We start from the raw sequence: 57,035 nt of genomic DNA, 5'->3' as shown, positions 1-57,035 counted from the left end.
TCCTGCCTGGTCTAGGAAGTCAATCGACGCAGCGCCGTCCTCCCCGACGCGAAGCACCAGTCGTTTACGGCCTTGCCCGTCGCGCAGAACCAGCTGGGAGGATTTGTCCGTAGCCCTACCGGCAAACAGGCGTTGCGTCCCACCGACGTTAGCGGCGCGGTACGCCGCGTCCTGCTGACTTGCCGGCAGGGTTCGGACACGGTCCACCGCTGGAAAGTCAAGGCGGCCTTCGGGCTGGTCGTTGACCTTGATGCCGGCGGATCTTTCCTGTCCCTCCTCAAAGCCGAAAAGCTGCACCACCTGATCCTGATGATAGCGATCGAACGTCAAGCTTCCTCCACTCGTACCTCGACCACTCTCGTCCTTGCCGGCGAGGATAAGGCCGCCGTTTTCTGTCCCTTCATCGTTGAAGAAGAGCATACCCGCCATGCGCCTGTCGGGACGGGGGTACTCTTTCCCGCCGCCTATGAAGCCTGGCGCCCGAGCCGAGCTGGCGATCGTCATGCGCAACGTACCATCGGGCTCGCGTACGTTTATGCGGCCAACGTCAATGGTATCGAATTTCGCGTTTTGGGCCGAAGGTGCAGCGGCAGTGAGCCCTAACCAAATCACTGCACCCGTGAGGGCCCCTGAGTAGAGTATCAGTGCACGACTGGTATCGAACTTCATCCTGGCCCCCATTGTCATTCTAACGAATGGCTCATGCAGCAAGCGGTCCTTGGCGTCTATTCACCGGGGCGGCCGAAAAGCGTAACGAGGCGCGGTCAGGAACCTCGCCAGCCTTAGTTCCGCTACAAGCAGAAGCGGCAGATTGAGCTGCTGCCGGTTTCCTGGGAAGAGTGGTTAAGCTGCGTCTGCGTCTCGAAGTCGAGGGGGCTGAAATAGCCAAGTTGCCGCTCTCGACATGAACGAATGGCAAAAGTTGGTAAGCGAGCCCCACCCGCGGAATGACCGTTTCTGGGTCATATCGCTGCAAGCTCTCGCAACCGAACTGCTTTATGGAGGGTGCGAAACGGATGAGCCATCTCCAGCCCCTAAAAATTTTTCACATCAATTGTGGGGAGAAATGTGGGGAGAGTGGATGCGCCGCTAAGAATATCAGGTTACTTCAACCCGTTAAATGGAGAGTCGAGATCCCTCCGTCTCCGCCAGTGCATGGCCCTTCGGGTTCCGGAAGTGATCGAAAGTAGCTGGCGATGGGGTGGCCCTCCTCGCCCGTCGTGAATGCGCCATCGATCGCTGGGACCATACAAGGTCGGGATCGTATCGAAGGCCGTGCGTCCGAGTGCCCTGAATTCGGCCGTTCGCGTCCCTTTTCCCACTTCCAGCAACCGGTCGATCGTTCATCCCGATGGATCGACGGTCAGAGCATTCATGGCTGCAATGCTCCGAACAGGGCATCGCGCGCAAAGGCCACGCGGGGGTGGCGCAACGAGGACTTGGCCCAGACGAGATAGAGTGCGTTGGTCGGCACGCGGAGAGGTGCTGCGATTTCGACAAGGGTACAGGCCGTGCGTTCGGCGCCGGTGAGATAGCCGGGCAGAACCGTCCAACCCAGTCCCGCGCACAGACCCGAGCGCAGGACGCGAAGATCCGGTGCGGTCAGGGCCGGGGGCCGGGCTACCTCGATCTGGTTCGCCTCCAGCCAATTGCGCACCAGTGGCCGGTCAAGATCATAGGCCAGACAAGGCACCGTATTGAGCGCTTCACATAGCGGCATGCGCGCAATCCGCTCGGCTATGGCGGGTGCGGCCACGGCGCGCAGGTCTTCGGTGCCGATCGCCTGATAGGCAAGCCGCGCGTCTTCGGGCCGGGATGCGGTGATGCCAAGATGCACCTTGTCGTCGAGCAGCATGGCATAAAGCGCGTCGCGCCCACCGATATGCAGTCGGAGATCAAGCCCCGAGTCGAGCAGCGGACCGAGCCTTGGCGTAATCATCTCGCCCAGCAGGTCGGATGGCGCGGCGATGTGGACCGTTCCCGAAATGCGAACCGACCGCGCGCGTGCCGATGCCAAGGCGGCTTCGGCCCGGTCGAGGCTGCCGCCAATCGAAGCGGCGAAGTCGTCGGCGATCGCCGTAGGCCGGACGCCGCGCGAATGGCGATCGAAAAGCGGATGGCCGAGCTGCACCTCGAGCGAGGCGATATGCTGGGACGCCGCGGGCTGCGTGATGCCGAGCGCGCGTGCCGCGTCGCTCAACGACCGACGGCGATAGACTTCGATGAACGTGCGCATCTGCTGCAGGGACATGGCAGTTCCATAAATTGATTTATGGATGTTGGCCATTCCCGTTGGGTTTCATGATGAGCGATGCTGCTTACCTGCATGATCATCGACGGACAGACGGGTGACCGAGCCGGCATTCTGACCGGGGATGGTGCGAGCCATCGCCGCAATAGCATCGTCCCTCGCCCGCCTCCGCGATCCGGCACGCAAAGGAGCCAAGCCGATGACACGCATTCTCATGATCGCCACGTCAGCCGACCGCATGACGCCCGGCGTCGAGCCGACCGGCGTCTGGCTCGAAGAACTGACCACGCCTTACTACGCCTTTCGCGATGGTGGCGCCGACGTGACGCTGGCCTCGATCAAGGGCGGCGCGATCCCGATCGACCAGCGCAGCGTCAACGCCGACGGCGAGAATGATGCGTCGGTCGAGCGCTATCTGAAAGACGAAGCGCTGAAGGCCGAAATGGCCGATACCCCCGCTTTCACCAGCATCGACACGGCCGGTTACGACGCGGTCTTCCTGCCTGGCGGGCATGGCACGATGTTCGACTATCCCGGCAGCGAAGAGCTCGCGCGACTGGTCGAGCGGTTCGACCGCGAAGGCAAGATCGTGGCCGCCGTCTGCCACGGCCCCGCCGGACTTGTTTCCGCGAAGAAGCCCGATGGCACGCCGTTCGTGGCAGGGCGCCGGGTCGCCGCCTTCACCGACAGCGAGGAACGCGCCGTGGGCCTTGATCAGGCCGTGCCGTTCCTGCTCGAAACCCGTATGAAGGAACTGGGTGCGCATCATGAGAGCGGCCCCGATTTCCAACCCTTCGCGCTGCGCGACGACAAGCTGGTGACCGGACAGAACCCTGCTTCGGCCACGCGCACGGCCGAGATGGTCATGGAAGCCCTCCAGGCGGAGGGCGCCTGATCATGCGCTATCTCCACACCATGCTGCGGGTTGCCGATCCACAGGCGACTATTCGTTTCTTCGAACTGCTGGGCCTCAGGGAAACCCGGCGGATCGAAAACGAGCAGGGGCGATTCACCCTGATTTTCCTGGCGGCCGATGAGGATCATCGCGGCGAGGGCAAGCCCGGTCAGGCAGAGGTCGAATTGACCTATAACTGGCCGCCCGAGGATGGCAGTCCTGCCGAGACCTACACGGGTGGCCGCAACTTCGGCCACCTCGCCTACCACGTCGAGGACATTTACGAGACCTGCTCCCGCCTGCAGGCCGCCGGGGTGACGATCAATCGCCCGCCGCGCGACGGGCATATGGCGTTCGTCCGCTCGCCCGACGGCATCTCGATCGAACTACTCCAGCAGGGCGAACACAAGGCGCCTGCCGAACCATGGGCATCGATGCCCAACGTAGGAGAATGGTAATGGCCAAGCTTTTCGAACCACTGGACGTGGGCGGGCTGTCGCTCGGCAACCGTATCGTGATCGCGCCCATGTGCCAGTATTCGGCCGAAGACGGTGCGATGACCGACTGGCACCTGATCCATCTCGGCCAGCTGGCCATGTCGGGCGCGGGCGCTCTGACGATCGAGGCGACGGCGGTCACGCCCGAGGGGCGCATCACCTATGGCGATGTCGGACTGTGGGATGATGCCACCGAAGCGGCGATGCAACGCGTCGTCGATGGCGTGCGCCGTTGGTCCGACATGCCGCTGATGATCCAGCTGGCCCATGCCGGACGCAAGGCGAGTACGGCAAAGCCCTGGCACGGTGGGGCGCAGATCGCGCCCGATGCCCAGCATGGCTGGCAGACGCTCGCCCCCAGCGCACTGCCGTTCGAACCCGACGAGCATCCACCGCTCGCGCTCGATCGCGATGGCCTCGCGCGTATCCGAGATGCCTTTGCCGATTCGGCACGGCGCGCCGCCCGGATCGGTCTGGATGCGATCCAGATCCACGCCGCGCATGGCTATCTCCTGCACCAATTCCTTTCGCCGCTCTCCAACACGCGCGAGGATGAATATGGCGGCGACCTCGCCAACCGGATGCGCTTCCCGCTCGAAGTGTTCGATGCCGTGCGCGCCGCCTTTCCGGCCGACAGGCCGGTGACGGTTCGCGTCTCGGGCACGGACTGGGTCGAAGGTGGCTGGACGGTCGACGAAACCGCGATCTTTGCGGCAGAAGTCGAAGCTCGCGGATGTGCGGCGATCCACGTGTCCAGCGGGGGGCTCGATCCTCGGCAGGCAATTCCGGTCGGTCCGTCCTACCAGGTGCCGCTCGCGAAGGTGGTGAAGCAGGCCGTGTCGATGCCGGTCATCGCGGTCGGTCTCATCACCGATCCGCATCAGGCCGAGGCCATCCTGCAGGACGGCGACGCGGACGCGATCGCGATCGCGCGCGGCGTGCTGTGGGATCCGCGCTGGCCCTGGCATGCGGCGGCGGTTCTCGGCGCATCGGTGGATGCACCTCCGCAATATCTGCGGTCCGAACCGCATGAGGCCGGACGCATCCTCAAGGAGATGAATCCGGCCAAGTCCGTATCACGCGGCTGATCGCTCGCTGCCGGGACCCTTTCGCCTCTATTTTACGACTACGCGATATTTGCCTTTGCTGCTTGGGCGTAACTATTTCCGGCATTACGCCCAAGCCGTCCTCTGTCACCAATCGTTCGGAAGGTCTGCGCCAATAGCGCGACAGACGATGCCGTAACGCTGCAACCGCGTAAGTCTCCTGAGGGAACGTACGGGTGCTCAGCGCCGTCCGGATAGCGGCATAGCGTTCCTGCGAAATACCAGCAGAGGAGAGGCGCATGGACGCGATCGCACCAGGCCCGAGTTCCCAGACATCCTCGCCGACGATCGAATCGCGATCGGCGGTCGTCGAGGCACTGTTCGTCCGTCTGCACGCGAAACAGGGCAAGGGCGACGCGGTCGAGACCTTCCTGCGCGCCGGACTGGAGGCGGTGAGGGAGGAACCCGGCACCACCAGCTGGTATGCCGTGCGCTTCGGCGAGCACGACTTCGCGATCTTCGACACATTCCCCGATGATGCAGCCCGCGTCGCCCATCTCGGCGGCAAGGTCGGGCAAGCCCTGGTCGCGCGCTCGCCCGAATTGTTCGACGGTGCGCCCCGCATCGAGACCGCCCGGATCCTCGCCTACAAATTGCCGGGCGACAGCGGGCCGGTCGGTGATTGATGCCGCCCCCCCTCAGCAAGCGTCGCCGGGACCGCCCGCCCCTCCGGATGCGGCCGTTGTGTGCACCGCTCGCCCGTGCCGAACGCGATTGCCGCAAAGCGGCGATTGCCGCAAAGCGCGGCAGCGCCTTCGCATCGAGCGGACCGGTGCGATGACGCTAGCGGCGACGACAGGTTCCGATCGCGACACGATATTGAACGGAGAAACGACATGGCTTCCCCTTCCCTCGACGGCCTGACGGTCGCGATCCTCGTGACCGATGGGTTCGAACAGGTCGAGATGACCGAGCCGCGCAAGGCACTGGACGAGGCCGGCGCCGACACGCGGATCGTCTCACCGAAAGAGGGGGAGGTAAGGGGGTGGAACTTCTCGGACTGGGGTGACAGCTTCCACGTCGATGTCGCACTTCCTCGGGCCCGGCCCGAGGATTTCGACGCGTTGCTGCTACCGGGCGGCGTCATCAATCCCGACCAGCTTCGTGCGCTGCCCGAGGCCGTCGCCTTTGCGAGCGCCTTCTTCGACGCCGGCAAACCGGTGGCATCGATCTGTCATGGACCATGGACGATTATCGAGACGGGTGCGGCACGTGGACGACGGCTGACCTCCTGGCCGTCGCTCCGGAGCGATCTCCAGAACGCCGGTGCGGACTGGGTCGACGAAGCGGTCGTGGTCGATCGAGGCCTGGTGACGAGCCGCAAGCCCGACGACATCCCGGCGTTCAATCGCGAGGTGATCGCACTGTTCGCCGACACGGGCAGCCCATCGCGTTGAGCGGCACCGGCAGTGGTGAAGCGTACGCGGCGAGCCCGGTCCAACGACGTCCGTTCGTTCCGACCAGCGGTCGGTCGCAGCGATCGGTCAGGGAAGCCGGTATATCGACGACGCGGACCGGCCCACCGCCGTCGCCGCGCTGCAACTGACCCAGACCGAACTCGCGCAGATCGATGCGGCCTTCCCGCTCGGCCGGCGGCCATCGCGGCTTCCCATGCTGTAGAAGCCGATGATCGGCAAGGGTCAGTCGGGCAGGATCCGCAGCGCGTCGCCCTCGATGCCGGCAACGGGTGACGGGACGCTATCGCTCGCACCCGTCGTTTTCGCTCGGGCGATCGTTCGCGCAATGGCCTGCGACAGGTCCACGCGATCGAAGGGCTTGTGCAGGAAGGCGAAGCGCTCCGCCTCCTGCGCCTTGAGTTCGGCAAATCCGCTGACGAGCAGAACCGGAAGGCCGGGCACCGCATCGGTTGCGGCGATGGCAAGCTGGACGCCGGTCATGTTGGGCATGAGCTGATCGGTGACGAGGATGTCGACCCGCGGCATCTGCCGCAACCGGTGCAACGCCTCGCCGCCGCCGGGTGCGGTGACGACGTGATGCCCCAGTTCCTCGAGCATCGCCGCCGTGTTGTGGAGGACGAGTTCATCGTCATCAACCGCAAGAATCGACAGGGGCGGCAATTCGGTGAACGCATCGTGCGACGCATCCGGTGCGACGGCCCGTTCGACCATGGCGACGGGCAGCCACAACTGGATCGTAGTGCCGATGCCGGGCGTGCTGTCGATGTTCAACTGGCCGCCCGATTGCGCCGCAAGCCCCTGAACCATGCTGAGGCCGAGACCGGTGCCTTTCCCGATGCCCTTGGTCGTGAAAAAGGGTTCGCTTGCCCGCGCGAGCGTAGGTCCGTCCATGCCGATGCCGGTGTCGCGTATCTCCAGCCGGACGAAGCCCTTGCCGTCCTCGGCCTGTCCCGGCGGGGCGCTGTCGAGGGCGGCAGCGATCGTCAGCATCCCCCCCTCCGGCATTGCGTCGCGCGCATTCACCGCCATGTTCAGGATGGCGAGTTCCAGCTGGTGCGCATCGACATGCGCGCACGGCAGGCTGGCGGGGAACCGGGTCTGGATCTGGATTCGGGGGCCGAGCGAGCGCTCCAGCATCTCCGACAGCCCGGCCACCAGCCCCGGCACGTCCACGCTCTCCGGTCGCAGATCCTGACGCCGGGCGAACGCCAGCAGGCGTTGCGTCAGAGACGCGCCGCGTTCCGCGCCCTGACGCGCATTCGCCACCAGGCGTTGGGCGCGCGATCCTTCCTCGACCTGTCGGCTCAGCAGGTCGAGATTGCCGAGAATGATGGCAAGCAGGTTGTTGAAGTCATGGGCGATCCCGCCGGTCAGATGGCCGATCGCCTCGATCTTCTGCGCTTGCCGCAGCGCTTCCTCCGCCCGCTTGCGCTCGGTGACGTCCGTCAATCCGCCGAGCACGTGCTGGAACTTGCCCTCGGCATCGAATTCGAGGCGGGCCGAGGCCACGACGTCGCGGACGTCACCGGTCCTGGTCTGGATCCGGTACTCGCGGTCGATCAGGGCGCCGTTGCGCATCAGCGCGACACGATCCCGTTTGCGGGCCTGCCGCGCCGATCCTTCGGTGAGGAAATCGACAAGGGGTCGCCCGATGACCTCTTCGCGGTCATAGCCCGTCAACTGCAGCCACGTATCGCTGACATGCTCAATGCGTCCCGCCGCATCGAGCGAATGTAGCGGAAGCGGCGTGCCGCGGTAGAGGGCGCGCAGCCGCCCCTCGCTTCGTTTCAACGCCCGTGCCTCGCGGGCCGCCATCTCGGCGAACCGGCGATCGAACATCGCCGCGACCAGCGCGAGGAACAGGATCAGCAGCGCCGCGGCCGATACGGTCAGGGCGAGCGTCGTCTGCGACAGCCCGCTATGGCCGGCCGACAGGTCGGTGTCGCTCGATACGGCAAACGACGCGGCACGCATCCCGCTGAAATGCATCCCTGCGATCGCCACGCCCATCACCGCGGCCGCGCCCGATCGCTGTCGGATGTCGTTGTTCCTGCTCGCAAGGAACAGGGCGGTCGTCGCCGCGCCGACCGCGAACAACACCGACACCGCCACCCAGCGAAGGTCGTAGTGCAGCGTGGCGGGCATGCGCATCGCCGCCATGCCGATATAGTGCATGGCCACCACGCCCAATCCCATGATCGGACCCGCCGCGGCGAGCGATCCGATCGCCGCGCCCGATCGGTTCATGACGGCAAAACTGATGCCGGTTCCGACGATCGGCACGGCCAGCGACAGCAATGTCAGCGCCACGTCGTAGCTAACCGCCATTCCGGGCATGCCATAGGCAAGCATGGCGACGAAATGCATCGCCCAGATGCCGCCGCCCATGGCGATCGCCGCCGTCACCAGCCAGATATGTCGCGCCTGTCCGGTCGATGCCCGCACCCGGCCGGAAAGATCCAGCGCCGTATAGCTCGCGACGGTGGCGATCAGCACCGACATCGCCACCAATATCCAGTCGTGGGTTCCGACCATCACTTCCGTTCATCCAATCCCTTGCCGCCGGTATGCCGGACGGCGTGTATTGCTATCGCCGTTCCACGACGGCCTGTCACTGCGGCGTCATTTGTCCGCGATCATGAGGCCAAGGCGCCGATCTGTCCGCGCCGACCCCGCCTGCTCATCGACGATGGCGGCATGCGCCTCGCGGAGTTCGTCGAGCCAGGAGGAATGCACGGCGCAGCGTCGGGCAATTTCCTCCCCCGCCGCGACGGGCAGCAGCTTGTTGAACATCACGCCGCAGCGACCGGCATGGCTCCAGCGGACATGGCCTCCGATCGGCAGCATGCCGTCGATATGGATCATCACCCCCGTGTCGACCGGAAGCGACAATCCCGTTGCGAGCTGGGCGCCGCCGGACCCGATATTCTCGATCGTTACCCTTCGTTCGAGGCCGGGCCCGCTGACGGCGGCCACCAGATGGATTTTCGCACGACCGGGACGGACGCGCTTGCCGGGGTCGAACAACGCCGACGTATCGTCGACGACCTCTTCGGCCAACGCGCTGTTGAACACCATGCCGCATTCGCGACCGGCAATCCAGCGGACCGAGCCGGTGAACGGCGTGAGCGCCCCGGCACACACCAGAAGATGCGCACCCTTGAACAATTGCGGTGGCGAATCGAACACCAATGTCAGGCCCGTCGTGGAGATGTTGCGGATCTGCCCGCGATGGGTCCGCCCGCCGGTGACCACGCTGGCGGAGAGCGCGGCCTCCTTTCGGGCCGCGGCGCGCCGTTCGACCGGCGCGGGCATCGGGGGTTGCGGACGAAAACGCGCCGGTAAGATCGCATCGATCACCGATCGGGCTAGGCCTGCGGCGTCCATCACATCCCACTCCCGATTGATTATGCTGCCCGACACGACGGAAGGCGCGGTTCGGTGACCGGCCGGGCATGGGGCCGATGCGCCGTTCGTGGCTTTCGCGACAGCTTGCTCGCGACGTCGCTGGCCGGCATCGCCTTGCTGAACAGAAAGCCCTGCGCCACGGTACAGCCCAGCGCGCGCAGCTGCGCGGCCTGTTGCGGGGTCTCGACCCCTTCGGCGATCGCTTCGAGGCCGAGTTCGGCGGCCAGTGCGAGCAGCGCCCGGACGATCGCCTGGTTGGCGCCGTTGTCGAGTTCGCGCACGAACAACTGATCGATCTTGATCGTATCGACCGGGAAACTGGGCAGGTGCGCAAGCGCCACATAGCCGGTGCCGAAATCGTCGAAGGCGATGCGCACACCCGCGTCCGACAGCGTGCGGACACTGGCAAGAACCGCCGCCGAGCGCTGGTCGAGCAGCACGTTTTCGAGGATTTCGAGCTCGAGCATCGCCGGCGCAATGCCATGTTGCGCCAACGCGGCGATAAGACGGCCGGCGTAATTGGGGTCGCCGATCTCGGTCGCGGAGACGTTGATGGCAACGCGTCCGAAGTGCAGCCCGGCGTCGAACCACGCGCGCATGTCCTGCAACACCTGCGTCAACATGCTGTGGCCGATCGCCTGCGCGATCTCGGCCTCGTCGAAGGCGGCGGCGATGGCGTGCGGCATGATCGCGGGACATCCGGGCGCGACGATGCGGAGCAGGGCCTCCAACCCCAGGATGGTACCATGCTGCAGATCGACCTTCGGCTGGTAGAACGGCACCACTTGCCCGGCGGCCAGCGCGTGACGGGCACGATCGATCTCAAGCCGCCGCTGCGCCTGCGTGGCGAGCATTTCCTGTTCGAACAGCGCGAAGATGCCGCGCCCCCGCGATTTCGCGTCGTACAGCGCCGCATCGGCGTAGCGGACGACATCGTCCGCGCGGGACGAATGGAACGGCCACCGCGCCCCGCCGATGGTGATCCGGCATTCGAGCGCCTGTCCTTCGTAGACGAAGGGCGGGCGCATGGCCGCCAGCAGCCGCTCGGCCAACTCCGCCAGCGCTGCATCGTCCGCCAGCCGGTCGAGCACGATCGCAAACTCGTCGCCGCCGAGGCGGATGACGATGTCCTCGAGGCGCAGCGCCATGGTCAGGCGGCGCGCAATCTCCCTGAGCAGCTCGTCGCCTGCCTGATGGCCGAACGAATCGTTGATCTGTTTGAAATGATCGACGTCGATCGCGAGCAGGCCGAACGGAGCCGCATCCTTTCCCACCCGGCCGTCCAGCGTCCGGCGAAGCATCGCACGGTTGCCGACGCCGGTCAGATGATCGTGCGTTGCCGCCCAGCTGAGCTGGCCCACGACGGCGTTGAGTTCGCGGACGGCGCCGTCGCGCTCGGCCACCGCGCGACGCAGCTGCAATTGCAGGCTCGCCTGTGCGGCCAGCATTTCGAGCGCCTGGCGCTGTTCGGGTTTCAGTCCCTCGCCGCGGGCCTTCGTATCGATGACGCAGAGTGCGCCGACGGGTTCGTGGTCGATGACCAGCGGCATGCGGGCGTAGAACCGGATCTGCTCCGGTCCGGTCACCAGCGGATTGTCACGAAACCGATCGTCGATCGTGGCATCCCCGATCGACAGGAACCGATTGGCCCGGACCGTATGGAGGCAGAAGGAGCGATCGGCCGGCATCTCCTCGCGGCCGATCCCCACCGCGCCCTTGATCCACTGCGTGTCTCCGGCGATCAGCGTCACCGCCGCCGTCGGCGTCCCGCAGATCGTGGCGGCAAGGCTGGCGAAGTGATCGAATTCGGGCTCGGCGCAAAGGTCGTGCGAGAAGCGCATCGGAGGGTGTCCGATGTGACAATCGTTTCCCCCCGATGGATTGCCCGCCTGAGCCATATGTTCCTCCGCTAACCCCTGGCGGTATCTGCCGGCATGTGGCGGGAACGGACAAGCTGCGGAAACTACGGGGATCGCAGCAGAAAAACCTTAACCCTCTGCCCCGGCAGCAATCGCCCCCTTCGGAGTCCTACCGGGCGTCGGGCAGCGAAAATTCGCGGAACAGCCGCAGCAACCGGGCCGCGGCATCCCCGGTTTCGGCCGTCGGCTGCCCCTGTACGGAGACGATCGTTTTCTCGACATAGGTCGCAAGGCCACGATATGCGATCCGCCATCCGCCGAACCTGCGGCATTCGGGTCGATCGTCGAGGACGGTATGGAGCGAGCGGTGACGACCATCGCGTTCGATCGCCGTGCGCAGAAAATCCACCGCCGCCGGCGGCCCTTCGATATATTGTGCGAAGTGTTGCACGGCGAAGATCAGCGCGCCGGTCACTTCCAGATCGGCGTTGCGGCGCATGGAGACGCGCGCGATCGGTTCGATAACGGCGTTTGCGTCCGATGCGGGGAAGGTGGCCCGGCTGACGTACATCCAACTCGCAAGCATTTTCGTCGATCTCGCGCCTTTCAACGACGGCATCATACGCAGGCAAACAGCGGAACGGGAGGTTGCTTACGCACCACAGCGTACCGTAGGGCACGGGGGCGGAGACCGATAGGCCGGTCGGGTGCCGACCCGCCCGTCGGTCGTCGGACCTTATTCCAGCAGCCCTGCGGCCAACGCCAATCGGGTCGCTTCCGGCAGGGTCCGCACCCCAAGTCGCTCCAGCATCTGCGCGCGGTGCATCTCGACGGTGCGAATGCTCAGATCGAGCGCATGCGCCACCAGCTTGTTGGGCCTGCCCTGCGCCAACAGGATCAGCACCTCGCGTTCCCGTTCGGTCAGCTTGCCGGTCAGCCGCAGCGCTGCGCTCCGCTGTTCGATGTGAGACAGATGTCCGTCGAGATCGTCCCAGAGGCGCGCCACGATGCCGAGCAGGTCGTCGTCCTCATATGGCTTTTCGAGGAAATCGCGGACACCGTGCCGGATCGCCTGCACGGCGGTGGCAAGATCGCCATGTCCCGTAATCATGACGATCGGGAACAGCGCACCGAGCGACGCCGGCAGATCGTCCAGCAACGCGAACCCGTCCATCTCCGGCATGCGCACGTCGAGCAGGAGCACGCCGGGCAGAAGCGTCGGAGCCTCCCGCAGGAAATCCGACGCCGATGTGAACGCGCGCGGCTGATATCCGGCGCTCTTGACCAGAAAGGCGGTGGATCGTCGGATCGACGCGTCATCATCGACGATGTACACCGACCGGATCATTTTTCCCGACCACCCCCCGTTGATCTATCGCAAATGCGCCTGCCTGTCCCGGGCAATGCGTATGCTGCGGACATTTATGTGGAACGACAGGGAGTTCGCTGCTCTACCCGGAAGCCGGTTCCGTGGAGGATGCCCCCCTTGATCGACAAGTGCGTGCGCGATCTCCTTTCCATCGTCGACGATCCCGCGCTGGTGGTGGGGCCGGATGCGACGTTCGCCCATCTCAACGCGTCGGCGATGCGCGAATTCGGCGCGCTCGGGTTGCCGGGGCGCAGGCTGGACGATGCGGCGCTTGGCGAGGAGTGGGAGGCGATCCGTCATGTCTGCGAACGGTTGCGCGACGTCGAGCGGGGCCAGCGGTTCGAAACCAGCATCCCGCTTCTGGAGAACTGGTACGAGGTCCGCGCTGTTTCGATGGGCGAACATTTCGTGCTGCTCCTGCGCGACATCACGAGCCGGCGACGCGGTGGCCAAAGCGGTGAGGAGCCGGCCGCCGGCACGTTGCTCAAGACCATCATCGACAGCGCGGCGGACCTGATCTTCGTGAAGGACATGGCGGGCCGCTTCATTCAGGTGAATCGTGCCCTGAACGACGTATCCCCCGATCTGCTCGGGCGGACGGTGCATGACGTCTATGCCCCCGACCTCGCCGATGGCTATGAAGTGGCGGACCGAATCGTCATCGAGAGTGGCAAGCCCTGCACGATCGAGGAGACCATCCCGGTTCGTGGCGAGCACAGGGTGTTCCAGACGATCAAGGTTCCCTGGATTGCCGCGGGCGAGATGCGCGGCGTGATCGGCATCTCCCGCGACATGACGGAACGGCACAGGGCCGAGGCACGGATCCGCCAGAGCGAGGAACGGTATCGCCTTGCCGCGCGGGCGACCAACGAGGCGATCTGGGACTGGGATCTGCTCCACGACGAACTTACCTGGAACGAGGCGATCGAGCAGCTTTCGGGGGAGAAGCCGGACCATAGTATCGAATGGTGGAAATCCCGGATCGCGCCGACGGATCGCGAGCGCGTGGTCGGCAGCATCGAGCGGTTCATCAACGAAGAGATCAGCACGTGGCAGTGCGAATATGGCTTTCGCCACGCCGACGGCAGCTATCATTCGGTATTCGATCGCGGCTTTCTGGTGCGCGACGAACAGGGCGTTCCGGTGCGGGTCATCGGGGCGATGTCCGACCTGAGCGAGCGGATGAAGGCGCAGAAGCGGGTGATGCAGCTTCAAAGCGAATTGATCCATGTCTCGCGGGTGAGCGCGATGGGCACGATCGCCTCGGCGCTGGCCCATGAGATCAACCAGCCGCTGGCCAGCGTCGGCAACTTCATCGCCGGCGCGCGGCGGCTGATGCTTCGCGAGGAGCCGGAGGCGCTGTCGGAGGCGCGCGAGGCGCTCGAACTGGCGGCGGCGGAGGTGGCACGCAGCGGCGAGATCGTCCGCCGGATCCGTCGCATGGTCGCCCATGGCGAAACGCAGGTCCAGCCGGTGCCGCTTCGCGAACTGATCGACGACGCGCTGGCGCTGGCGCTGCCCAATCCCGCACTGTCCGGCGTGACGGTCCGCCTGGGGCTGCGGGAAGGGATTGCGCGGGGCGACGCGGTGCAATTGCAGCAGGTGCTCGTGAACCTGATCCGGAACGCGGTGGAGGCGATGGAGGACAGCGACGAGCGGATCCTGTCGCTGTCGACCATGCGCAGCGACACCGGGGTTCGTATCGACGTCACGGACACGGGGTGCGGCATTCCGCCCGACCGGGTGCAGACGGTGTTCACGGCGTTCGGCAGCAGCAAGGTCGATGGCCTCGGCGTCGGTCTGACCATCTGCCGGACGATCATCGAGGCGCATGGCGGCCAGATCTGGGTCGAGCGTACCGATGACAGGGGAACGCGCGTCGCACTCCGGTTGCGGGCATTTCCGGACGACGGGATCGCATGACGGCACCCTTCCATCGGCTTGTTCCCATCGGTCGCGCCGGTACAAGCCGGCGGACCGGTCCGCGGATCACATGGAGGACGCGTCCGGCACGGCTATCCGTATTTCGAAGCGTTTCGACGCTGGCGCATGCTGGATCAGCACGCCGTCGGCCGATGCGACCAGCCGCCTGACCAGCGACAAGCCCATGCCGGCCTTCTTCGCGTTGTCCGCCGCGGGAAAGGGCATGCCGTCGTCTTCGATGAGGATGGCCGCGTGTCGATCTCCATGGCGACGGATCGATATGCGGATGTGACCCGCCAATCCGTCGTGGAAAGCGTGTTTGATCGCGTTCGTTGCCAGTTCGTTGACGACCAGCGCGAGCGCGGCGACATGGTGTGGACCGAGCCCCTGCACGTCATATTCGGTGTGCAGCGAGATGAGGATCGAACGCGGTTCGGTCTGGCTGACCAGCGCCTCGCATACCTGTTCGAGCGCACGCCGCAGGCTGGTCGGACGCCGTTCGTTCAGATCGGCCCGGGCATGCGCCAGAATGGCGACCCGGGCCATGGCGTCCGCCAGCGCATCGCGGGCTTCCGCATTCGTGGCACGCCGGCTTTGCAGCGACAACAGGCTGACGACGAGCTGCATATCGTTACTGGATCGATGATAGGTCTCGCGCAGCAACAGGTCGTCGCTGGTCCCGGAAAGGTCGAAGCCCGTCGAATGGGACGCGTGCGTGCGGATCATCAGGATCAACCTCCGTGTCTGTCGAGCCTCCCGAGAAACCGATGCGGGAGCATGGCCGGATGTTCAGGAACGGCTGGCGTCCACGCGCGACACCGGTGTTGCCCTCGACCTGGTAGGTGCATCTTTCCCGATGGCCCGCCGTGGCGGCATCCGGAAAATTCCTAAGGATGCTTCCGCGTCTTTCCGCTGGCGCCGGAGGGCGCGATACCGGCGGCAAGGGCGATCTGACCCAGTTCGGTCAGGCTGCCGGCGCCCAATTTGCTCATGACCTGGGATCGATGCAGTTCGACGGTGCGCGGGCTGATGCCCAGTTGCTGCGCGATGATCTTGTTGGTGCCGCCATCGACCAGGCCGACCAGCACGTCGCGCTCCCGCGGCGTCAGTCGGGCGATATGCGCGCTGGCTTCCTCGTTACGCGTCGCGGGCCGTACCGACGCAAAGCATTCCGCAAGGATCGTACCCAGCTTGTCGCGCAACACGGCGTCGTCGCCCAGCAGGAGGAAGTCGATCGCCCCGGCCTTCATCGCGGCGACGGCGGCGTCGGTTCCGGCAGTGGCATCGTCGAGTGCGATGGTCAGCAGTGCGATCGACCGTGCCTTCAGTTCGCGCGGGATCGACAGGCCGGCATCCCGTTCCCGGCGAAGGTCGACAAGGACGCAACCCGCCGCCAGCACCGGTGCGATGTCGAGAAAGGCGGGGGGGCTGTCGAAGATGCGGGCATGCGCGCCACCCATGCGGACCAGACCCGCCAGACGGCGCGCCTCGGCCTCGCGCGTGCTGACGATATAGACCTGGCGGCTGTCCTCCCGGGTCAGGTCCTCGACGATGCCGCCGATGCGGGTCACCGCGCCCTGATCGTCGCGGATCGGGAAGCTGGTATCCCGCAACCAACGGATGCCGTCGTCGTGGGGCCGCACGATGCGATATTCGAACTGCGTGACCTCTCCGGCCTTCACGCTTTCCAAAGCGCGCAGCACGCCGGCGCGGTCATCGGAGTGGACGCCCGCGATCCAGGTGTCGAGATTGTCCGGTGCCTCCTCGCGCGGCATGCCCCATATGCGCGCGAAGGCGGCGCTGCGATAGACGATCGCCCCCGATGCCGTTTCGCCGATCCAGAGCAGGTTGCTGCTGTTATCGGCGAAGCTGCGGAACTGCGCTTCGCTCGCCCGCACGGCCGCTTCGTTGCGGCGTCGCTCGGACACATCGATGGCGGCACCGATGAACCCGATGGCACGACCGTCCCTGAATTCGGTCCGGCCGGACGTCGCGATATGGCGGGTAACGCCGTCATGCCGCCCGATCACGCGATACTCGATCTTGTAGCGGCCATCGCCCGCCGGATCGACACAGGCGGCGGTCGCCGCGCGAACGCGGGGAAGGTCCTCCGGATGGATACCCGCCTCATATACCGACGTATCGACCGGATCGTCGGGTGCCAGCCCCCACATGCGGCGCAGTTGTTCGTCCCAGTCGAGCGCGCCCGTTACCGGATCCCATGCATAGACACCGAGGCCGACCAGCTCGCTCGCCGCCCGCAACCGCGCCTCGCTGCGCTTCGACGCCTCCTCCAGCGACCGGCGCTCACTGGTGTCCCGCGACACGCCGACAACGAGTTCGACCGATCCGTCATCGGCACGGATCGGTCCCCAGCGATAGTCGAAATAGGCGGCGTGTCCGGTCGGGCTCTCGAAGAACACTTCGTCCTCGACGGTTACCGCGTCCCGGAAGATGCGATCGATGTCGGCGTTCAAATGCCGTGCCAGCTCCGGCGGATAGTCGAGGTCGCGGAACGTCCGCCCGACCATTTCCTCGGCCGTCAGTCCGAACAGGTCGAGCATGGCGGGATTGACATAGGCGAACCGCCGCCCGGCATCGAATGCGTAGACATAGTCCGGGATCGACGACAGCGTCGCCTCCAGAAACCGCGATTGATTGGCATATCGCGCGGCGGCCGCTTCGATCTGCTCGCCCGCCCGCTTGAGATCGTTGATATCCTGCACGACGACGATCGCTTCATGGCTGTCGGCGGCTTCGCGGCGAAACGGCACCGCGCTGACGCGCAACCAGCGCTCCACCCCGTCGCTGCCTTCGTGGAGAAAGTCGATGCCGGGCATCACGCGTTCGCCGCGCAGCGCGCGCGCACCGGGATAGTCGTCCGGAGCGATCAACCGGCCCCGGGTATCATACCCCCGCCATCGCCGCGTCTCTTCGGGCTGGCGCGAAGGCAGTTGGTTCAGGCGCGTATAATCGCGCAGGACCTGATTGGAGTGGGTCAGATTGCCGTCGCGATCATAGACGCCGACGCCAAGGGGCAGGTTCTGGAGGACCGACGCCAGCAGCAGCCGTTCGTCCCGCAACGCCCGCTCCGCGCTGTCACGGGCGGACGCTTCCGGGGTTCCGACAGTATCTGATGGGTTCCCCGGCACTTAACGGCCCTCCTGCGGGCAGGGTGCCGGCTTTACCCCAAGTTCCGATAGTCTGGTAAAGTTTCCTAGGGATTACCCCTATGGGACGCGGCCGAACCGCGGGTCTATGCTGGCCGCAGGGATTCCGGGGCGCCGGCATGACGGTCGCGGCAGCCTCTTGCGAGGCTCGGTTCCGCCAGACGGCGGATAGGTCGGGAAAATGGTGCTGCCGGTGAGGATTGAACTCACGACCTCAGCCTTACCAAGGATGCGCTCTACCACTGAGCTACGGCAGCACTCCGAGCCGGGGGGAACCCCCGGCGGCGGGAGGGGCCTATGTGCAGGCATTGGTCGGGAAGTCAAGCGACTGTTGTCGGATTGGTCGCGAAAAGCGTAGAAAGCGCGGATGAACGACGAGGAACGCAAGGCGCGGCTGGCACAGGCGCTCCGCCAGAACCTGCGGCGGCGCAAAGGGCAGGCGCGCGAACTGGCCGATTCGCCAGCGCCGCCCGAAACGGACCTGCCGCCGCCGCCCTAATTCGCGGCAGGTCGCTGCGTTGACACCGTTGACACGGACCGGCACCCTTGTCGCAAGAAAAGGGAGAGGTGCCATGCGTCGCTGGTGGGTGTTGCTGGTCGCGTTGCTGATCGGCCAGGCGGCATGGACGGCGCCCCGCGCCCCCGCCGGATCGCCGGTCGCGGCGCATGGCCGGCTGGCGGTCAAGGGCAATCGCGTGGTCGATGCGCGGGGCAGGCCCTATGCGGTACAAGGCATGTCGCTATTCTGGAGCCAGTGGCAGCCGCGTTATTATGACGCGACGACGATCGACTGGCTGGTGCGAGATTGGCGGGTCAGCGCGGTGCGGGCGGCGATCGGGGCGCAATCGGGTGGCTATGACAAGCAACCCGCGGCCGAAACCAGGCGAGCGGAGACCGTCATCGATGCGGCGATCGCGCGCGGAATCTATGTCGTGGTCGACTGGCATGCGCATCAGCCGCGTGCCGATGATGCGGTGGCCTTCTTCACCCATACTGCCCGCAAATATCGCGGCGTGCCGAACCTGATCTACGAGACGTATAACGAGCCGTTGCCCGAACATGGCTGGGCCAATGTGCTCAAACCCTATCACATACGCGTCATCGGCGCGATCCGGGCGATCGATCCGGATGCGTTCGTAGTGGCCGGTACGCGCAGCTGGTCGCAGGATGTCGACGAAGCGGCCGCCGATCCGCTGCCCTTCGCCAACATCGCCTATACGCTGCATTTCTATGCGGCGACCCACAAGGCGGACCTCCGCGCCAAGGCCGATCTGGCGCTGCGCCGGGGGATCGCGTTGTTCGTCACCGAATATGGGACCACCGCCGCCAATGGCGATGCGCCGATCGACGCCGCCGAGACGCGGACATGGTGGGAATGGTGCGCGAGGAACGGGGTGAGCTATCTCAACTGGTCGGTCGCCAACAAGGACGAAGCCTCGGCGATCCTGAAGCCGACGACACGGGCGCTGGCGGGCTGGCGGGAAAGCGACCTGACCCAATCGGGGCGGCTGGTGCGGGAGCATCTGCGCGGACGTCGCTGAGCGCGGCTTTCGTCCCGGTGCTGCCCGTGGCATGGACGCGGACATGACCGACCCCCGCCCGCTCGCCTATCGTCACACCCCCGGCACCGGCCCGACGATCCTGTTCCTGCCCGGCTATGCATCCGACATGACCGGGACCAAGGCACTGGCCATCGAAGCCTGGGCAAAGGCGCGGGGGCAGGCGTTCCTGCGCTTCGACTATGCCGGCTGCGGCGAAAGCCCCGGCGTGTTCGAGGAACAGACGCTGGCCTGCTGGGTCGACGATGCGCTGGCGATGATCGATGAAGCTATTGAAGGGCCGGTGGTGCTGGTCGGATCGTCGATGGGCGGCTGGATCGCGCTGCTTGCCGCCCGGGCGCGGCCGGAGCGGATCGTCGGCATGGTCGGGATCGCGCCTGCGCCCGATTTCACCGACTGGGGCTTTTCGCAAGCAGAGAAGATGGCGATGCTGACGCAAGGGCGGATCGAGCGGCCGTCGCCCTATGCCGATACCCCGACGGTGTTCACCCGCGCCTTCTGGGCGTCGGGCGAAGCGAACCGGTTGATGCATGGCGAGGTGCCGATCGACGTGGCCGTCCGGCTGGTACAGGGACAACGCGATGCCGATGTGCCGTGGGAACGCACCGTCCATCTGGCGTCGCGGCTTCGTTCAGCCGATGTGCAGACTGTCCTCGTCAAGGATGGCGACCATCGTCTGTCGCGCGACGGCGATATCGCGCTGATCCTGCGCGCCATCGAGGATGTGTTGCCCTGATGCTATCGCCGCTGCTGTTCCTCGCCCTGCAAGCCGCCGCCGGGCCGCAACTCCCCGCCGGGGCGACGCCCGAAGCCCGGTACGACCAGTGCGTCGATGCGGCGACGACGACACCCGACGTGGCCGAGCGGATCGCGGGACAGTGGCGACTGGCCGGGGGCGGGTTCCTCGCGCGGCAATGCCTCGGCATGAGCTATGCGACGCGGCAGAAGTGGAGTGCGGCGGCCGAGGCGTTCGAACAGGCGGCGCGCGAGGCCGAGGTCGCGAAGGATGCCCGCGCCGCCAATTACTGGGCGCAGGCGGGCAATGCGCGGCTGGCCGATGGCGATACGGCCGCGGCGGGAACGGCGCTGGATGCGGCGCTGGCCAGCGGCACGCTGACCGGGCTGGCACGCGGCGAGGCGCAACTCGACCGCGCGCGGGTGCGGGTCGCAGCGGGCGATCTGGCCGGCGCGCGCGGCGATATCGATCGCGCGCTCAAGGACGCGCCGGCCGATCCGCTGGCATGGCTGCTTTCGGCGACGCTCGCGCGACGGACCAGCGATCTGCCCCGCGCCCGGACCGACATTGCCGAAGCGGTGCGGCGGTCGGCCGATGATCCATCGGTGCAGCTGGAGGCGGGCAATATCGCCGGCCTGTCGGGCGATACCAAGGCGGCACGCGCGGCGTTCGAGGCGGTGCAGCGGCTTGCCCCCGACAGTCCGCAGGCCAAGGCGGCATCGGCGGCGCTCGACACCCTGCCGCCGGCCTGAGCCCGGTTGCGGCGATGCGGCGGCGACCCGATATGCCGGGCTTGACCCAAGGGAGCCGCCGATGACCCGCTATCTCCATACCATGATCCGGGTGAGCGACCCGGATGCGACCATCGCCTTTTTCGACATGCTCGGCCTGAAAGAGGTTCGGCGCATGGACAATGACCGCGGCCGCTTCACGCTGATCTTCCTCGCCGCGCCGGGGCAGGAGGGGGTGGCCGAGGTCGAGCTGACCCATAATTGGGATCCCGAAACCTATAGCGGCGGGCGCAATTTCGGGCATCTGGCGTTCCGCGTCGACGATATCTACGCGACCTGCCAGCGGCTGATGGATGCGGGGGTGACGATCAACCGGCCGCCGCGCGACGGACATATGGCGTTCGTGAAAACGCCCGACGGCATCTCGATCGAGCTGTTGCAGGACGGATCGCTGCCCGCCGCCGAACCCTGGGCATCGATGCCGAACGTGGGGACGTGGTGATGGAAGTCGTCTGCGTTCCGGTCCTGTCCGATAACTATGCTTGGCTGCTGCACGACGAAGCGAGCGGCGAGACGGTGGCGATCGATCCGGGCGAAGGGCAACCGCTCCTCGACGCGGCAGGGACACGCGGCTGGACGATCACCGCGATCTGGAACACCCACTGGCATCCCGACCATGTCGGCGGCAATGCGGTGATCAAGGCGGCGACCGGTGCCGAGGTGACCGGGCCGGAGGCGGAGCGGGCGAAGATCGCCGATCTCGACCGCGGTGTCGGTGAGGGGGCGATGCTTTCGGTCGGCGACCGACACGCGACGGTGTGGTCGGTGCCGGGCCATACCGCCGGGCATATCGCGTTCCACTTTGCCGACGACGCGCTGCTGTTCACCGGCGACACGCTGTTCGCGATGGGCTGTGGCCGGCTGTTCGAGGGAACGGCGGCGGAGATGTACGCCAACATGCGGCGCTATGCCGAACTGCCGGCGGACACGCGGGTCTATTGCGGGCACGAATATACGCTGTCGAACGGCCGCTATGCGCTGGTCGCCGAACCGGACAACGCTGCGATTATCGAGCGGATGGCGGCGGTCGAGGCGATGCGCGCGAAGGGCGAGGCGACGGTGCCGACCACGATCGGCGCGGAACTGGCGACCAATCCGTTCCTGCGCAGTCGGTCCGTCGAGGAACTGGCACGGCACCGTGCGGCGAAGGATGCGTTCTAACCGTAGAGGAGAGGCGCGATGAAGCGAATGGCATGGACGGCGGCGCTGCTGTTGGGAGCGTGCGCGACGCCGCAGCAACAGGCGGCGATGCAGGAAAAGGGCGACCGGCTGCTCGCCAAGACGCTGGAAGGGCGGGTCGCGGGCAAGCCCGAAAACTGCCTGCCGACTGGGTTCACGGACGGGCCGCAGATCGTCGGTGACTCGCTGATCTATCGTCAGAGCGGCAAGCGGCTGTGGCGGACGCAGGTGCGCGATCGCTGCCCGTTCCTGCGCGACGACCAGATCGTGGTGTCGATCCTGTACGGGACCAATGTGTGCCGCAACGACCGTTTCCGTCTGGTCGATCGCGGCGTGCCGATCGCGTCGGGCGACTGCACGTTCGGCGACTTCGTGCCGTATGACAAGGTGGGGTGAGACCGGTCCATTCCGTTTGGTTCGAGCTTGTCGAGAACCTGGGTGGCCCAAGCGAACCGGTTCTCGACGGACGCTTCTCGACTCGCTCGAAGCTGCTCGAACCGAACGGGGAGTCTAGGGGTACCCAAACCACCCCCGTTCAGTTCGAGCTTGTCGAGAACCTCTTACAGCACGTAACGGCTCAGGTCCGTGTTCCGGGCGATGCTCGCCAACTGCTTGTCGACATAGGCGGCGTCGATCGTCACCGCCTGTCCCGCGCGGTCCTCGGCATCGAAGCTGACCTCTTCGAGCAGCTTTTCCATCACTGTCTGCAGGCGGCGGGCGCCGATATTCTCGACCTCCGCATTCACCTCCGCCGCGATGCGGGCGATGGCGGCCAGCCCCTCGTCGGTGAAGGTCACCTCGACCGATTCGGTGCCGAGCAGCGCGCGATACTGGGCGGGGAGCGACGCCTTGGTATCCGACAGGATCGCGATGAAATCGGCTTCGGTCAGCCCCTTCAACTCGACCCGGATCGGCAGGCGGCCCTGTAGTTCGGGCAGCAGGTCGCTGGGCTTCGCCACATGGAACGCGCCCGATGCGATGAACAGGACATGGTCGGTCTTCATCGGGCCGTATTTGGTGGCGACGGTGGTGCCCTCGATCAGCGGCAGCAGGTCGCGCTGCACGCCTTCGCGGCTGACGCTGCCGCCGCGCACGTCGCTGACCGCGATCTTGTCGATCTCGTCGAGGAAGACGATGCCGTTCGCCTCGGCATCGGCAAGGGCGGCGCGGCTGACCTCGTCCTGGTCGAGACGCTTGTCGGCCTCTTCCTCGACCAGCTTGTCCCATGCGGCACGGACGGTCAGCTTGCGGCGCTTCTGCTGGCCGCCCCCGAACGCCTTGCCCATCATTTCGGACAGGTTGATCATCTGCGGCGCGGCGCCGGGGATTTCGAACGGCATCTGTGGCGCAGCGTCGAGTTCGATCTCGACCTCCTTGTCGTCGAGATGGCCGTCATTGAAGCGCTGGCGGAACGCCTCGCGGGTGGCTTCGCTGGCGCCCTTGCCGGTCAGCGCATCGAGCAGGCGCGCCATCGCCGCTTCCTCGGCCTTGTCCTTTACCGCAACGCGGCGGCGTTCGCGCTCCAGCCGGATCGCTTCCTCGACGAGGTCGCGGGCGATCTGTTCGACGTCGCGGCCGACATAGCCGACCTCGGTGAACTTGGTCGCCTCGACCTTCACGAACGGCGCGTCGGCGAGCTTGGCGAGGCGGCGGCTGATCTCGGTCTTGCCGCAGCCGGTGGGGCCGATCATCAGAATGTTCTTCGGGGAAACCTCGTCGCGCAGGTCGGGCGAGAGCTGCTGGCGGCGCCAGCGGTTGCGCAAGGCTACCGCGACGGCGCGCTTGGCGTCCTGCTGGCCGATGATGTGCGCGTCGAGGGCGGCGACGATCGCCTTGGGAGTGAGTTGGTCGTTCATGACAATCCTGCAAACACGTCACCCCAGCGGAGGCTGGGGTCTTGCGGTAACGGAGAGACCCCAGCCTTCGCTGGGGTGACGGCGATCAACTGGCGCTGTCGAGCGCTTCGAGGGTGACGCGATCGTTGGTGTAGACGCACAGGTCGGCAGCAATGGCGAGCGCCTTCCGCGCGACCTTTTCGGCGTCGCCTTCATAGTCGGAAAGGGCGCGGGCGGCGGCGAGGGCGAAATTGCCGCCAGAGCCGATCGCGGCGATGCCGGCCTCCGGTTCGAGCACGTCGCCATTGCCGGTGACCACCAGCGTCACGTCCTTGTCGGCGACGATCAGCATCGCTTCCAGATTGCGGAGGAATTTGTCGGTACGCCAGTCCTTGGCCAGTTCGACCGCGGCGCGCAGCAGCTGGCCCTGATGGCGCTCCAGCTTCCCTTCCAGCCGTTCGAACAGGGTGAAGGCGTCGGCGGTGGCGCCGGCGAAGCCCGCGATGACCTTGCCATCGCCCAGCGGGCGGACTTTCCGCGCATTGGGTTTCATGACCGTCTGTCCGGCCGAAACCTGTCCATCCCCCGCGATCACCACGCGACCGCCGCGACGCACGGATACAATCGTGGTGCCGTGCCACACCGTCTCTTTGCTCATGGCCGCGGATATGGGGAGGGGCGGGGCGGGTGCAAGTTCCTCCCCGGTACGAGGAGGGGGACCAGCGGAGCTGGTGGAGGGGGGTGTCCACATACGAAACCGTTGCGTTGCGCGGCCCGCCCCCTCCACCATGCTTCGCATGGTCCCCCTCCCCGCGGAGCGGGGAGGAATTACTTTTCTACGCCTTTGGCCTTCCCCCAAGCTCTTGCCGCGGTGTAGCCGAGATAGCCGGTGCCGAAGAGCGCGTACAATTCCTCCGGGATGCCGCGCAGATAGGCGGTCATGCCACGGGCGATGCCGGCGGCCAGGTCGGGCTGGACCGCTGAGATCAGCCCCATCGGGATCGCCCAGAGCAGCAGCGCATACATCACGTAGAGAAAGCCCGGCCTTGCGCGCGAGGTCCAGGGGTCGGTCGACTGCGCCTCCGCCACGATCGCCGAGAGTTGCGCCTTGACCCGGTCGAGATCGGCGGTCGATTCGAGTTTGAGCAGTTCGAGCTTGGCCGCGTCGCGCGCCTTGGGATCGGGGATAAGCTTGTCGAGCAGCGCCGCGATCGGCGCGATCAAGGTGTCGAGCATCATGGTTCCTGTCGTCGGAAGTTGACAAAGGTTACACGGATCAGCCTGCGCGATGGGCCAGCCAGCCGTAGAGAAAGGCTTCGTTGGCGGGGCGCAGTTCGGCGAGGCGGAGATAGCGTTCTCCCTGCAAGGCATTGATCGCGCGGACCAAAACCGTCTCCGCCGCCGGGCCGCGCGTGGCGAGCAGGGCGTCGAGGGCATGCAACGTTTTCGCGCCGATGTTGCCATCGACCACGATATCGGCCCAGTCGCGTTGCTCGCGGTTGAGGGCGTTGAGGACGCGTTGCAGAAAGGTCGCGGCGACCGCCGGTCCCATGTTGACGCCGGTGTCGAACAGTTCGGCGGCAAGCGCGGGCGCGCGCAGCGCGACGCGGTCGAAGGCCGGCGCCTGCCAATAGCGACGGCGGTAGAGGGTCGCCGCAAAGCTGCGCGGCAGTTCCCGGATCGGGCCGTCATAGCCTTCGGCGCGGGCGACGGCCTGGGTAATGCCGAAACGGGTCGGGCCGCCACGATCGGCGGGGTGGTCGACATAGCCGCCTTCGCGGTCGATGACGTCTTCGATAAGGTTGGTTGCGTCCATATCATCCTCCTGTTGGAGGTGGAACGTAACCAGAACGGTTCGTTGTAGGAAAGCCGGGCGATCCCTAGCTGAACAGTGCGTCGGCGCGGTGGCTGGTGGCAACTTCGGCTGAAGTCGGATGGCGCAGCATCGTGATCGCATCGGCATCGGGCGACCAGCGGATCAGTCCCATCTCGGCGAACTGCCCGAGCCAATAGTCCATGCACCACCGCCCCCAGCGCGCGCGAAAGCGGGTGGCGTTGCGCAGGATCGCGTCGAACTGGTGCAGCGGCGGGACGTGGACGGCGTGATGCTGATGCCACGCGACCGCACCGCCGACCCATGCCATCGGCACACCAGCCGCCGCCAACGCCCAGGCGAAGTCGGTCTCCTCGCCGCCATAGCCGACATAGCCGGTGTCCATGCCGCCTGCTGCATCCCACGCGCTGCGCGGGAGGGCGAAGGACAGGCCCCATAGCTCGCCATGGCTCGGCACCGGACGGACTTCGTTATCGGCCAGGGCCGGCTTGGCCGGGTGGCGGACGGACCTGTCCGGATCGACCGGGCCGGGCGGCAGATAGCGAACCTCGCCCAGATAGCAGGCGGGGCGTTCGTCGAGCACCGTGGCATAGCGCGCGACCAGCGGGGGCGAGGGAATGCAGTCGACGTCGAGGAAGATCAGCCGGTCGCCCCGCGCCGCCGCCGCCGCTTCGTTGCGCGCCCGCGCCAGCGGCATCGGGTCGCCGGGCACGAACACCTCGCGCACCGGCACGCCGGGATCGGGCAGGCCGGCGGGGGCGGCGTCCTGCATATAGGCGATGACCAGTTCGTCGGGCGCGCGCGTCTGTCGGGCCAGCCCCGACAACAAATTGGCGAGATGCGCGGTCCGCCCGCGCACCAGCGTACAGACCGAGATCACGCCGAGAGGCGCTGCTGCACCGGCTGCGGCTGCGCCCGGAAATGCGCGACCCCCTCCATGATGCCGAACGCATAGCCGCGCCGCGCGACATAGCTGTGGGCGAGGTCGGGACGCTGGGCGAGGCCGTCCGAATAATTGCCGACGATGATGGCATGGGCGCAGGCGCGCAGCATCTCGACATCGTTGCCGCTGTCCCCGGCGACGATCACCTGATCGCGGCGCATCCCCGCGCGTCGGCGGACATAGTCGACCGCCGTCCCCTTCGACGCGGCGAGCGGGAGGATGTCGAGATAGCGGCCATGGCTGTGGATCACCGACGCGGCGAAGCCGGCATCGGCGAGCAGGTCGCGGATGCGCTGGGCGATGTCGGGTTCGCCGGCGGTAAAATAGCTCAGCTTGTGGCTGCGCTGTTCGAGCGGGCTTTGCGGACGCAGATCGCCCTGCGTGGCGAGCAGCGCGGCGATCGCCTGCCGATCCCAGCCGGCATCGATCGTCGCGGTCCATGCGTCGTCGCGGACATAGATGCCGCCATGGCCGCGGTGATAGATTTCCGAGCCGACCGAGGTGATCATGACCGCAGGCGGCGCGACCTGGTTCTGGGCGAGGATCGCGAGCGCGCTGTGCAGGCTGCGCCCGGTGGCGATGCCGAACATCATGTCATGCTGGTCGCCATGCCACAGGTTGAACGCCTGTGCCGCTTCGCTTTCCCCGAGCAGCGTGTTGTCGATATCGGAGATCAGCAGCAGGCGCGGTGCCTCGGCGACCGGGGCGGGCGGGGCGATCACCGCCTGCGCCAGTTCGGCATAGCGCGCGACATGGCCGTCCCAGTCATAGAGTTCGGCGGCGGTCGCGCCTGCCCGCGAATAGCGGTCCCACAGCGCGTCGTCGGACAGGATGGTCAACATTGCCCGGCCGATCGCCTGCGGATCGCGCGGGTCGACGAGGATGCCGTTGCCGCAGCCCTCGATAATGTCGTTCGGCCCGCCGCTGTCGGTCGCGACCAGCGGCAGGCCCGATGCCGCCGCCTCCAGCAGCGTCAGGCCGAAGGGTTCGTTGAGTGCCGGATTGACGAAGATGCCGCGCCGCGCCCGGGCATGGGCATAGAGGGCGGGGACCTCGTGCGGGGCATGGGTCTTGGGAATCGCGACCGATCCGTACAGGTCGTAACGGTCGATCAGCGCGAACAGTTCGGCCATGTTGCCGGCCAGTTCAGGTTCGAGGCTGCGCGGATCGTCGCGCGTGCCGGCGACGATCACCAGATTGGCGGCGGTCTGCAGCGCCGGGCAGCGGCCATAGGCATGGACCAGGGCGGCAAGGTTCTTCTTGCTGACGGGCCGTGCCAGCGCGAGGATCACCGGCTTGGACGGATCGGCAAGGAAGCGATCGATCCGCGCATCGACCATCACATCGCTGCAGGTACCCGCGAACATCGCCAGATCGCTGCCCGGCGGGATGATGCGGATGCGGCCGGGATCGTAGCTGGGATAGCCGGCATATTGCACCTCCGCCTCGTCGCGCGACGAGGCGATGATCGCATCGGCACCGGCGATGGCGCGGTCCTCGATATCGATACGGCGCTCCAGCCCCTGCGTCTCGGCGCAGTCGGTGCCGAAGGCCATACGCTTGACCCGACCCAGCGAATGGGCGGTGAAGAGATAGGGGATGCCCAGCCGCGCCTTGACCGCCGCCGCCACCGCGCCGGCATCGGCATAATGGGCGTGGATCAGGTCGGGGCGTCGGTCGAGCCCCTCGATATGCATGACGAGCGCGTCGATCAGGCTGTCCTGTTCCTGCCACAGCGCTTCCTTGGCCAGATAGGCGTCGCTGGCCGAGCGCAGGCGAACCAGCCGGGTGGTGTCGTCGATCGTTTCCACCTCGCGCCAGTAACCGTCGCCGAGCGGGCCGCCGCGAAAGGCGCGGGTGACGATCTCGGTCCGGGTAATGGCGTCGTTCCGGCCGGTGGCGGCGACCAGATCGAGCAGATAGCGGATATGGCCGCCGGTGTCGGCGGTAACGCCATATTCGACCTCGCGCGCACGAAGACAGCCCTGTAGCGCGAGGTGCAATATGAACATTACGGAACTTTCCCGTTAAAATTTGCGGACTTGTGCCCGCCCCGACAGGAACCGTTCGGCTCCCGCTTGGTTCCGGTGGGCGATGGTATCCCCGCTTCGGATCGCGCAGATCGCCCCCGTCATCTACCCCACGCCCCCCGGAAAGACCGGCGGGACCGAGCGGGTGGTATCCGACCTGACCGAGGCGCTGATGGCGATGGGCCATGAGGTCACGCTGATCGCCCCCAGCGACAGCGTGACCACTGCGCGCCATCTGTCCGCCCATCCCAGCCTGCGCGCGCTGCAGGCCTATCACGGGCCGGTCGCGCCCGGCGTGCCCGCCGCGCTGGAGGCAGCGCAACTGGGACTGCTGGCGAAGCATCTGCACGAATTCGACATCGTCCATTGCCATGGCGAATTCGCCCATGCCGCCGTGCTGGGCGATCGGATCGGACAGAGCGTGACGACGGTGCACTGGCGATTGGACGACCTCGACCGCAAGCTGTTCTTCCACAGCTTTCCCGAACTGCCGGTCGCGGCGATCTCGGCGGCGCAGGCGCGTGACCTGCCGCGCGCCAACCGCGCGGGGGTGGTGCATCACGGCATTCCGGCCGACCGGTTTTCGCCGGGGCCGGGCGGCGAAGCGGTGGCCTTTATCGGGCGGATGACCGACCAGAAGCGGCCCGACGTCGCGATCCGCGTCGCGCGGGCGGCGGGGCGGCCGATCCGGCTGGCCGGGGGCATCGATGTCGGCAATCCGCGCTATTTCGACGAACGGGTCGCACCCCTGCTGGGCGCGGATGCCGAGCATATCGGCGAAGTCGACGATCGCGGCAAACAGGCGCTGCTGGGCGCGGCGGCGGCGCTGCTGTTCCCGATCGACTGGCCCGAGCCCTTCGGCCTGGTGATGATCGAGGCGATGGCGTGCGGCACGCCGGTGATCGCATGGGATCGCGGCAGCGTGCGCGAGGTCGTCGAGCATGGCGTCACCGGCTTCGTGGTGAAGAGCGAGGAAGCGGCGGTCGAAGCGCTGGCGCAGATCGACACGATCGACCGGGCGAAGGTGCGCGAACGGTTCGAGGTGCGCTTCACGGCGATGCGCATGGCGGAGGATTATGTGACGCTGTACCGCGAACGGATCGCGCTGGCGCAGGGCGCGGTGGCATGAGGGTCGGGGTCATTACCTGGGCCTATCCGCCCGAGAAAAGCGGCCTGTCGCGTGCGGCGCGCGAGATCGCGCAGGCGCTGGCCGAGGCGGGGCATGACGTGCGTGTCGTGACGATGGACCGCGCGGACCGCAGCATGGACGGTGCGGTCGAGGTGGTCGGGGCGCAGGCCGATGACTGGCTTGCCAGGTTGCGCCGTTGGCCGGCGATCGGGCATCTGTGCGGTCCGGCGATGGTCGCGCGGGTCGTGCGGCGGCTGCATGGCGAACGGCCGTTCGACATGGTCGAGGCGACCAACTGGTATGCGCCGGGGCTGTGGGTCGCGCTGACCGGGCCGGTGCCGCTGGTGACGCGCAACTCGACCCCGGTCGCGACGAGCGCGGCCAAGCCACGGTCGTTGCGCGACAGGATCGATCGCTGGGCGGCGGTGTCGCTGGAGGCATTGTCGGCGCGGAAGTCTGCCGGGCTGATTTCCAATACCGAGGCGCATGGTGCGAAGGTCGCGGCACTCTATGGCACGCAGCCGCCGGGGCCGGGCCATGCGGTGATCGGCCTCAGCCTACCCCCCGCGATCGTCGATGCGGGACGCGCGGCACCCTATCCGCCGGGTAACGATGTGCTGCGGATGCTGTTCGTCGGGCGCAACGAACCGCGCAAAGGCACCGACGCGCTGATCGGCGCGCTGCCCGCGCTGGCGGCGGAGGCCGATGCCGGGACGCTGCCGGATTTCCGGCTGACGATGATCGGGCTGCACCGGCAGGAACTCGACCGGCTGCCGCCCGCCGCGCTCAAGCGGATCGACAGCTATCACCGGGTCGACGACGACATGCTGCATGCCGCGCTGGCGGCAGCGGATATCGTCGTCGCGCCGTCGCGGTACGAAAGTTTCGGGCTGGTCTATCAGGAAGCGATGACCTTCGGCCGGCCGATCGCGGCATGCGGCGAGGATCCGAGCGCCCAATTGTTCGTCGGCGGCAGCGGTGCGGGGTTGCTGGCACAGGATTGTACGGCGGTGGCGCTGGGCGCGATCCTTCGGCGGATGCTGCGCGATGGCGAGCTGCGCATCGCGCTGTCGGCGGCGGCGCGGGTCGCGGCAGGGCGCTTCACCCGCGCCGGACTCGCGGCGGAGACGGTAGCGGCCTATGTCGCGGCGGCGAACGGGCGGAGCAGCGCGGCTTCGTCGCTGGGGCGGCCGGCGCCGGTCGACATGGCTTCGTAGACGACCGAGCGTTCGACGACGCGCGACCGGCTGAGATGATGGTCGATCGCGCCGGCGAGGGCGAGCGAGGTGCGCTCGAACGGCACGACCGGGCGTTCGTGGACGGTGCCGGCGAAACGGATGCCGGCATGGTTCAGCCGGTACTGGATATCGGGCCACAGCGCCGACTGCACGCCATCGACCCAGTTGCGGCGCGGCAGGCCGAGCGATTGCAGGCCGTCGCGGTCGGCCGCGTGGGTCAGCCAGCCGAGCGAGGCCAGCAACGCCGCATCGGGCCATTCGTCGGTATCGAGTTGCAGCACCCAGCCGCTGGCCAGCGCCTGCACCCGGTTGCGCTGCGCCGCGAAGTCTCCGTTCAGCGGATGGGCGACGATCTGCGCCCAAGGCGTCCGTTCGGCCAGGGCCGCTGCGTCAGCGGGGGTGCCGTCGAGCAGGACGATGGCGTGGGGAAAGGCGGGGCGGAGGTCGGCGAGCATCGTGGCGATGGTGTCCGCCTCGCCGGCGCGGGCGATCATGCCGAGTGTGACGCCGTGCGGTCGGGGGATGACGGGCCAGCCATCGATGAGTCCCAGTGCCCATGCCGCATTGCGCCGGGCATGGGGGGCCAGCGTGAAGCCACGTTCGGACGATCGGCCGCGCAGATAATCGGCGATCGCGGTGCGTAGCTGATCGGGGTCGAAGGCGAGATCGACGACCGCCAGCCCGCAATGGGTGCATTCGGGCAGCCCGCGGTCGTGCCAGTTGGCGTTGCCGCAGATCGGGCAGCGCGGTGCCGTGCCTTGACTCATGTTAATCGCCCCCTTGCGTTGCCGCGACGGGGAACGCACGACGCGGCCTGACGGTTCGTCGGAACGACAGGCGGGAAACGGACATGGACACGATCATCGTCGCGGGGGCGACCGGCGATTTGGGCGGGCGGATCGCGAAGGCGGCAGTCGCGCGCGGTGCGAAGGTGCGGGCGCTAGTCCGGCCCGGTGCCGCGCCCGACCGGATCGCGGCGCTGGAGGCGATCGGGGCCGATCCCCACCCGGTCGATTTCGGCGACGCGCAGGCGCTGGCCCATGCCTGTCGCTCCGTGGTGTGCGTGGTGTCGGCGCTGAACGGGTTGGGCGAGACGATCCTCGATGCGCAGACGCGGCTGCTCGACGCGGCGCTGGGCGGCGGGGCGGCGCGGTTCATCCCGTCGGACTTCTCGATCGACTATCGCGCGCTGCCGACCGGCACCAACCGCAATTTCGACTTGCGCCGCGCCTTCCGCACCCGGATCGACACCGCGCCGATCATGGCGACATCGATCTTCAACGGCGCGTTCGCCGATATGCTGAACGGGCAAATGCCGCTGATCCAGCGGCGGGTGCGGCGCGTGCTGTACTGGGGTGATGCGGACGTGAAGTTCGCGCTGACGACCAAGAACGATGTCGCCGCCTATACCGCCGCCGCCGCGCTCGATCCGGCCGCGCCGCGCGACCTGCATATCGCGGGGGCCGAGGTCAGCGCGCGCGATCTGGCGGCATTGATGGGGGAGGTGACGGGCCGGCCCTATGGGCTGTTGCGGGCGGGGTCTTTGGCCTCGCTGGCGCGGATGATTGGGGTCACGCGCCGGCTGTTTCCCGCGCGGGATCAGGTGTTTCCGGCATGGCAGGGTATGCAGTATCTGCACAACATGTTCGATGGGCGGGCGCCGAGTGCACCGGTGGACAATGGGCGCTATGATGTGGACTGGACCCCGTTGCGAGAGGTGATGGCGCAGTGAGTCGGCCGTATCCTCGCGGAGGCAAGGCCTGCGAAAGTCGCCCGATCACCTAAGAAATACCGTACCCCGGCGAAGGCCGGGGTCCAGTTGGGAAGGCTTTTCCCGACCTTACCGACGTCCCCCAACTGGGCCCCGGCCTTCGCCGGGGTACGAGAAGAGCGTTTCGCTAAAGTCTCGCCGATGCGGGGATATTGTCAGGGTGCGGGCTCGAACCGCTCCAGCGGCAGCACCATGCCCGCCACGACGAACCAGCAGCGATCGACCTTCGCCGCCACCGCCTGATTCAACCGCCCCGCCGCGTCGCGAAACGCGCGGCCCAGCGGATGGTCGGGGACGATGCCCATGCCGACCTCGTTGCCGACCAGCAGCACCGGGTGCCGCGCCCGGCCGATCGCGGCGAGCAGGTCGGCGGTGTGGCGGTCGATATCATGGTCGCCGAGCATCAGGTTCGACAGCCATAGCGTCAGGCAATCGACCAGCACCGGCCCCGTCGCCGCATCGATCGCCGCCGCCAGATCGACCGGGCATTCGACCGTATGCCAGCCGGGACCGCGATCGGCGCGGTGGCGGGCGATGCGGTCGGTCATCTCCGCGTCCCACGCTTCCGCCGTCGCCAGATAGGTCCAGGGGCCGGCCAGCGCCTCGCACGCCTGCTGCGCCAGCCGGCTCTTGCCCGAACGCGCCCCGCCCACGAACAAACTCGTCGCCATCTTGTCCTGTGCCCCGATGCGCTCTAAGGGCGCGGATGCGACAGGTTCCCAGAAATGGGATGAAAAGGGAACCCGGAAGCGCGTGTCCGCACGCGTCATCCGGGGCTGCCCCCGCAACTGTGACCGGCGAGCCTTGCTCCCCCGTGTGCCACTGGACATCCGTCCGGGAAGGCCGGGCAAGGCGACGACCCGGGAGCCAGGAGACCTGCCCGTCGCGGTTGTCCTTCGCGCGGACGGGGTGTGCCGGGTGATCGAGGGTTTCCTCGCGTGACGACGTCGTTGGGGTCGTGTGCGCGGGGGATAGCTGTCTGCCGCTCCTGTCGCGTGCGCCCCCGGATTGCATCTAGGGGGATTACCCGAATGAAGACCCGTTTCCTGTTGCTGCCCTGCCTGTTGGCGGCAACCCCGAGCTTTGCGCAGAGCGCGCAGTCGTCCGCCGGCCTCGAACGCGTGGCGCAGGGCGACGACGAGATCGTCGTCACCGCCAATCGCGAGGCGCGGCCGGTCGATACCGTCGGGCAGGCGGTGACGGTGATCGACCTCGCCACCATCGAACAGCGGCAGGCAGTGGTCGTATCCGACCTGCTGCGCCAGACGCCGGGCGTGACCGTCACCCGCAATGGCGGCATCGGCACGACGACCAGCGTCAACATCCGCGGCGCCGACAGCGATCAGACCGTCGCGCTGATCGACGGCGTCAAGCTGAACGATCCGTCGTCGCCGGGGGGCGGGTTCAATTTCGGCAATCTGCTGGTCGGCAATATCGCCCGCATCGAAGTCCTGCGTGGGCCGCAGTCGGTGCTGTGGGGCAGTCAGGCGATCGGCGGGGTCGTCAACCTCATTACCCGCCAGCCGACCGACGACCTGTCGATCAACGTGCGCGGCGAGGGCGGCTCGTTCGGTACCGGACAGGGGTTCGCCAACATCTCGGGCAAGGCCGGACCGGTTTCGGCCAGCATTGGTGGCGGTTTCCTGACGACCGACGGCATTTCGGCCTATGCGCCGGGGCGTGAGGCCGATGGCTATCGCAACTATGGCGCGAACGGCAGCGTGTCGGTGGCGCTGGCCGATGCCGTGTCGGTCGACGTCCGCGGCTTCTATTCGAACGGGCGGACCGAGATCGATGGCTTTCCGGCACCAAGCTTCAGTTTCGGCGATACGCGGGAATATGGCGATGCCGAGCAGTGGACCGGCTATACCGGCCTGAACGCCGCGCTGTTCGACGGGCGGTTCCGCAACCGCATCGGCTATGCCCATACGTCGAGCAACCGCACCAACACCGATCCCGACGGTATCCCGACCGAGACGTTCCGGGGCAAGGGGCGCAACGATCGTTTCGACTATCAGGGGTCGTTCGACGTGACCGACGCGGTGTTCGCGACCTTCGGCGTCGAACGCGAAGTGTCGCGCTTCACCTCGTCCAGCTATGGCGGCACGCCGACCACCGGCCGTGCGCGGCTGTTCGGGGTCTATGGCCAGCTGGCGGTGACGCCGATCGCGAACCTGACGCTGACCGGCGGCGTGCGGCACGACGACCATAATGTCTTCGGCGGGGCGACCGTGTTCGCGGGCAGCGGCGTATGGTCGCCGAACCGGGGCAACACGCTGCTGCGCGCCAGCTATTCCGAAGGGTTCAAGGCGCCGACGCTGTACCAGTTGCAGAGCGAATATGGGAATGCGCTGCTGACCCCCGAACGTTCGCAGGGCTGGGACGCGGGCATCACCCAGCGCGGGCTCGATGGCGCGGTCGAGGCGAGCGCGACATGGTTCGACCGGACGTCGAAGGATCTGATCGCGTTCATCTCCTGTCCCGCAACCGGTACCGGCATCTGTGCCGGACGCCCGTTCGGCACCTATGACAATATCGCGCGTGCCGAGGCGAAGGGGCTGGAATTCGCGCTGAAGCTGCGTCCGGTGGAGGCGTTCACCGTCGCCGCCGCCTATACGTGGCTGGATGCCGAGAACCGCTCGGCCGGCACCGCCAATTTCGGGCGCAAGCTGGCGCGGCGTCCGGGCGATAGCCTCACGGTCAATGCCGATTATCGCTGGGGCTTCGGGCTGGGCGTGGGCGCGACCGTCACCATGATCGGCGACAGTTTCGACAATGCGTCGAATACGCGGCGGGTGGACGGCTATGTCCTGACCGATCTGCGCGCATCGTTCCCGGTCACCGAACGGATCGAAGTCTATGGCCGCGTCGAAAATCTGTTCGACGAACGCTATCAGACGATCTTCCAATATGGGACGCCGGGGCGCGCCGCCTATGGTGGCGTAAGGCTCAGCTACTGATGACCGACCTCGCCGAATTCTGGGCGCATGGCGGGCGGGTGACCGCCGCCATGCGTGCGTTCGGCGGGGAGGACTGGATCGACCTTTCCACCGGCATCGCACCATGGGCGTATCCGCATGGCGCGATCGATCCCGGCCATGATCGCCTGCCCGAACCGGGCGAACTGGCGGCACTGGAAGCGGCGGCGGCGCACGCGTTCGGCGTCGCCGATCCGGCGCGGGTGGTCGCGGTGCCGGGGACCGACCTGGCGCTGCGGCTGCTGGCGGTGATTCTGAATGTCGAGCGGCCGGCGGTGGTGTGGCCGGGCTATGCCGGTCATGTCGCCGCTTGGCCCGATGCGCGCGCCGTCGCGGCGCTCGCCGATCCGGGCGATGCCGACCTGCTGGTGCTGGCCAGTCCCGCCAATCCCGATGGCTTGGTCACGCCGCCCGAGCATCTGCTGGCGCTGACGCGGCAGCGGATCGTGGTGGTCGACGAAGCCTATGCCGATCCCGCGCCCGGCCTGGGTGCGCAGGCATCCGACCGGCTGATCGTGCTGCGATCCTTCGGCAAATTCCATGGGCTGCCCGGATTGCGGCTGGGTTTCGTGATCGCGGGCGGCGGGGTGACGGCGGCGCTGCGCCAGCTGCTCGGCGACTGGCCGGTGTCGAGCGCGGCGGTGCGGATCGGAACGGCGGCCTATGCCGATCGCGGCTTTGCCATGGGTCAGGCCGGGCGGATCGAAACGGTCGGCGCACTGCTCGACAATGCGCTGGCGGGGTGGCCGATGGTCGGTCATGCGCCGCTGTTCCGGCTGATCGAGACCTGCGATGCGCATGCGCTGTTCCGTCACCTGTGCAACCATGCCATCCTGACCCGGCCGTTCGCCGACCGGCGCGACCGGTTGCGGATCGGCCTGCCGCCCGATGGCGCGGCGCTTTCCCGCTTGACCACCGCCCTATCAGAGTATGACCGATGACCGAGACCCCCGACGACTATGCGAAGCACAATGCGCGGATGCAACGCATGGGGGTGGCGCGCGAAAAGATGCAGGCGCGCCGCACGCTCGAACGCGGGCTGCTGATCGTCCATACCGGCAATGGCAAGGGCAAGTCGTCGAGCGCGTTCGGCATGGCGATCCGCAGCATCGGCTGGGGGATGAAGGTCGCCATCCTGCAATACGTCAAGGGCAAGTGGGAGACGGGCGAGCGCAACTTCTTCGACGCGCATCCCGACCTCGCCAGCTTCGAGGTGATGGGCGAGGGGTTTACCTGGGAAACGCAGGACCGCGCGCAGGATATCGCCGCCGCGCGTGCCGCATGGGAGCGCTCGAAGGAAATGATCCTCGATCCCGCGATCGACTTCGTGATTCTGGACGAACTCAACATCGTGCTGCGCGACAACACGCTGCCGATCGCCGAGATCGTCGCGTTCCTGAAGGAGCGTCCGCTGACCAAGCATATCTGCATCACCGGGCGCAATGCGAAGCCCGAATTGCTGGAGATCGCCGACCTGATCACCGAATTCGGTGAGGTCAAGCATCCCTATCATGCCGGGTTCAAGGCACAGAAGGGCGTCGAATATTGATCCGTCGCTTCGCCCTGTTGCTGGCGGCGCCGGCGCTGGTGTCGGCCGCGCCGCGTGGCACCCGGATCGTGTCGATCAACCCCTGCGTCGATGCGGTGCTGGCCCGCGTCGCCGATCCGGCGCAGATTATCGGCATCAGCCATTATTCGCAGGATGCGCGGGCGACCTCGGTGCCGCTCGGCTGGGCGCGCCGGTTCAAGGCGACGTCGGGCACGGCGGAGGAAGTGGTGGCGCTGCGCCCCGATATCGTGCTGGCCGGGCCGCATGTCGAACCGGCGACGATCGCCGCGCTGAAGCGGCTGCGGATCAAACTGGTGCAATATCCGGTCGCGGAATCGGTGCCGGAAAGCATCGCGCAGGTCCGCGAGATCGCCGCCGCCACCGGCCATGCCGGGCGGGGCGAGGCACTGGCGGCGCGCATTACGGCGGCGGCGGCACCATCGTCGGCGCGACCGGTCAGCGCGCTGGTGTGGCAGGGGGGCGGGCTGGTGCCGGGTTCGGGCACGCTGACCGATGATCTGCTCCGACGCGCAGGGTTTCGCAACATGAGCGCGACATATGGCCTGAAGCAATGGGACGTCCTCCCCCTCGAATATCTGGTCGCCGATCCGCCGCGCGTGCTGCTCTCGACCGCGCCGGCGGGGGTGCAGGACGATCGCATGACCGGCCACCCGGCAGTGCGGCGGCTGGGGAAGCATATTACCGTCGCCGCATACCCCACGCGGCTGATGAATTGCGGCGGGCCGACGATCATCGCGGCGATGGCGCGGTTGCGGCAGGTGCGTGCGCAGGTGGCGTCGTGAAGCGGTTGACGCTGGGGCTGATCGTCCTGCTGCTGCTGGCCGCCGGTCTGTCGGTGGCGGCGGGGAAGGTGTGGGTGCCGCTCGATGCATGGACCGCCGCCGATCCGCGATCGATCATCATCGTCGAACTGCGCCTGCCGCGTACCGTGCTGGCGCTGCTGGTGGGGAGCGCACTCGGTCTGTCGGGGGCGGTGATGCAGGGTTATCTGCGCAATCCGCTGGCCGATCCGGGGCTGTTCGGCGTGTCGTCGGGCGCGGCGTTCGGCGCGGTGATCGCGCTGTATTTCGGCTATGCCGTACAGATGTGGCTGTTGCCCGGCTTCGCATTGGTCGGGGCGGGGGTGACGATGGCGTTGCTGGCGCTGATCGCCGGGCGTTCAGGCAGTCTGATCCTGTTCACGCTTGCCGGCATGATCCTGACCAGCATCACCGGATCGCTGACCGCGCTCGCCATCAGCCTTGCCCCGACGCCGTTCGTGTCGTCGCAGATCGTGACGTGGTTGATGGGTGCGCTGACCGATCGCAGCTGGGACGATGTGCTGGTTGCCGCGCCGCTGATCGTCGCGGGGATGGTGGTGCTGGCGCTGACCGCGCGGTCGCTCGACGCGCTGACGCTGGGCGAGGCGGCGGCGCGGTCGATGGGGGTCGATCCGGCGCGGCTGCAGCGGCTGGTCATCGCCGGCATCGCGCTGACGGTCGGGGCGTCGGTGGCGTCGGCGGGGATGATCGGGTTCGTCGGGCTGATCGTGCCGCACATGGTCCGGCCCTTTGCCGGCAACCGGCCCTCGGCGATCCTGCTGCCCTCGGCGCTGGCCGGCGCGGTGCTGCTGACCCTTGCCGACAGCCTCGTGCGCCTCGCCCCGACCGTCAGCGAATTGCGGCTGGGCATCGCCATGTCGATGCTGGGCGGGCCGTTCTTCCTCTATCTGCTGATCGCGATGCGGCGGAGGCTGGCATGACCGATCTGACCGCCGATGCGATTTCGCTGACGCTGGGCGGCAAGCGCGTGCTGGATGACGTGTCCTTCGCGTTTAAACCCGGGCGGGTGACCGCGCTGCTGGGGGCGAATGGCGCGGGCAAGTCGAGCCTGCTCGCCTGTCTCGCGGCGTTGCGACGGCCGGACGGGGGCGCGGCACGGTTGGGCGACACCGATGTACAGGCGATCGACCGGCGCGCACGGGCACGGGCGATCGGGTTGTTGCCGCAATCGGCGGATGTGCATTGGGATATCGATGTTCAAACGCTGGTCGGGCTGGGGCGGTTCGCGCATCGCGGGCGATGGGGCGAGACGCAGGCCGATCGCGATGCGGTCGCGGCGGCGCTGGCGGCGACCGATATGACCGCGCTGGCCGACCGGGGCGTCGAGCGGCTGTCGGGGGGCGAGCGGGGCCGGGCGCTGCTGGCGCGGGTGCTGGCCGGCGAGCCCGACTGGCTGCTGGCCGACGAACCGCTCGCGAGCCTCGACCCCGCGCACCAGCTGGACGTGCTGGCGCGGTTGCGCGGGGTGGCGGCGGGCGGGCGCGGCGTGGTGCTGGTGCTGCACGACCTGCATCTGGCGGCGCGGGTGGCGGACGACGCGGTGCTGCTGAAGGACGGGCGGATCGTGGCGAGCGGCGAGGCGGATGCGGTACTGACCGCGCCGGCCATCGCCGAGGCCTATGGCATCGAGGTCGAGATCGGCCGGACGCCGCAGGGCCATCGCTATATCCTGCCGGTCGCGCGGTGATCGCACTCGCCGCGCTGATCGTCGAGGCGGCGGTCGGTTACCCGCGCCGCTGGTGGCATCCGGTGATGGGCGTCGGCGCGCTGATCGACGGGTTCGAGCGGCGCTGGAACCGGCGGCGTCGGTTGGAGGGGGTGGCGCTGGTCGTGCTGCTGGTCGCGCTGTCGGTCGTGCTCGGCCTCGCGATCGAGCGGCTGGGGACGATCGTCACCGTGGCGGTGGCGACGACCGGCCTCGCGCAGCGCAGCCTGCACGATCATGTCGCGGCGGTGGCGACCCCGCTGGCAGCCGGCAATCTGTCGGCGGCGCGCGGCGCGGTGGCGATGATCGTGGGGCGCGATACGGACACGCTGGACGAAGCCGGGGTGGCGACGGCGGCGATCGAAAGTCTGGCGGAGAGTTTTTGCGACGGGGTGGTCGCGCCCGCGCTGGGGCTGCTGCTGTTCGGCCTGCCGGGGCTGTTCGCAGTGAAGGCCATCAACACTGCGGACTCGATGGTCGGGCATCGTACGCCGGACCTGTCGGCGTTCGGCTGGGCGGCGGCGCGGGCCGACGACCTCGTCAATTTCGTACCGGCGCGGATCGCGGGCGTGCTGATCGCACTGGCCGGACAGGGCGGCTGGCAAACGATGCGTCGCGATGCGCCCGCCCATGCCTCGCCCAATGGCGGCTGGCCCGAAGCGGCGATGGCGGGAGCCTTGGGACAGCGGCTGGGCGGCGCGGTGAGCTATGATGGCGAGCCGGCGCACCGCGCGGTGCTAGGTGACGGACCGCTGCCTGATGCCGGGGATCTGCTGCGCGCGCTTCGCATCTACCGGACGGCCTGCCTGTTGCTATGGATGCTGGTCGGGATCGTCCCATGGCTGGGGTGATGATTCAGGGCACCGGATCGGACGTCGGCAAGTCGGTGCTGGTCGCCGGGCTGTGCCGCCTGCTGACCAATCGGGGCCTGCGCGTGCGTCCGTTCAAGGCGCAGAATATGTCGAACAACGCCGCCGTCTGTGCCGATGGCGGCGAGATCGGCCGGGCGCAGGCGCTGCAGGCGATGGCGTGTCGCGTGCCGCCGACCACGACCATGAACCCGGTGCTGCTGAAACCGCAGAGTGACCGCACGTCGCAATTGGTCGTCGCCGGACGGGTGGCGGGCACGATGGCGGCAGGCGATTATCGGCGGCGGCGCGAGGAATTGCTCGGCCAGGTCGTCGCCGCCTATCGCCGGCTGTCGGCGGAGGCCGATATCGTCGTGGTCGAGGGCGCGGGATCGCCCGCCGAAATCAACCTGCGCGCGGGCGACATCGCCAATATGGGATTTGCGCGGGCGGCAGGCGTGCCGGTGGTGCTGGCCGGCGATATCGATCGCGGCGGGGTGATCGCGGCGCTGGTCGGCACGCAGGCGGTGATCGACCCGGCCGATGCGGCGATGATCCGCGGCTTTCTGGTCAACAAATTCCGGGGCGACCCGGCGCTGTTCGACGACGGTCGCGCCGAGATCGTGGCGCGGACCGGCTGGCGCGATATCGGGCTGGTGCCGTGGCTGACCGACGCCGCGCGGCTGCCGGCTGAGGATGCGGTGGCGCTGGGGCGGGGCGGTGAGAGCGGCGAGGGGCCGCTGATCGCGGTGCCGATGTTGTCGCGCATCGCCAATTTCGACGATTTCGACGCGCTGGCGCATGATCCCGCGGTCCGGCTGCGAATGATCCCGCCGGGCCAGCCGCTGCCGGGCGATGCCGCGCTGGTGATCCTGCCCGGGACCAAGGCGACGATCGCCGACCTTGCTTTCCTGCGCGAACAGGGTTGGGATATCGACCTTGCCGCGCATGTCCGGCGCGGGGGACAGGTGATCGGCATTTGCGGCGGCTATCAGATGCTCGGGACCGGCATCGCCGACCCGGACGGGATCGAGGGAGTGGCGGGGCAGGTCGCGGGGCTGGGGCTGCTGCCGGTCGAGACGGTGATCGCGGGCAACAAGACGACGCGTCCGGCGACCGGCAAGCTGGCCGACGGGGCGGCGTTTGCGGGCTATGAGATCCATGCCGGCGTCACGACCGTCGCGCCGGGTACGCTCCCGTTTCTTCGATTTGCCGATGGCTCGCCCGACGGGGCGGTCGCGCGCGACGGGCAGATCGCCGGCTGCTACGTCCACGGCCTGTTCGACGCAGCCACCGCGCGCGCCAGCCTGCTGGCGCGGATCGGCGCGGCGGGCGATCCGCTCGACCGGCGCGAGGCGATCGATGCCGCGCTCGACGGGGTGGCGGCTGCGCTCGAAGCGGCGCTCGATATCGACGCATTGCTGGACATTGCCGGGGAGGCACCATGATCGACGACATTCGCGCCCATCTGGATGCGCTGGCCAAGCCGCGCGGGGCGATGGGGCGGCTGGAGGCGCTGGCGACCGAACTGGCGCTGACCCAGCGGCGGATCGATGCGCGGACCTCGCCGCGCCGCGCCGTGCTGTTCGCTGCCGATCATGGCTGTGTCGCGGAGGGGGTGTCGGCATGGCCGTCCGCGGTGACGGCGATGATGGTCGCGACGATCCTGTCGGGCCGCGCCACCAGCAACGCGCTGGCCAGTGCCGCCGATTGTCCGCTGCGGCTGGTCGATGTCGGCATGATCGGCGCGCGGGTCGATGGACCGGCGTTCTTTCGCGACGCGCGGGTGGCCGATGGCACCGAACCGCTCGGGGCCGGGCCGGCGATGACCGTGGCGCAGTTCGATGCGGCATGGGCGGTCGGAGCCGACGAAGCCATGCGCGCGATCGACGAAGGCGCGGTGCTGCTGATCGCGGGCGAGATGGGGATCGGCAACACCACCCCCGCCGCCTGCCTGACCGCGCTGCTGACCGGGATCGACCCGCCAGCGGCGGTCGGGCGCGGGGCGGGGGCGGACGATGCGGTGCTGGCCGCCAAGCGCGGCGTGGTGGCCGCTGCGACGGCGCGCGCACAGGCGATGCCCGATCCGCGCGAAGCGATCGCGTCGGTCGCCGGCTATGAGATTGCGGCGATGGCGGGTTTCTATGCCACCGGCGCGGCGCGGGGGGTGACGTTGCTGCTCGACGGCTATGTCAGCACCGCCGCCGCGCTGATCGCCGAACGGCTTGCTCCCGGCAGCGTACGGGCGATGATCGCCGGGCATCGTTCGGCCGAACCGGGGCATGGTGCGGCGCTCGCCGCGCTCGGGCTGGCGCCGGTGCTGGAATGGGCGATGCGGTTGGGCGAGGGCAGCGGCGCGCTGACTGCGCTGCCGCTGCTCGATGCGGCGGCGGCGTTGCTCAACGACGTGGTGCGGCTCGACCAGATCGGGGCGGATCGTGCCGATTGAGGTGCCGCGCTGGGCCGCGCCGTTGCTGGCGGTCCAGTTCCTGACGCGCCTGCCGGTGCCGATGCTGAACCGGCTGACGGGTGAACAGGCGGCGGCGGGGCTGGCGCGGGCGATGGCGTGGCTGCCACCGGTCGGCACATTGATCGGCGCGGTGACGGCGGGCGTGTTCGTCGTCGCCGGCTGGTTCTGGCCGCCGCTGGTCGCCGCGATCCTCGCGCTGATCGTCGAGGCGGTGCTGACCGGCGCGTTTCACGAGGATGCGGTCGCCGATTTCTGCGACGCGTTCGGCGGCACGGCCAGCGGCGAACGCGCGCTGACGATCATGAAGGACAGCCGCATCGGCAGCTATGGCGCGCTGGGGCTGGGGCTGAGCGTCGTGCTGCGCATCGCCGCGATCGTCGCACTGCCCGCGCCGGTCGCGGTGGCGGCGATCGTCGGTGCGGCGACGGCGGGGCGACTGTGCGCGGTGACGCTGGCGGCGATCGTCGCCCCGGTCGGCAGCGGGGCGGGGATGGCGGTGCGCGCCGGACGGATGCCGCCGGGGCGGCTGGCGCTGGCGGCGGTGCTGGCGCTGCCGGGCCTCGCGCCGATCCTGTGGCTGCAACCCGGCGCGACCGGTGCGGCGATTGCCGCGATGCTCCCGTTGCTGCTCTGGTTGCGGCGGTTCCTGCTCGCCCGGATCGGCGGGAGTACCGGCGACTGCCTCGGCTTCGCGGCGGCGATGGGGCAGCTGGCGCTGTTGCTGGCGGTCGCCGCACGGTGAAGGTGCTGCTGCTGCGCCATCCGCCGGTCGCGACTGCGTGGAAGGGGCGTTGCTATGGTCGGTCCGACATGGGGTTGAGCCGGGAGGGGCAAGCAATGGCCGCGCGGATTGCCGCCGACCTTGCCGCTGCTCCGATCGACGCGATCGTCCATTCGGGCGCGATCCGGACCCGGAAGCTGGCCGAGCACGTTGCGCGCGGCCGCGAGGTGCCGATCACCACTGATCCCCGCTGGCTCGAACGCGATTTCGGCGCATGGGAGGGCCGGTCGTGGGACGCGATCTGGCGCGAGACGGGCGCAGAGATGGACCGGATGATGACCGAGCCGGACTATCGTCCCGGCGGCGGAGAGAGCGGGCGCGACCTTGCCGAGCGGGTGCTGGCGGCATGGCATGCCCTGCCCGAGCGTCCGTGCGTGCTGGTCGTCGCGCATGGCGGGCCGATCGCGACGCTGCGCGCGCTGCTCGCCGGGCAGCCCGTGACGCGCGCGGTCGATTTCATCCCCGCCTGTGGCGAGCTGGTCGTGGTTCAGCGCCGCCAGTAGCGGACATAATCGACCTGCATCGATTGCGGAAACTTGCTGTCGTCGATGCCCATCTTGCCGCCCCAGTCGCCGCCGACCGCGACGTTCAGGATGAGGTTGAACGGCCGGTCGAACGGCCAAGCCGCGCGTCCGCCCGGCTGATCGTTGGCGACGCGCATATAGCCGCGCCCGTCGACGCCGATGGTGATCGCCTGTGGCGTCCAGTCGAGCTGGTAATTATGCCATTGGCCGCAGACGTCGGTCATCCGGCGCGTGCCCCCACGCTGCGTGCCCTTCGCATGATTGAACGCACCGGTGTGCAGCGTCGCATGGACCAGATCGGGTTCGTAGCCGACCAGTTCGAGGATATCGATCTCGCCCTCGTCGGGCCATTTGCCGTCGGGCGGCAGCATCCACAGCGCCGGCCAGATGCCGCGCCCGCACGGCAGCTTCGCACGGATGTCGTAGAAGCCATAGCCCATCGGCTTCGTCGAGACGATCCGGGCGGAGGTATAGTCCTGCCCGCCCGAATCGCTACCCTTTGGCTTTTCGCGCCGCGCCTCGATCACCAGCGCGCCGTCGGCGATGCGGGCATTGGCGGGGGTGTTGGCGGGCGCGTAATATTGCGCCTCGTTATTGTACCAGCCGTCGCGATTGCGGCTGGTGTCGAAGCGCCAATGGGCCGGATCGATCCGCTTGCCCGCAAACTCGTCGGCGAAGGTCGGGGCACCGGCGGGCGGGGCGAGGGCGACGTCGACCGCGTGGTTGCTGGCGCCCAGCATGGGCGCCTCCTGTGCCACGGTGGCGGTGGCGGTTGCCGCCAACAGGGTCGCCAACATCATGCGCATCGCTCAACCTCCTGTGATCGCGCCTGTATTTCGGCGCTTCGTCGGCATCGTACGAAGAGGCGCCGTGCTTGCGCAACCCCCCGTTGCTATCGACCGTTCAGGCGGCAATATCGAGAAGGAAGGCGAAGAATGACGATTGCGTATTTCGACTATCGCGATGGCGACACGGTGTTGCAGGCGGGCATCGCCTTCCCGGCGGCGGACGGTCCGGCCCCGGCCGTGCTGATCGCGCACCAATGGGCCGGACGGGGCGAGGGCGAGCACAAGACTGCCGAGCGCCTCGCCGAACTCGGCTATGTCGGCATCGCCATCGATATGTTCGGCAAGGAGGTGCAGGGCGATCCGGCGGGCGACAACAGCCATTTGATCGGCCCGTTCCTGTCCGATCGCGCCGCGCTGTTGCGGCGCATGCGGGCGGCAGCGACGTTCGCGGCGTCGCTCGACCGGGTCGATGGGACCAAGATGGCGGCGATCGGCTATTGCTTCGGCGGGCTGTGCGTTCTCGACCTCGCGCGCGGCGGGGCGGACGGCGTGCTCGGCGTGGTCAGCCTGCACGGGATGCTCGACGGCAACGATCTGTCGACCGATGGCCCGATCGCGGCGAAAGTGCTGGTCGAACATGGCTGGCAGGACCCGATGGCCGCGCCCGACAAGGTGCTGGCGTTCGCCGAGGAGATGCGCGACCGCGGCGCCGACTGGCAATTGCATGCGCATGGCCGGGCGATGCACGCCTTCACTAACCCCCATGCCGCCGCGCCGGAAAATGGCATGGCCTATGACGCCGATGCCGATCGCCGGTCGTGGGCATCGGTCGTCGCGTTCCTTGGCGAGCTGTTCTGATCCGGTTGCGTGGGGCCGGTTCGGCCCCATCTAGGCGGTAACGAAGGAACGACAGCATGACCGATTATCGCAAGACCGAGGAGGCGCTCGCCCGCCTCACCCCCGAACAATATTATGTGACGCAGCAGAGCGGCACCGAACGCCCCGGTACCGGCGAATATCTCCACGAGAAGCGTGCCGGCATCTATGTCGACATCGTGTCGGGCGAGCCGCTGTTCGCGTCGGCCGACAAGTTCGATTCGCATTGCGGCTGGCCGAGCTTCACCAAGCCGATCGAACCCGCCAATGTCGCCGAACTGCGCGACACGACGCACGGCATGGTCCGCACCGAGGTCCGGTCGGCGGGCGGCGACAGCCATCTCGGCCATGTCTTCCCCGACGGGCCGCGCGATCGTGGCGGCCTGCGCTACTGCATCAATTCGGCCGCTTTGCGCTTCGTCCCCAAGGACGCGATGGAAGCGGAGGGCTATGGCGCCTATCTCGATCAGGTCGAGGGATAGGTTACCCCGCCGGCTGTTGCCGATCGGCAACAGCCGGTCCTGTAATGATTACGTAACGCCTCCGTAATCGTCGTTTCACGCCCTGCCGTCAGGGGCAGCCCCAAGGCGGGAGCGGTCAACGCTCCCCTAAAAAGGGGCTTTCTTACATGGTTGGTATCTTCGCCCGGTCCTCGCGGGCCGTCGTCGTGCGTGCGCTGCTGGCGGGCGCCGCATTCCTGCCCGCCGCCGCGCTGGCCGATCCGGTCGAAGAAGTGTCGGTCGCCGCCGATCCCGCCGCGCCCGAGGATGGCGAGCAGGAAATCGTCGTGCGCGGCAGCCGCCCGATCGCCGAATCCGAAGCTGCCGCCCTCGAAATCCAGCGCAACAGCACTGCGCTCGTCTCGGTCATCGCATCCGACGCGGTCGGCCGCCTGCCCGACCAGAATATCGCGCAGGCGATCAGCCGCCTGCCCGGCGTCGGCGTCGAGCGCGATCAGGGCCAGGCGCGCTACGTGAACCTGCGCGGCGCGCCCAAGCGCTGGACCACGTTGTCGTTCGATGGCGTCAACGTCGTCAGTCCGGAAGGCCGCGCCGCACGGTTCGATTCGATCCCTTCGGCGATCGCCAAGCAGATCATCGTGCGCAAGGCGGTGACGCCGGACATGGTCGGCGAGACCATTTCGGGCAATGTCGATATCATCACCCGTTCGGGCTTCGACCAGAGCGGTTTCCATGTCGCGGGCAAGGCGGGTTACGGCCTCGTCGAACTGGGCGAACGGCGTGAGTTCGAAGGGTCGCTGGTCGTGTCCGACCGGTTCGACACCGGCATCGGCGAGTTCGCCGTGTCGTCCTCGGCCAGCCTGTACCGGCGCGGCATGGTCACCGACAATTTCGAAACCGACTGGGAAACCGTCGCGCAGGACGCGCGGCCCGGCTTCGCCGACCGTATCTGGGCGCGCGAGACCGAGAACAAGCTCTATCGCCTCGTCCGCAAGAATTACGCGCTGTCGACGCGGATCGACTGGAAGCCGTCGAGCGATCACCGCATCTTCGCCGAAACCATCTATTCGGCGTTCCAGGACGACGAACAGCGCAACAACTATATCTTCGACCTCGACGATCAGCAGTCGCGCCTGTCAAACGCCACCGCCGCCTGCGCGGTCAACGCCACGCCCGCTGCCGGCACGACCGGCTATGCCGATATCTGCACCGGCAACACCCCGCTGCGCGGCACCGTCTATGGCATCGACCTTAATTCGAACTTCACCGTGCGCGCCTACAAACAGTCGGTGTTCACCAACACGCTGGGCGGCGACCATGATCTCGACACGTGGCGCGTGTCGTGGCGCGCCAACTATACCCGGTCGATCGACGACAGGACGCAGCCGGCGCAGCTGAATTACGACAGCCCGTCCTTCGGCACCAACGGCGCGAATGCTGCCAACCGCCTGACCGTCGGCTATGACCTGACCGATCCGCAGCTGGCGCGGGTGCAGTTGTTCCGCACCATCCGCAACGCCAACGGCACCTTCGCCCGCGGCGACCGGGTGACCGCGATCGAGGATTTCCCGCGTTCGCTCAGCCGCCTGCGTTCGCTGCTCGCCGCCGACACGACCGATGCGTACACCGCGCGGATCGACCTGCAGCATGACGTCGACGGCCTGTTCGGGGAAAAGACGACCTTCGCGGTCGGGCTGCGCTTCGACGATCGGACCAAGTCGGTCGACGAACGCCTGCTCGAACTCAACAGCGCGGCACAGTTCACCGCTGCCAACATCCCGACCGGTTACGGCCAGATCGCGATCCCCGGCGGGTTCCAGGGTCAGATTCCGCTCGGCTACACCTTCCAGTATTTCGGCAGGGACCAGATCCTCGACCTGGTCGACCGGGCAAAGACGGTCGGAACCTATCGCGACCAGACCGCCAATCTCTATGACGTGAACGAACGCATCTATTCGGCTTATGCGATGGCGACGGTCGTCACCGATTGGGGCAATGTCGTCGGCGGCGCGCGGATCGAGCATATCCGCAACACCTCCTCGGCGTTCGCGACCCCCAACGGCACGACCTTCACCCCGCTGACCGCCAAGAGCGACCTGACGCTGGTCTATCCCAGCCTGCACGTGAATTACGACGTCAGCGACCAGATGAAGGCGCGGCTGTCGTTCAGCACCGGTGCGGCGCGGCCCGATTACGACCAGCTTCGTCCCAACCTGACCTTCAACGACGCCAACCTGACGATTTCGGGCGGCAACCCCGATGCGAAGCCCGAAAAGGCGATGGGCGTCGATGCCTATGTCGAATATTACGGGTCGACCGGCGGCTTCCTGTCGTTCGGTGCCTATTACAAGCGGCTGCGCGACGTGCTGTTCGACACCAGCCGCACCTTCGGCCGCGATATCCTGAACTTTGGCGGCGTCGACCGGTCGCAATATGATTTCGCGACGATCGACAATGGCGGCAACGGCTCGATCCTCGGTATCGAAGGCGCGATCCAGCAGCAGCTCGATCCGTTCGTTGCCGATCTCGGCCTGCCCGAATGGGTTGGCGGCTTCGGCGTGCAGTTGAACGCGACGCTCAACCGCAGCCGTGCGGAAACCCCCGATGGCCGTCGCGTGCCGCTGCCCGGTGCGTCGGATGCGGTCTACAATATCGGTGCCTATTACGAGAAATACGGCTTCTCGGCGCGGGTCCAGTATCAGAACCGCTCGCGCTGGCTCGACGAACTGGGCGATTTCCAGAACATCAACGGCGTCGTCCGCGGCGTCGATGGCGGCGACTTCTACTGGGCGAAGGATAATGAACTCGACGCATCGGTCCGCTATGCGATCAATGCGAACGTCGAGCTGTTCGGCAATTTCAGCAACCTGCTGAACGGCCCCGGCCGTCGCTATGTCCGCAACACCCAGTACACGATCGAGCGTGAAAGCTTCGGTCGCCGCTATCAGGCTGGTGTGCGGGTGAACTTCTGATGCGGCGAGCGACTGTCGCAGCGCTGCTGCTCGGCGGGTGCGCGGTGACGCCACCGCCGGCGACGACGCCGGGCGCAGTGCCGCTGGTGGCGGCGGTGGCGGAGACCGATCCGGTCGACACCGCTGCCGACGCCGCCGACGATCCCGCCATCTGGCGCAACCGGCGCAACCCTGCCGACAGTCTGGTGATCGGCACCGACAAGAAAGCCGGCATCCATGTCTATGCACTGTCGGGCAAAAGGCTGAGCTTCACCCCCGCCGGGCGGCTGAACAATGTCGATCTGCGCGAGATTGGCGGCCGGGTCATCGCCGCCGCCAGCGACCGGGCGGATGAGGCGCAGGCACATGTCGCGTTGTTCACGCTCGATACGGTGGCGAAGAAGCTGGTGCCGATGGGACGTTATCCGGTCGGTCCGGGCGAGGCCTATGGCATGTGCCTGTGGACCCGCATGGCCGACAAGGCGCTGTTCGGCTTCGTCGTGATGAAGGACGGGCGTATCGATCAGGTATCGATCGACACCCGTGGCGCCACTCCGGTCGTCCGCACCGTCCGTTCGATGAAGGTCGGTACCCAGGCCGAGGGCTGCGTCGTCGACGACCGGACGGGCACGCTCTATGTCGCCGAGGAAGATGTCGGCCTGTGGCGCTTCGCCGCCGATCCCGCCGCGCCGGTCACTGGCACGGCGATCGCCAGGGTCGACGGCACGACGCTGGTCGCCGATGCCGAGGGGCTCGCACTGGCACCCAAAGGGCGTACCGGCGGCTATCTGGTCGTCAGCAGCCAAGGCGACAACGCCTACACTCTCTATCGCCTGCCTGACGTCAGCTATGCCGGTCGCTTCCGCATCGGCGGCGGCGTGATCGACGGAACCAGCGAGACCGATGGCATCGACCTGATGCCCGGCGATTTCGGCCCGGGCCTGCGCCACGGCCTGTTCGTCGCGCAGGATGGCGACAACGCGCCCGAGACGCAGAATTTCAAGTTCGTCGCGTGGGATGGCGTGCGCAAGGCGCTGAGTTTGCACTGACGGCCCGCCGGCCGCGGACATAAATTACGGCACGAAACGGTACTCCCCGCGAAATCTTGTGTATCACAAGGCGATAACGAAGGCCGAAATGGAGCGGATGCCCATATGCATATGGTGCGAAAGGGCACGAACGCGAGTGGGATGCGCCGGTATAACGAACGGCTGATCCTGTCGGCGATCCGGCGATCGAACGGCGCGTCCAAGGCCGAGATCGCACGGCTGACGGGACTGTCGCCGCAGGCCGTGGTCCGGATCATCGACGAACTCGACAGCGACGGATTGCTGTTTCAAGCCGAGAAGCGCACCGGTGGCATGGGGCAGCCGGCCACGGTCTATCGGATCAACGGCGCGCGCGGCTATACGGTCGGCGTGGAGATTGGCCGCAACGCGATGACGTTGGTGTCGCTCGACTTTGACGGGCAGCAGCGTGCGGTCCGTTGCGATGCCGGCGCCTTTCCGACCATCGACCTGGCCGTGGAACGGATCGACCGGTTCCTGCAGGAACATCTGCCGGCGTCGCTGCGCGATCCCAGTACCTTTCTGGGCATCGGCATCGCGATGCCGTGGTTTCTGGGCGAATGGCGCGACGAACTCGGCATTTCGGAAGATCAGGCCGAGGAATGGCGCCGCGGTGACGTTGCCGACCGGTTGCGTGCCGGGCTGCAATGGCCGACCTTTTTCGACAATGACGGCAATGCGGCGGCGCTGGCGCATCTGTTGTGCGGGGCGGGGGCCGATCTCCAGAACTATCTGCTCATCAACCTCGGCACCTTTGTCGGCGGCGGCCTCGTCCTCGGCGGGCAGGTGGTGCAGGGGCGGCATGGCAATGCCGGCGCGCTGGCGTCGATGCCGGTCCTGGCGGGGGGGCGGCGCGATTCGCTGATCCACCATGCGTCGCTCTATGACCGGGATCGGGCGACCACCCCGGGCGCGTTGGAGGGCTGGCGACGGCGATGTGCCGAGGCATTGGCGTTCGCGATCTCCGGCGCGAACAGCCTGCTCGATCTCGAGGCGGTCATCCTCGACGGATCCCTGCCGCCGGAGGAACTGGCCGAGATCGCGGCGATGGTCGAACGGCAGCTGGGCGAACATGCCCCGCCCGATTTCTTCGCACCCGAATTGCGAATCGGCACGCTGGGACGACAGGCAGCGGCGATCGGCGCGGGACTGTTGCCGCTCCACGCGCAATATGCGCCTGATCTCAGCAGCTTGTTCAAGCGCGGCTGACTAAATCTGGGAGTGCGACGGCAGCCAAAGAAAACCCTCTGGTATCGCTAACCACAAACGATTGTGCGCCAAACTGTTGAAAAGGCGAAAAATTCGCCCTTGACCAACTAAATCACACTAGTAGATTTAGTGCCATCGACCGTAACAGCGGCAGATGATGGGAGAGTGACGATGGCGACGATTTTGCAGCGTGCAGGACCGGCGGGATACGAGTGGTGAGCGAGCCACTGCTGCTCGGCGCGATCGAGGCGGGGGGCACCAAGTTCCTGTGCGCCGTCGCCGACCGCGATGGCAAGATCCTCGCCGAAACCCGGATCGCGACCACGACTCCTGTCGAGACGCTGGGCGCGGCCAGCGCGTTTTTCCGCGATGCGCAGCGCGTTCACGGCGACCTGTCGGCCGTGTCGGTCGGCAGCTTCGGACCGTTGTCGCTCAACCCCCTTGCCGGCGATTACGGGCACATCACCTCGACCCCGAAGCCGGGTTGGGAGAATATCGACCTGCTCGGTCATCTGCGGCAGACGGTCGAAGCGCCGATAACGCTCGACACCGACGTCAACTGCGCCGCGGTGGGGGAGCGCCTGTTCGGCAGCGGCCAGGGGCTCGACAGCTTCTGCTATGTCACCATCGGCACCGGGATCGGGGTCGGGCTGCTGATCGGCGGCGTGCCGCATGGCGGCGCGAACCATCCCGAGGCGGGGCATATCGCCGTGCCGCGTGCGCCCGGCGACGACGGCTTTGCCGGTATCTGCCCGTTCCATGGCGATTGCCTCGAAGGACTGGCCTGCGGACCGGCGATGGCCGCGCGCTGGGGCGTGCCGGCGGAACGGCTTCCGGCCGATCACCCCGCATGGCCGATCGAGGCGGACTATATCGCCGCTCTGTGCGCGACGCTTACCTATGTCATCCGCCCCGATCGGATCATCGTCGGTGGCGGGGTGATGCAGCCGCCCATGTATGCCCGCGTGCGTGCGGCGCTGGTCGCCCGGCTCGCCGGCTATGACGCCAGCATGCGGACGATCGACATGGACGACTATATCGCCGCGCCGACGGCGGGCGCTTCGGCGGGGCTGACCGGTGCGCTGGCGCTCGCCTACCGGACGGCGACCCGCCAATGGCCGATGCACTGGCGCATGGCCGAACCCTTTCATGCGAACAAGGAGACGGTCGATGCATAGCATCGCGACGCCGGACACCCGGCAGGATGTGGACGATGCACGGGCGACGACCGCCATCATATTGAGCGCGGCGGGGGCGGCGCTGGGCGGGCTGTTGTTCGGCTTCGACACCGCCGTCATATCGGGCGCGACACAGGCGTTGCAGGAACGTTTCGCGCTGACCGATGCGTCGCTCGGCTTCACCGTGGCATCGGCGCTGATCGGGACGGTGATCGGGTCGCTGGTCACCGGCGCGCCCGCCGATCGCTATGGGCGCAAGGCGATCATGTTGTCGGTCGCGATCGCCTATGTCGTGTCGTCGCTGGGCACGGGTCTCGCACAGAGCTGGCCGATGCTGATCGCCTTCCGCTTCCTCGGCGGCCTCGCCATCGGCGCGGCGTCGGTGGTCACGCCGATCTATATCGCCGAAGTATCGCCCGCGAAGTTTCGCGGGCGGCTGGTGGCGATGAACCAGCTGAACATCGTGCTCGGCATCCTGATCGCGTTCCTCAGCAACTATCTGATCGCGCAGGCGCTTCCGCCCGAAACGGCGTGGCGCTGGATGTTCGGCATCGTCGCGGTGCCGTCCGCGCTGTTCCTCGCCGTGACCTTCCTCCTGCCGGAAAGCCCCCGCTGGCTGGCGGTGCAGGGAGAACGGGCGAAGTCGACGCAGGTGATGACGCGGCTAGGGTTCCTCGATCCCGAGGCCGAACTGGCGAGGATCGAAGCCGCCGAACGGCGCGACGCCGGACAGGCCGACGCACGGCTGTTCCAGCCGGCGCATAGCTTCCCGGTCGCCTGCGCGATCGCCATTGCGATGTTCAACCAGCTGTCGGGCATCAACGCGCTGCTCTATTATGCGCCGCGCATCTTCGAACTGGCCGGCGCCGGGGCGGACAGCGCGCTGCTCCAGTCGATCGCGGTCGGCGGCACGAACCTGTTGTTCACCGTCGCCGCCCTGTTCTTCATCGACCGGTTCGGCCGCCGCCCGCTGCTGTTCGTCGGATCGATCGTCTGCGCCGCCGCGCTGTTGCTGGTCGGATGGCAGCTCGAGCGCAGCGTTCCGAACGGCACGCTGATCCTCGGCGGCCTGCTCGCCTTCATCGCCGCCTTCGCGATCAGCCAGGGCGCGGTGATCTGGGTCTTCATCTCCGAAGTCTTCCCGAGCGCCGTGCGCGGCAAGGGCCAGGCGCTGGGATCGACGACCCATTGGGTCGCGGCGGCGGCGATCACCTGGCTGTTTCCGATCGTGGCGAGCGCGGTCGGTGGATGGGTCTTCGCCTTTTTCGGCGCGATGATGCTGTTGCAGCTGCTGTGGACGGTGCGGGTGATGCCCGAGACCAACGGTGTCGCGCTGGAGGACATGGACCTGCAGGGGCGGGCGGTATGAAGCGGCTCGCGATCCTCGCCATGACCGGCCTTGCCCTTGCCACCGCTGCATCGGCCCAGCGGCCCGATCCGCGCCCGACCTATCACTTCGCGCCCGCGCGCAACTGGATGAACGACCCCAACGGCCTCGTCTATTATGACGGGGAATATCATCTGTTCTTCCAGTATAATCCGCATGGCGACCGCTGGGGCCATATGAACTGGGGCCATGCGGTCAGCCGCGATCTGGTGCATTGGGAGGAACTGCCGATCGCCATCCCCGAAACCGCCGACGTCATGGCGTTTTCGGGCAGCGCAGTGGTCGACTGGAACAACACGACCGGGTTCGGCAGGAACGGCAAGCCGCCGCTGGTCGCGATCTATACCGGCCATAACCCGAAGGCGAAGCTGCAGTCGCAATATGTCGCCTATAGCAATGACCGCGGCCGGACGTGGACGGTGCATGGCGAGGTGCTGAGCGTCGGATCGCCCGAGTTTCGCGATCCCAAGGTGTTCTGGCACGCAGCCACGAAGCGTTGGGTGATGGTCGCGGTGATGGCGCTGGAGAACCGCGCCGTGCTGTTCACCTCACCCGACCTGAAGCAATGGAGTTTCGCCAGCAGCTTCGGACCGGCCGGCGGGCGCGGCAAGAACTGGGAATGTCCCGACCTGTTCGAACTGCCGGTCGAGGGCGGCGCGCCCGGCGAGAAGCGCTGGGTGCTGGGCATCAATTTGGGCGACAATGCCGCGGGCGGCGGTTCGGGCGGTCAGTATTTCGTCGGCGATTTCGACGGCAGACGCTTCACACCCGTTCCCGGCTGGCCGGGCGAGGCGCAGTGGATGGATTACGGCGCGGATTTCTATGCCGCCGTGTCATGGAACGACCTGCCCAAGGACGACCCGCGCCGGATCTGGATCGGATGGGCGAACGACTGGCGCTATGCCGAGGCGATCCCGACCTGGCCGGCGCGCGGGCTGATGACGGTGCCGCGCGAGGTGACGCTGAAGAAGACGCCGGCCGGCTATCGCATCGCGCAGGCGCCGGTGCGCGAGGTGGCGAGCCTGCGGGGCGCGTCGCAGGCGTTCGCCGGTACGCTGGGCGAGACGCCGGTCGACCTGCCGGTCGCGGGCGGTTCGGCGGATCTGATGCTCGACCTCGAAACGGGCACCGCCGAACAGGTCACGATCGCGCTGACCGACGAACAGGGCTATCAGACGCTGGTCGGGGTGAATCCGGGGGTGGACGAGGTGTTCGTCGACCGTACCCGGTCGGGGCCGCATTTTCACGACGGCTTCGCCAACCGCCATGTCGCGCCGGTCGACCTGAAGAGCAGGCGCGTCCGGTTGCGGGTGCTGGCCGACCAGTCGATCCTCGAAGTCTTTGTCGGCGACGGCACGCGCACCATCACCGACCGCTTCTTTCGCGGCGGCGGGCAGTTGCGCTGGAGCGCCAGTGCGCGCGGCGGCAGCGCGAAGCTGACGATGCAGGCATGGCCGATGAACGGGGGACCGCGGCCATGACCGGGACGATCGCACCGGGCTGAACGCCCGGCCGAAGCACGACGACCATTACCGATAAAAATAACGGAAATCTGGGAGGATTTATGCCGAAGACCTTGCTTGCCCTTTTGACATCCAGTGCGCTGATCCCGCTGGCCGCGATCCCTGCCGCCGCGCAGGACGGCACCGCGCAGGCCGAGGCGGAGGCTGCGCCGGAAAATGACGGCGGTGCCGATATCATCGTCACCGGATATCGCGCGGCGCTGGGATCGGCGCAGGAGATCAAGCGCAATTCGTCCTCGATCGTCGACGCGATCGTGTCGAACGACATCGGCAAGCTGCCCGACAACAACGCCGCCGAAGCGATCGCGCGCGTCACCGGCGTTACCGTGCAGCGCTATAATGACGAAGCCGGCGTGATCCTGGTGCGCGGGCTGCCCGACGTCGCCACGACCTTCAACGGACGCGAATTCTTCTCGGCCGAAGACCGGGTGCTGCATCTTCAGGACTTTCCGGCGGGCGTCGCGGCGGGGATCGAGGTGTATAAGTCGGGCACGTCCGACCTGATCGAACCGGGGCTGGCCGGCCTCGTCAATCTGCGCTCGCGCCGTCCGTTCGACGTCAAGGATACCGAGATCGCAGGCGAGCTTCGTGCATCGTACAACGATCAGGCCAAGGCGTTCGACCCGGCGGGCAATCTGCTGCTGACCAAGCGCTGGGATACGCCCATCGGCGAGATCGGCGCGCTGATTAACGTCAGCTATGTCCGCACCACCTATCGCAACGCCGATCGCTATGCCGATTCCGCCGTCATCTCGCCGCGCGGGTTCGGGGCGAACGACGCTGCCGACGACCTGACGGTCACGACACCCGGCGTCGGCAATGATTTCCGCTTTCCCGCCAATGCCGGCAATTTCTACGAAAAGGGCGTACGCCATCGCCCGGCGGTGAACGGGACGATCCAGTGGCGCCCGATCCCGAACCTCGAACTCTTCGCCGAGGGGCTGTGGCAGGCCTATC

General features: G+C 67.3%; 54 protein-coding genes, 1 tRNA gene and 1 riboswitch (2 of these 56 cut by a window edge). Of the genes, 36 read left to right on the top strand and 19 right to left on the bottom strand.

All coding sequences use genetic code 11. The features are described from left to right. Together MF607_RS14610 and MF607_RS14605 are read right to left on the bottom strand one after the other, a co-directional pair. Nucleotides 1–669, bottom strand: the 5' portion of a protein-coding gene (locus MF607_RS14610) for a hypothetical protein (RefSeq protein ID WP_242120066.1). It extends 36 nt beyond the left edge of the window; the window shows 669 of its 705 coding nt (coding positions 1–669); the start codon lies at nt 667–669; its stop codon lies off the left edge, out of view. Nucleotides 670–1,372: 703 nt separating this feature from the next. Continuing rightward, a complete protein-coding gene (locus tag MF607_RS14605) occupies nt 1,373–2,287 on the bottom strand; it encodes a LysR family transcriptional regulator (protein WP_242120064.1) in 915 nt (304 codons plus the stop codon). Between the two features lie 163 nt (nt 2,288–2,450). On the opposite strand from MF607_RS14605, the gene MF607_RS14600 reads away from it, so the two are divergent. The 5 genes from MF607_RS14600 to MF607_RS14580 all read left to right on the top strand — a co-directional run bounded on the left by MF607_RS14600 (nt 2,451) and on the right by MF607_RS14580 (nt 6,146). Next, on the top strand, nt 2,451–3,146 hold the full coding sequence (locus MF607_RS14600; protein WP_242120061.1) for a type 1 glutamine amidotransferase domain-containing protein: 696 nt from the start codon (nt 2,451–2,453) through the stop codon (nt 3,144–3,146). Between the two features lie 2 nt (nt 3,147–3,148). Next, the gene (locus tag MF607_RS14595; protein ID WP_242120059.1) at nt 3,149–3,604 is read left to right on the top strand and encodes a VOC family protein; all 456 of its coding nucleotides are present in this window, start codon (nt 3,149–3,151) and stop codon (nt 3,602–3,604) included. Beyond that, complete coding sequence (locus MF607_RS14590; RefSeq protein ID WP_242120057.1) at nt 3,604–4,731, top strand: NADH:flavin oxidoreductase/NADH oxidase; 1,128 nt, start codon at nt 3,604–3,606, stop codon at nt 4,729–4,731. Before MF607_RS14595 ends, MF607_RS14590 begins: the two co-directional genes overlap by 1 nt. A 257-nt stretch (nt 4,732–4,988) precedes the next feature. Next, nucleotides 4,989–5,375, top strand: a complete 387-nt coding sequence (locus MF607_RS14585) for a putative quinol monooxygenase (protein ID WP_242120055.1) — start codon at nt 4,989–4,991, stop codon at nt 5,373–5,375. Between the two features lie 210 nt (nt 5,376–5,585). After that, nucleotides 5,586–6,146 (top strand): type 1 glutamine amidotransferase domain-containing protein, encoded by a 561-nt coding sequence (locus MF607_RS14580; RefSeq protein WP_242120053.1) that lies wholly within the window; start codon nt 5,586–5,588, stop codon nt 6,144–6,146. 243 nt (nt 6,147–6,389) lie between these two features. On the opposite strand, the gene MF607_RS14575 is transcribed toward MF607_RS14580, so the two are convergent. The 5 genes from MF607_RS14575 to MF607_RS14555 all read right to left on the bottom strand — a co-directional run bounded on the left by MF607_RS14575 (nt 6,390) and on the right by MF607_RS14555 (nt 12,782). Then, nucleotides 6,390–8,702: an MHYT domain-containing protein gene (locus MF607_RS14575; RefSeq protein ID WP_242120087.1), complete on the bottom strand. Its 2,313-nt coding sequence runs from the start codon at nt 8,700–8,702 to the stop codon at nt 6,390–6,392. 87 nt (nt 8,703–8,789) lie between these two features. Then, the gene (locus MF607_RS14570; protein ID WP_242120085.1) at nt 8,790–9,554 is read right to left on the bottom strand and encodes a PilZ domain-containing protein; all 765 of its coding nucleotides are present in this window, start codon (nt 9,552–9,554) and stop codon (nt 8,790–8,792) included. 20 nt (nt 9,555–9,574) lie between these two features. Then, nucleotides 9,575–11,416, bottom strand: a complete 1,842-nt coding sequence (locus MF607_RS14565; protein WP_242120051.1) for a putative bifunctional diguanylate cyclase/phosphodiesterase — start codon at nt 11,414–11,416, stop codon at nt 9,575–9,577. Nucleotides 11,417–11,603: 187 nt separating this feature from the next. Then, a complete protein-coding gene (locus MF607_RS14560) occupies nt 11,604–12,005 on the bottom strand; it encodes a BLUF domain-containing protein (RefSeq protein ID WP_242120082.1) in 402 nt (133 codons plus the stop codon). A gap of 165 nt (nt 12,006–12,170) precedes the next feature. After that, nucleotides 12,171–12,782: a response regulator transcription factor gene (locus MF607_RS14555; protein ID WP_242120048.1), complete on the bottom strand. Its 612-nt coding sequence runs from the start codon at nt 12,780–12,782 to the stop codon at nt 12,171–12,173. Between the two features lie 138 nt (nt 12,783–12,920). Between MF607_RS14555 and MF607_RS14550 the strand changes: the two genes are divergently transcribed. Then, nucleotides 12,921–14,726 carry a PAS domain S-box protein gene (locus tag MF607_RS14550; RefSeq protein ID WP_242120046.1) on the top strand — a complete coding sequence of 602 codons (1,806 nt, stop codon included), beginning with the start codon at nt 12,921–12,923 and terminating at the stop codon, nt 14,724–14,726. 66 nt (nt 14,727–14,792) lie between these two features. On the opposite strand, the gene MF607_RS14545 is transcribed toward MF607_RS14550, so the two are convergent. From MF607_RS14545 to MF607_RS14535, 3 genes are all read right to left on the bottom strand, one after another. After that, nucleotides 14,793–15,452 carry a sensor histidine kinase gene (locus tag MF607_RS14545; RefSeq protein ID WP_242120044.1) on the bottom strand — a complete coding sequence of 220 codons (660 nt, stop codon included), beginning with the start codon at nt 15,450–15,452 and terminating at the stop codon, nt 14,793–14,795. 161 nt (nt 15,453–15,613) lie between these two features. Next, a complete protein-coding gene (locus MF607_RS14540) occupies nt 15,614–17,809 on the bottom strand; it encodes a PAS domain S-box protein (protein WP_242120042.1) in 2,196 nt (731 codons plus the stop codon). Between the two features lie 269 nt (nt 17,810–18,078). Beyond that, nucleotides 18,079–18,153, bottom strand: a tRNA-Thr gene (locus tag MF607_RS14535). A 110-nt stretch (nt 18,154–18,263) separates the two neighbouring features. Between MF607_RS14535 and MF607_RS22730 the strand changes: the two genes are divergently transcribed. The 7 genes from MF607_RS22730 to MF607_RS14505 all read left to right on the top strand — a co-directional run bounded on the left by MF607_RS22730 (nt 18,264) and on the right by MF607_RS14505 (nt 22,557). After that, entirely contained in the window at nt 18,264–18,395 is a 132-nt protein-coding gene (locus tag MF607_RS22730) for a hypothetical protein (RefSeq protein WP_277925916.1), read from the top strand. Nucleotides 18,396–18,468: 73 nt separating this feature from the next. Next, nucleotides 18,469–19,437: a glycoside hydrolase family 5 protein gene (locus tag MF607_RS14530; RefSeq protein WP_242120039.1), complete on the top strand. Its 969-nt coding sequence runs from the start codon at nt 18,469–18,471 to the stop codon at nt 19,435–19,437. Between the two features lie 43 nt (nt 19,438–19,480). Further along, complete coding sequence (locus MF607_RS14525) at nt 19,481–20,191, top strand: alpha/beta hydrolase (RefSeq protein WP_242120036.1); 711 nt, start codon at nt 19,481–19,483, stop codon at nt 20,189–20,191. Further along, nucleotides 20,191–20,943 carry a tetratricopeptide repeat protein gene (locus MF607_RS14520; protein WP_242120034.1) on the top strand — a complete coding sequence of 251 codons (753 nt, stop codon included), beginning with the start codon at nt 20,191–20,193 and terminating at the stop codon, nt 20,941–20,943. The genes MF607_RS14525 and MF607_RS14520 overlap by 1 nt, the downstream gene beginning before the upstream one ends. Before the next feature lie 61 nt (nt 20,944–21,004). Next, nucleotides 21,005–21,424 carry a VOC family protein gene (locus MF607_RS14515; protein WP_242120032.1) on the top strand — a complete coding sequence of 140 codons (420 nt, stop codon included), beginning with the start codon at nt 21,005–21,007 and terminating at the stop codon, nt 21,422–21,424. After that, nucleotides 21,421–22,143, top strand: coding sequence for a hydroxyacylglutathione hydrolase (gene gloB, locus MF607_RS14510; RefSeq protein WP_242120080.1), 723 nt, complete (start codon nt 21,421–21,423; stop codon nt 22,141–22,143). Before MF607_RS14515 ends, gloB begins: the two co-directional genes overlap by 4 nt. An 18-nt stretch (nt 22,144–22,161) precedes the next feature. Continuing rightward, the gene (locus MF607_RS14505; RefSeq protein ID WP_242120030.1) at nt 22,162–22,557 is read left to right on the top strand and encodes a hypothetical protein; all 396 of its coding nucleotides are present in this window, start codon (nt 22,162–22,164) and stop codon (nt 22,555–22,557) included. A 164-nt stretch (nt 22,558–22,721) separates the two neighbouring features. Here the strand turns inward: MF607_RS14505 and hslU are convergent, their stop codons facing one another. The 6 genes from hslU to MF607_RS14475 form a co-directional block, all read right to left on the bottom strand. Beyond that, nucleotides 22,722–24,017: an ATP-dependent protease ATPase subunit HslU gene (gene hslU, locus MF607_RS14500; protein ID WP_242120028.1), complete on the bottom strand. Its 1,296-nt coding sequence runs from the start codon at nt 24,015–24,017 to the stop codon at nt 22,722–22,724. 85 nt (nt 24,018–24,102) lie between these two features. Then, nucleotides 24,103–24,654 carry an ATP-dependent protease subunit HslV gene (hslV, locus tag MF607_RS14495; RefSeq protein ID WP_242120025.1) on the bottom strand — a complete coding sequence of 184 codons (552 nt, stop codon included), beginning with the start codon at nt 24,652–24,654 and terminating at the stop codon, nt 24,103–24,105. A gap of 170 nt (nt 24,655–24,824) precedes the next feature. Then, nucleotides 24,825–25,235: a holin family protein gene (locus MF607_RS14490; protein ID WP_242120024.1), complete on the bottom strand. Its 411-nt coding sequence runs from the start codon at nt 25,233–25,235 to the stop codon at nt 24,825–24,827. Nucleotides 25,236–25,272: 37 nt separating this feature from the next. Next, the gene (locus tag MF607_RS14485) at nt 25,273–25,812 is read right to left on the bottom strand and encodes a glycoside hydrolase family 108 protein (protein ID WP_242120023.1); all 540 of its coding nucleotides are present in this window, start codon (nt 25,810–25,812) and stop codon (nt 25,273–25,275) included. Nucleotides 25,813–25,876: 64 nt separating this feature from the next. Continuing rightward, nucleotides 25,877–26,710: a glycosyltransferase family 2 protein gene (locus MF607_RS14480; RefSeq protein ID WP_242120022.1), complete on the bottom strand. Its 834-nt coding sequence runs from the start codon at nt 26,708–26,710 to the stop codon at nt 25,877–25,879. Next, on the bottom strand, nt 26,707–28,785 hold the full coding sequence (locus MF607_RS14475; protein ID WP_242120019.1) for an HAD-IIB family hydrolase: 2,079 nt from the start codon (nt 28,783–28,785) through the stop codon (nt 26,707–26,709). Before MF607_RS14475 ends, MF607_RS14480 begins: the two co-directional genes overlap by 4 nt. An 82-nt stretch (nt 28,786–28,867) precedes the next feature. Between MF607_RS14475 and MF607_RS14470 the strand changes: the two genes are divergently transcribed. Next, nucleotides 28,868–29,932 carry a glycosyltransferase family 4 protein gene (locus tag MF607_RS14470; RefSeq protein ID WP_242120017.1) on the top strand — a complete coding sequence of 355 codons (1,065 nt, stop codon included), beginning with the start codon at nt 28,868–28,870 and terminating at the stop codon, nt 29,930–29,932. Next, the gene (locus tag MF607_RS14465) at nt 29,929–31,149 is read left to right on the top strand and encodes a glycosyltransferase family 4 protein (RefSeq protein ID WP_242120015.1); all 1,221 of its coding nucleotides are present in this window, start codon (nt 29,929–29,931) and stop codon (nt 31,147–31,149) included. Before MF607_RS14470 ends, MF607_RS14465 begins: the two co-directional genes overlap by 4 nt. Here MF607_RS14465 and MF607_RS14460 read toward each other — a convergent pair. Next, complete coding sequence (locus tag MF607_RS14460; protein WP_242120013.1) at nt 31,071–31,937, bottom strand: glycosyltransferase family protein; 867 nt, start codon at nt 31,935–31,937, stop codon at nt 31,071–31,073. The two genes, MF607_RS14465 and MF607_RS14460, sit on opposite strands and share 79 nt — an antisense overlap. 83 nt (nt 31,938–32,020) lie before the next feature. Here MF607_RS14460 and MF607_RS14455 point away from each other — a divergent pair, with 83 nt between their 5' ends. Continuing rightward, entirely contained in the window at nt 32,021–32,902 is an 882-nt protein-coding gene (locus tag MF607_RS14455; RefSeq protein ID WP_242120011.1) for an NmrA family NAD(P)-binding protein, read from the top strand. Between the two features lie 194 nt (nt 32,903–33,096). Here the strand turns inward: MF607_RS14455 and cobU are convergent, their stop codons facing one another. Next, a complete protein-coding gene (gene cobU, locus MF607_RS14450) occupies nt 33,097–33,612 on the bottom strand; it encodes a bifunctional adenosylcobinamide kinase/adenosylcobinamide-phosphate guanylyltransferase (protein ID WP_242120007.1) in 516 nt (171 codons plus the stop codon). Nucleotides 33,613–33,637: 25 nt separating this feature from the next. Further along, a riboswitch (cobalamin riboswitch) is annotated at nt 33,638–33,839 on the top strand. A 133-nt stretch (nt 33,840–33,972) separates the two neighbouring features. On the opposite strand from cobU, the gene MF607_RS14445 reads away from it, so the two are divergent. From MF607_RS14445 to MF607_RS14395, 11 genes are read left to right on the top strand one after another with little or no spacing between them, the layout of a single operon-like run. Continuing rightward, nucleotides 33,973–35,901 (top strand): TonB-dependent receptor plug domain-containing protein, encoded by a 1,929-nt coding sequence (locus tag MF607_RS14445; protein ID WP_242120005.1) that lies wholly within the window; start codon nt 33,973–33,975, stop codon nt 35,899–35,901. After that, nucleotides 35,901–36,860 carry an aminotransferase class I/II-fold pyridoxal phosphate-dependent enzyme gene (locus MF607_RS14440; RefSeq protein ID WP_242120002.1) on the top strand — a complete coding sequence of 320 codons (960 nt, stop codon included), beginning with the start codon at nt 35,901–35,903 and terminating at the stop codon, nt 36,858–36,860. The genes MF607_RS14445 and MF607_RS14440 overlap by 1 nt, the downstream gene beginning before the upstream one ends. Continuing rightward, nucleotides 36,857–37,468, top strand: a complete 612-nt coding sequence (gene cobO / locus MF607_RS14435) for a cob(I)yrinic acid a,c-diamide adenosyltransferase (protein WP_242120000.1) — start codon at nt 36,857–36,859, stop codon at nt 37,466–37,468. The genes MF607_RS14440 and cobO overlap by 4 nt, the downstream gene beginning before the upstream one ends. Next, entirely contained in the window at nt 37,465–38,271 is an 807-nt protein-coding gene (locus MF607_RS14430) for an ABC transporter substrate-binding protein (protein ID WP_242119998.1), read from the top strand. Before cobO ends, MF607_RS14430 begins: the two co-directional genes overlap by 4 nt. Next, on the top strand, nt 38,268–39,230 hold the full coding sequence (locus MF607_RS14425) for a FecCD family ABC transporter permease (RefSeq protein ID WP_242119996.1): 963 nt from the start codon (nt 38,268–38,270) through the stop codon (nt 39,228–39,230). The genes MF607_RS14430 and MF607_RS14425 overlap by 4 nt, the downstream gene beginning before the upstream one ends. Beyond that, entirely contained in the window at nt 39,227–39,997 is a 771-nt protein-coding gene (locus MF607_RS14420) for an ABC transporter ATP-binding protein (protein ID WP_242119994.1), read from the top strand. The genes MF607_RS14425 and MF607_RS14420 overlap by 4 nt, the downstream gene beginning before the upstream one ends. Continuing rightward, a complete protein-coding gene (cbiB, locus tag MF607_RS14415; RefSeq protein WP_242120078.1) occupies nt 39,997–40,866 on the top strand; it encodes an adenosylcobinamide-phosphate synthase CbiB in 870 nt (289 codons plus the stop codon). The genes MF607_RS14420 and cbiB overlap by 1 nt, the downstream gene beginning before the upstream one ends. After that, nucleotides 40,854–42,311, top strand: coding sequence for a cobyric acid synthase (locus MF607_RS14410; RefSeq protein ID WP_242119992.1), 1,458 nt, complete (start codon nt 40,854–40,856; stop codon nt 42,309–42,311). Before cbiB ends, MF607_RS14410 begins: the two co-directional genes overlap by 13 nt. Continuing rightward, on the top strand, nt 42,308–43,312 hold the full coding sequence (gene cobT / locus MF607_RS14405; RefSeq protein WP_242119990.1) for a nicotinate-nucleotide--dimethylbenzimidazole phosphoribosyltransferase: 1,005 nt from the start codon (nt 42,308–42,310) through the stop codon (nt 43,310–43,312). The genes MF607_RS14410 and cobT overlap by 4 nt, the downstream gene beginning before the upstream one ends. Further along, nucleotides 43,302–44,075, top strand: coding sequence for an adenosylcobinamide-GDP ribazoletransferase (locus MF607_RS14400; RefSeq protein WP_242119988.1), 774 nt, complete (start codon nt 43,302–43,304; stop codon nt 44,073–44,075). Before cobT ends, MF607_RS14400 begins: the two co-directional genes overlap by 11 nt. Then, the gene (locus MF607_RS14395) at nt 44,072–44,617 is read left to right on the top strand and encodes a histidine phosphatase family protein (RefSeq protein WP_242119986.1); all 546 of its coding nucleotides are present in this window, start codon (nt 44,072–44,074) and stop codon (nt 44,615–44,617) included. Before MF607_RS14400 ends, MF607_RS14395 begins: the two co-directional genes overlap by 4 nt. Here MF607_RS14395 and MF607_RS14390 read toward each other — a convergent pair. After that, entirely contained in the window at nt 44,602–45,444 is an 843-nt protein-coding gene (locus MF607_RS14390; RefSeq protein ID WP_242119984.1) for a glycoside hydrolase family 16 protein, read from the bottom strand. The two genes, MF607_RS14395 and MF607_RS14390, sit on opposite strands and share 16 nt — an antisense overlap. Before the next feature lie 129 nt (nt 45,445–45,573). On the opposite strand from MF607_RS14390, the gene MF607_RS14385 reads away from it, so the two are divergent. The 9 genes from MF607_RS14385 to MF607_RS14345 all read left to right on the top strand — a co-directional run. Beyond that, nucleotides 45,574–46,284, top strand: coding sequence for a dienelactone hydrolase family protein (locus MF607_RS14385; RefSeq protein WP_242119982.1), 711 nt, complete (start codon nt 45,574–45,576; stop codon nt 46,282–46,284). 56 nt (nt 46,285–46,340) lie between these two features. Further along, nucleotides 46,341–46,784: a peptide-methionine (R)-S-oxide reductase MsrB gene (gene msrB / locus MF607_RS14380; RefSeq protein ID WP_242119981.1), complete on the top strand. Its 444-nt coding sequence runs from the start codon at nt 46,341–46,343 to the stop codon at nt 46,782–46,784. Between the two features lie 146 nt (nt 46,785–46,930). After that, nucleotides 46,931–49,735: a TonB-dependent receptor gene (locus MF607_RS14375; RefSeq protein WP_242119978.1), complete on the top strand. Its 2,805-nt coding sequence runs from the start codon at nt 46,931–46,933 to the stop codon at nt 49,733–49,735. Continuing rightward, a complete protein-coding gene (locus tag MF607_RS14370; RefSeq protein WP_242119976.1) occupies nt 49,735–50,763 on the top strand; it encodes a phytase in 1,029 nt (342 codons plus the stop codon). The genes MF607_RS14375 and MF607_RS14370 overlap by 1 nt, the downstream gene beginning before the upstream one ends. A gap of 141 nt (nt 50,764–50,904) precedes the next feature. Next, nucleotides 50,905–51,990, top strand: a complete 1,086-nt coding sequence (locus MF607_RS14365; protein ID WP_242119974.1) for an ROK family transcriptional regulator — start codon at nt 50,905–50,907, stop codon at nt 51,988–51,990. A gap of 215 nt (nt 51,991–52,205) precedes the next feature. Then, a complete protein-coding gene (locus MF607_RS14360; protein ID WP_242119972.1) occupies nt 52,206–53,168 on the top strand; it encodes an ROK family protein in 963 nt (320 codons plus the stop codon). After that, nucleotides 53,161–54,537 (top strand): sugar porter family MFS transporter, encoded by a 1,377-nt coding sequence (locus tag MF607_RS14355; RefSeq protein WP_242119970.1) that lies wholly within the window; start codon nt 53,161–53,163, stop codon nt 54,535–54,537. The genes MF607_RS14360 and MF607_RS14355 overlap by 8 nt, the downstream gene beginning before the upstream one ends. Next, entirely contained in the window at nt 54,534–56,036 is a 1,503-nt protein-coding gene (locus tag MF607_RS14350) for a glycoside hydrolase family 32 protein (protein WP_242119968.1), read from the top strand. The genes MF607_RS14355 and MF607_RS14350 overlap by 4 nt, the downstream gene beginning before the upstream one ends. Nucleotides 56,037–56,119: 83 nt before the next feature. Next, nucleotides 56,120–57,035: the start of a TonB-dependent receptor gene (locus MF607_RS14345; protein WP_242119966.1), read on the top strand. It continues 1,889 nt past the right edge of the window; the window shows 916 of its 2,805 coding nt (coding positions 1–916); the start codon lies at nt 56,120–56,122; the stop codon falls past the right edge of the window.

The sequence above is a fragment of the Sphingomonas lacusdianchii genome (assembly GCF_022664395.1).
Classification (GTDB): Bacteria; Pseudomonadota; Alphaproteobacteria; order Sphingomonadales; family Sphingomonadaceae; genus Sphingomonas; species Sphingomonas lacusdianchii.
This window is presented reverse-complemented; position numbering and strand designations above follow the sequence as displayed.

Coding starts and splice junctions, on each gene's coding strand:
- MF607_RS14605 (WP_242120064.1), bottom strand. CDS start 2,287: ATGGCCAACATCCATAAATCAATTTATGGAACTGCCATGTCCCTGCAG.
- MF607_RS14600 (WP_242120061.1), top strand. CDS start 2,451: ATGACACGCATTCTCATGATCGCCACGTCAGCCGACCGCATGACGCCC.
- MF607_RS14595 (WP_242120059.1), top strand. CDS start 3,149: ATGCGCTATCTCCACACCATGCTGCGGGTTGCCGATCCACAGGCGACT.
- MF607_RS14590 (WP_242120057.1), top strand. CDS start 3,604: ATGGCCAAGCTTTTCGAACCACTGGACGTGGGCGGGCTGTCGCTCGGC.
- MF607_RS14585 (WP_242120055.1), top strand. CDS start 4,989: ATGGACGCGATCGCACCAGGCCCGAGTTCCCAGACATCCTCGCCGACG.
- MF607_RS14580 (WP_242120053.1), top strand. CDS start 5,586: ATGGCTTCCCCTTCCCTCGACGGCCTGACGGTCGCGATCCTCGTGACC.
- MF607_RS14575 (WP_242120087.1), bottom strand. CDS start 8,702: ATGGTCGGAACCCACGACTGGATATTGGTGGCGATGTCGGTGCTGATC.
- MF607_RS14570 (WP_242120085.1), bottom strand. CDS start 9,554: ATGGACGCCGCAGGCCTAGCCCGATCGGTGATCGATGCGATCTTACCG.
- MF607_RS14565 (WP_242120051.1), bottom strand. CDS start 11,416: ATGCGCTTCTCGCACGACCTTTGCGCCGAGCCCGAATTCGATCACTTC.
- MF607_RS14560 (WP_242120082.1), bottom strand. CDS start 12,005: ATGTACGTCAGCCGGGCCACCTTCCCCGCATCGGACGCAAACGCCGTT.
- MF607_RS14555 (WP_242120048.1), bottom strand. CDS start 12,782: ATGATCCGGTCGGTGTACATCGTCGATGATGACGCGTCGATCCGACGA.
- MF607_RS14545 (WP_242120044.1), bottom strand. CDS start 15,452: ATGATCCGCACGCACGCGTCCCATTCGACGGGCTTCGACCTTTCCGGG.
- MF607_RS22730 (WP_277925916.1), top strand. CDS start 18,264: ATGAACGACGAGGAACGCAAGGCGCGGCTGGCACAGGCGCTCCGCCAG.
- MF607_RS14530 (WP_242120039.1), top strand. CDS start 18,469: ATGCGTCGCTGGTGGGTGTTGCTGGTCGCGTTGCTGATCGGCCAGGCG.
- MF607_RS14525 (WP_242120036.1), top strand. CDS start 19,481: ATGACCGACCCCCGCCCGCTCGCCTATCGTCACACCCCCGGCACCGGC.
- MF607_RS14520 (WP_242120034.1), top strand. CDS start 20,191: ATGCTATCGCCGCTGCTGTTCCTCGCCCTGCAAGCCGCCGCCGGGCCG.
- MF607_RS14515 (WP_242120032.1), top strand. CDS start 21,005: ATGACCCGCTATCTCCATACCATGATCCGGGTGAGCGACCCGGATGCG.
- MF607_RS14505 (WP_242120030.1), top strand. CDS start 22,162: ATGAAGCGAATGGCATGGACGGCGGCGCTGCTGTTGGGAGCGTGCGCG.
- hslU (WP_242120028.1), bottom strand. CDS start 24,017: ATGAACGACCAACTCACTCCCAAGGCGATCGTCGCCGCCCTCGACGCG.
- hslV (WP_242120025.1), bottom strand. CDS start 24,654: ATGAGCAAAGAGACGGTGTGGCACGGCACCACGATTGTATCCGTGCGT.
- MF607_RS14490 (WP_242120024.1), bottom strand. CDS start 25,235: ATGATGCTCGACACCTTGATCGCGCCGATCGCGGCGCTGCTCGACAAG.
- MF607_RS14485 (WP_242120023.1), bottom strand. CDS start 25,812: ATGGACGCAACCAACCTTATCGAAGACGTCATCGACCGCGAAGGCGGC.
- MF607_RS14475 (WP_242120019.1), bottom strand. CDS start 28,785: ATGTTCATATTGCACCTCGCGCTACAGGGCTGTCTTCGTGCGCGCGAG.
- MF607_RS14470 (WP_242120017.1), top strand. CDS start 28,868: ATGGTATCCCCGCTTCGGATCGCGCAGATCGCCCCCGTCATCTACCCC.
- MF607_RS14465 (WP_242120015.1), top strand. CDS start 29,929: ATGAGGGTCGGGGTCATTACCTGGGCCTATCCGCCCGAGAAAAGCGGC.
- MF607_RS14460 (WP_242120013.1), bottom strand. CDS start 31,937: ATGAGTCAAGGCACGGCACCGCGCTGCCCGATCTGCGGCAACGCCAAC.
- MF607_RS14455 (WP_242120011.1), top strand. CDS start 32,021: ATGGACACGATCATCGTCGCGGGGGCGACCGGCGATTTGGGCGGGCGG.
- cobU (WP_242120007.1), bottom strand. CDS start 33,612: ATGGCGACGAGTTTGTTCGTGGGCGGGGCGCGTTCGGGCAAGAGCCGG.
- MF607_RS14445 (WP_242120005.1), top strand. CDS start 33,973: ATGAAGACCCGTTTCCTGTTGCTGCCCTGCCTGTTGGCGGCAACCCCG.
- MF607_RS14440 (WP_242120002.1), top strand. CDS start 35,901: ATGACCGACCTCGCCGAATTCTGGGCGCATGGCGGGCGGGTGACCGCC.
- cobO (WP_242120000.1), top strand. CDS start 36,857: ATGACCGAGACCCCCGACGACTATGCGAAGCACAATGCGCGGATGCAA.
- MF607_RS14420 (WP_242119994.1), top strand. CDS start 39,227: ATGACCGATCTGACCGCCGATGCGATTTCGCTGACGCTGGGCGGCAAG.
- MF607_RS14410 (WP_242119992.1), top strand. CDS start 40,854: ATGGCTGGGGTGATGATTCAGGGCACCGGATCGGACGTCGGCAAGTCG.
- cobT (WP_242119990.1), top strand. CDS start 42,308: ATGATCGACGACATTCGCGCCCATCTGGATGCGCTGGCCAAGCCGCGC.
- MF607_RS14390 (WP_242119984.1), bottom strand. CDS start 45,444: ATGCGCATGATGTTGGCGACCCTGTTGGCGGCAACCGCCACCGCCACC.
- MF607_RS14385 (WP_242119982.1), top strand. CDS start 45,574: ATGACGATTGCGTATTTCGACTATCGCGATGGCGACACGGTGTTGCAG.
- msrB (WP_242119981.1), top strand. CDS start 46,341: ATGACCGATTATCGCAAGACCGAGGAGGCGCTCGCCCGCCTCACCCCC.
- MF607_RS14375 (WP_242119978.1), top strand. CDS start 46,931: ATGGTTGGTATCTTCGCCCGGTCCTCGCGGGCCGTCGTCGTGCGTGCG.
- MF607_RS14370 (WP_242119976.1), top strand. CDS start 49,735: ATGCGGCGAGCGACTGTCGCAGCGCTGCTGCTCGGCGGGTGCGCGGTG.
- MF607_RS14365 (WP_242119974.1), top strand. CDS start 50,905: ATGCGCCGGTATAACGAACGGCTGATCCTGTCGGCGATCCGGCGATCG.
- MF607_RS14355 (WP_242119970.1), top strand. CDS start 53,161: ATGCATAGCATCGCGACGCCGGACACCCGGCAGGATGTGGACGATGCA.
- MF607_RS14350 (WP_242119968.1), top strand. CDS start 54,534: ATGAAGCGGCTCGCGATCCTCGCCATGACCGGCCTTGCCCTTGCCACC.